We start from the raw sequence: 55,177 nt of genomic DNA on the forward strand, positions 1-55,177 counted from the left end.
CGGTATGCAATCTGCAGGGTGCTGCAGCTGCAGGGCAGAGGGAGAACACATGGCATCGCACGGAAGCGCGCTGTCCGGGGTCCGCGTCATCGACATGACACATGTCCAGTCCGGGCCCAGCGCGACGCAGATGCTCGCCTGGCTCGGCGCGGACGTGGTGAAGGTGGAGGTCCCCGGCCGCGGCGACATCACCCGGAGCCAGCTGCGGGACGTCCCGGACGCCGACAGCCTGTACTTCACGATGCTGAACTGCAACAAGCGCAGCATCACCCTGAACATGAAGTCGGAGCAGGGCAAGGAGCTCTTCCGGCAGCTGGTCTCCGGGGCCGACGTGCTGGTGGAGAACTTCGGGCCCGGTGTGGTCGACCGCTTCGGCTTCAGCTGGCAGACGCTGCAGGAGCTCAACCCGCGGCTGGTGTACGCGTCCATCAAGGGCTTCGGCCCGGGGAAGTACGCCCACTTCAAGGCGTACGAGGTGATCGCCCAGGCGATGGGCGGCTCGATGGCCACCACCGGCTTCGAGGAGGGCCCGCCGACCGCGACCGGCGCCCAGATCGGCGACTCCGGTACCGGCGTCCACCTGGTGGCCGGCATCCTCGCCGCGCTCTACCAGCGGGGCTCCACCGGACGCGGGCAGCGGGTCGAAGTGGCCATGCAGGAGGCGGTGCTGAACCTCTGCCGGGTCAAGCTCCGCGACCAGCAGCGGCTCGCCCACGGCCCCCTCGGCGAGTACCCGAACGCCCACTTCGGCGACGAGGTGCCGCGCTCCGGCAACGCCTCCGGCGGCGGCCAGCCCGGCTGGGCGGTGCGCTGCGCCCCCGGTGGCCCCAACGACTACATCTACGTGATCGTCCAGCCGCCCGGCTGGGCCCCGCTGGCCCGCCTGATCGGCCGTCCGGAGCTGGTCGAGGACCCGGCCTGGTCCACGCCGGAGGCGCGGCTGCCCAAGCTGGACAAGATGTTCGCGATGGTCGAGGAGTGGACCGAGCACCACTCCAAGCGCGAGGTGATGGAGGCGCTCAACGCCCACGACATCCCCTGCGGCCCGATCATGTCCACCCGCGAGCTGATCGAGGACGAGACCCTCGCCGAACTCGGGGCCGTGGTCGAGGTCGACCACCCCGAACGCGGGAGCTTCAAGACGGTGGCCAGCCCGCTGCGGCTGTCCGACACCGCCGTCCCGGTCCAACGGCCGCCGCTCCTCGGCGAGCACAACGACGAGGTCTACGCCGAACTCGGCTACAGCGAGGAGCAGTTGGCCGAGCTGCGAGCGGCCGGAGCCATCTGACCGCCGCCTCCGCGGCATCCCTCCACACACACGTCCCGCCGCCCCCGGTCGCCGGCCGAGCCGCCGCTGCCGGGGGCGGCCGTTCCCGAAGGGCCGCTGATGTCGCAGCGCATCGATTCCGACCGTTCCCCCGCCTCCCCCCGTCCACCCGCCTCTCTCTCCGCGCCCGTCGCCGCACCCGTCGCCCCACCGGTCGCCGCACCCCTCGCCGCACCCGCAGCTCCGGACGGCCGCGGCTCCGACCGCTCGTTCCGGTCCGCGCTCGCCCGGGTGCTGGACACCGTGGTCGCGCCCTGCGCCGAGCGCGCCGCCAGGCACGACGCCTTCCCGCGGTCCTCGGTGGACGCGCTGGGCCGGGCGGGGCTGCTCGGCCTCACCGCCTCGGCCGAACTCGGCGGCGGGGGACAGGGGGTGGCGGAGGCCGCCGAGGTGGTCGCCGAGGTGGCCCGCGCCTGCCCGGCGACCGCCGCGGTGCTCCGCTCCCACTACGCGGCTGCCGCCGTCATCGAGGCACACGGCACCCGCTGGCTGCGCGGTGAGCTGGCGGCCGGGCGGCACCTCTCCACCCTCGCCCTCTCCGACCAGACCGACGGCGCCGAGCCGGCGCCCACCGCCACCCGGTACGGCAACGTGGTGGCGCTGCGGGGCTGCAAGCGGCCGGTGGTCGCGGCCGGCGAGGCCGACAGCTACGTCTGGTCCTCGCGGGCGCTGGACGGGGCCGAGGGGCTGACGCTGTGGCTGGTGCCGGCCTTCGCCCCGGGCCTCTTCGTCCCCTTCCGCCCGGACGGCGACGCCCCGCGCGGCAGCGCCACCTCCACCGTCCGCGCCGACCCGGCCCGCATCCCGGCCGCCGCCCAACTCGGAGGCAACGGCCTGGCGCTGGAGACCGTCCTGGACACGGTCACGCCCTGGCTCGCCGCCCACGAAGCGGCGGCGGAGGCGGCGGCGGAGGCCGAGGCGGCGGCGGTGCCCTCCCGAGCCTGAACCGACCGAACCGGTCTCGAACCCGTGCCCGGCCTCCGCACCCGCGGGGGCCGGGCCGGTTACGCTTCCGGTGACGGTTCGTCAACGGGAGGACGCATGCCGCAGGTCGTCGATTTCGTGAACGTGTCCACCGCCGGCCTGGAGTCCTCGCCGGTGGCGGACGCCCTCGCCGGGCTGCGGGCCAACGAGGCGCGGTACTACAAGAACAAGTACGACCACGTCTTCACGGTCAGCCCGGCCGGCGAGGAACCGGAGACCCTCGCCTGGGTGAACCGGATCCTGGCGGAGGAGCGCGACATCGCCATCGCCTCCCGCCCCCTCGAAGTGACCTCCTTCGAGGTCGAGGGCATCCGGATGGCCTACGTCTTCTACGAGTCCGGACTCTCGGTCAACGTCATGTACAGCATCGAGGACGGGGGGAAGCGCGCGGTCGGGTTCAAGCTCTCGGAGGGGATGGAGGTCCCCGAGGAGCTGGCCGCGCGCTTCAAGTTCGCCCGTCAGAAGTCGAAGCTGGCCGGGGTGATCCGGGGCTCTTACTTCGTGGTCAAGGGCGAGTACTGAGGTCCCGCCCGCGGGTCACGGCGGTCAGAGCGCCTTCAGCTCCTCGGTGATCTCGGCGACCGAGGACTTGGCGTCGCCGAAGAGCATGGCGGTCTTGGGGTGGTAGTAGAGCTCGTTGTCGACACCGGCGAAGCCCGGGCTCATCGAGCGCTTGAGGACGATGACCGAGTCCGCGTGGTCGACGTCGAGGATCGGCATGCCGAAGATCGGCGAGCTCGGGTCGGACCGGGCCGCCGGGTTGGTGACGTCGTTGGCGCCGATCACCAGGGCCACCTGGGTCCGGCTGAACTCCTCGTTGATCTCGTCCATCTCCTTGAGCTGCTCGTAGGGCACGTCCGCCTCCGCGAGCAGCACGTTCATATGACCGGGCATCCGGCCGGCCACCGGGTGGATGGCGTGCTTGACCTCCACCCCGCGGCTCTCCAGCAGCTTGGACATCTCCCGCACCGCGTGCTGCGCCTGGGCGACGGCCATCCCGTAGCCGGGGACGACGACCACCTGCCCGGCGTACGCCATCTGCACCGCCGCGTCCGCCGCGCTGGTCCGCCGGACCGTCTGATCGGGTCCGGGGCCGCCGGGGCGGCCGGCCACGGTCGCCCCGCCGCCGCCGAACCCGCCGGCCACGATCGCCGGGATGCACCGGTTCATGGCCTTGGCCATCAGGTTGGTGAGGATCGAGCCGGAGGCGCCGACGATCATTCCGGCCACGATCAGCGCCGTGTTGTCCAGCGCCAGGCCGGTCGCCGCCGCCGACAGCCCGGTGAAGGCGTTGAGGAGGGAGATGACGACCGGCATGTCCGCCCCGCCGATCGGCAGCACCACCAGCACCCCCAGCACGGCGGCCACCACCAGCACCCCGACGACCAGCGCCTCGTGCCGCTGCCCGGCGCCGATCAGCGCCGCCGCGGCCACCGCCAGCGCCAGCAGCACGAGGTTCAGTGGCTGCTGCCCCCGGCCGAGGCTGAGCGGCCGCCCCGGCAGCAGCTCGTGGAGCTTGCCGAAGGCCACCAGCGAGCCCCAGAACGACACCGATCCGACGATCGCGGCGAAGAGCGAGGCGACCGCCACATAGCCGGCCACCGAGGCGTAGCCGCCGGTGTCCCGGAACTCCACCCAGGAGACCAGTGCCACCGAGCCGCCGCCGACCCCGTTGAAGAGCGCCACCATCTGCGGCATGGCGGTCATCCTGACCCGCCGCGCGGCCGGTACGCCCACCACCGCGCCGAGGGCGACGCCGAGGAGGATCAGCCACCAGTTCCCCATCCCAGGGGTGAGGAGGGTGGCGGCGATCGCGAGGACCATCCCTGCCGCCGCCACCCAGTTGCCGCGAACCGCCGTACGCGGGCCGGTCAGCCCGGTGAGTCCATGGATGAAGAGGGCGAAGGCGAGAATGTAGAGGACCGCCGTCAGATCACCCACGGCTTCCACCGCCGTCCCCGCTTCGCTCCCCGTTCCGCTCGGCCGCCGGGCGCTGCTTGAACATCCCGAGCATCCGGTCGGTGACCAGGAAGCCGCCGACCACGTTGATGGTGCCGAAGGCGATCGCCACCACCAGCAGCAGCTTGTCCAGGACGCCGTGGGCGTCGAGGCCGAGCAGCACCACCCCGGCCAGCAGCACGATCCCGTGGATCGCGTTGGTGCCCGACATCAGCGGGGTGTGGAGGGTGTTGGGCACCTTGGAGATCACCGCGAAGCCGACGAAGCCGGCCAGCACCGCGATCGCCAGATCAGGGAGGAACATCAGGCCTCCGAAGCATGGTCGGGAATGGGGTCCTGGGCGGGGGAGCCGGCCACGTCCCGGGTGACGCAGGCGCCGGCCAGGACGGCGTCCGAGAAGTCGGGGGCCGCCTTCCCGTCCACCAGGATCAGGTCGAGCAGCGCCCGCACGTTGCGGGCGTAGAGCTCGCTGGCGTGCTCGGGCAGCGAGGCGGGGAGGTTGAGCGGAGCGGCGACGGTCACGTCGTGCCGCCGGACCGTCTCGCCGGGGACGCTCGACTCGCAGTTGCCGCCGGCCTCCCCGGCCAGGTCGACCACCACACCGCCGGCCCGCATCCGGCGTACCGCCTCCTCGGTGACCAGCCGGGGCGCAGGCCGGCCGGGCACCAGGGCGGTGGTGATCACCACGTCGAAGTCGGCGATCGCATCGGTCAGCCGGCGCTGCTGCTCCTCCTGCTCCTCTGCGGTGAGGGCCCGGGCGTAGCCGCCCTCGCCGCTCGCCCGCACCCCGAGGTCCAGCCACCTCGCGCCCAGCGACCGCACCTGCTCGGCGACCTCGGGCCGGACGTCGAAGCCCGTGGTGCGCGCCCCCAGGCGCTTGGCGGTGGCCAGCGCCTGCAATCCGGCCACACCGACGCCGAGCACCAGCACGGTGGCCGGCTTCACCGTCCCGGCGGCCGTGGTGAGCATCGGGAAGAACCGGGTGGACTCCGAGGCCGCGACCAGCACCGCCCGGTAGCCGGCCACATTGGCCTGCGAGGAGAGGGCGTCCATGGCCTGCGCCCGGGAGATCCGCGGTACCGCCTCCATGGCGAAGCCGGTCACGCCGAGCTCGGCCAGCCGGGCCGCGACCCCGGGCTCGGTGCGCGGGGCGAGGAAGCCGATCAGGGTGCCGCCGGGGGCGAGCCGGTCCATCTCCTCCGCGCTGGGCGGGTTGACCTTGACGAGGACGTCGGCCGGCCACGGGTCGCCGAGCACCGCGCCGGCCTCCCGGTAGCGCTCGTCCGGGATCAGCGCCGCCGCCCCGGCGCCGGGCTCGATCACCACCTCAAGGCCGTCGGCGGTGAGCCGCTGGACGACGGCGGGGACCAGGGCGACCCGGCGCTCGCCGGCGACGGACTCCCGGGGGACCCCGATCGACGTCCGGTCGCCTGGCGTCCGGTCGCCTGGCGTCCGGCCGATCGACGGCTGGCCGTCCGACGCCTGGCCGTTCGACGGCCGGTCGCCCGGCGTCCGGCCGGGCGCGGCGGGGTCGACGGGCTCGCTCATGCCACCGCCTTGCGGACCAGCAGTGCCGCCTCACTGGGCGTCCGGCCCACCGTCACCCCGGCCGCCTCCAGCGCGGCCCGCTTGGCCTCCGCGGTGCCCGAGGAGCCGGAGACGATCGCCCCGGCGTGGCCCATGGTGCGGCCCTCGGGAGCGGTGAAACCGGCGACGTAGCCGATCACCGGCTTGTCGACGTGCTCCCGGATGTAGGCGGCGGCCCGCTCCTCGGCGTCCCCGCCGATCTCCCCGATCATCACGATCAGGTCGGTCTCGGGGTCCTCCTGGAAGGCGGCCAGCGCGTCGATGTGGGTGGTGCCGACGACCGGGTCGCCGCCGATGCCCACACAGGTCGAGAAGCCGATGTCGCGCAGCTCGTACATCAACTGGTAGGTCAGCGTGCCGGACTTGGACACCAGGCCGATCCGGCCCGGGCCGGTGATGTCGGCCGGGATGATGCCGGCGTTGGACCTGCCGGGGCTGATCACGCCGGGGCAGTTGGGGCCGATGATGCGGGTCGCCGGCCGGCCGTCCCCGCCCCGCGTGGCCTGCGCGTGCGCCCAGAACGCGGCGGTGTCGTGCACCGGAACGCCCTCGGTGATCACCACGCACATCCCGATCCGCGCGTCCACCGCCTCGATCACCGCGTCCCTGGTGGCGGCGGCGGGGACCAGTACCACGCTCACGTCCGCCCCGGTGGCCGCCACCGCCTCCGCCACACTGCCGAAGACCGGCAGTGCCCGGCCCTCGATCCGCACGCTCCGCCCGGCCTTGCGCGGGTTCACCCCGCCGACCACGGTGGTACCGGAGCGCAGCATCTTCGCCGTGTGCCTCATTCCCTCGGCGCCGGTCATGCCCTGGACCAGCACCCGGCTGCCCTCGTCGAGGAAGATCGCCATCGTCGTCACCCTCCCGCGGCCGCGAGCTCGCCGGCCCGCTCCGCCGCGCTGTCCATGGTCTCCAGCTGCTGCACACCGGGCAGGCCCGCCTCGGTGAGGATCCGCCGCCCCAGCTCGGCGTTGTTGCCGTCCAGGCGGACCACCACCGGGCGGTCCACCGGTTCGCCGCGCTCCGCGAGCAGCGCGTACGCCCTGACGATCCCCTCGGCCACCGCGTCGCAGGCGGTGATCCCGCCGAAGACGTTGACCAGGACGCTGCGGACGGCCGGGTCGGCGAGGACCACCTCCAGGCCGTCGGCCATCACCTCGGCGGAGGCGCCGCCGCCGATGTCCAGGAAGTCCGCGGGGGCGGCCCCGCCGTGCCGCTCGCCGGCCTGGGCGACCACGTCCAGGGTGGACATCACCAGGCCGGCCCCGTTGCCGATGATCCCCACGCCCGCGCCGCCACTGTCCAGGCGGACGTAGTTGAGGCCCTTGGCGCGGGCTCTGGCCTCCAGCGGATCGCCGCCTCCAGCGGCGGCGGCACCGGCGGCCGAGCCGTCGGCGGCACCGGCGGCGAAGCGCGAGCGCCCGGGGTGCCTGAACTCCGCGTTGTCGTCCAGGGTGACCTTGCCGTCCAGCGCGAGTATCCGCCCGTCGCCGTCCCGGACCAGCGGGTTGACCTCCACCAGCAGCGCGTCCTCGGCGGCGGCCACTTGCCACAGTGCGCGGAAGACCTCCGCCACGGCCTCCGCCGACCCGGCGGGGAAGCCGGCCTGCCGGACGATCTCCCGGGCGGTCGGGCCGTCGATCCCGCGGGCCGGGTCGATCGGCACCCTGGCCAGTGCCTCCGGGCGCTCGGCGGCGATCTGCTCGATCTCCATCCCGCCCTGCGCCGAGGCGAGGGCGAGGAAGCCGCGAGTGGCGCGGTCCAGCAGTACGGCGGCGTAGTACTCGTCGGCGATCTCACTGGCGGGGGTGACCAGGACACTGTGGACGGTGTGGCCCTTGATGTCCATGCCGAGGATGTCCGCGGCGGCGGCCTCCGCAGCCTCGGGGCCGGCGGCGTGCCGTACACCGCCGGCCTTGCCCCGGCCGCCGGTCTTGACCTGGGCCTTGACCATGACCGCCGATCCGAGGCGGTCGGCGGCGGCCCGCGCCTGCGCGGGGTCGGTGGCCAGCTCGCCCGGGGGGACTGGCACTCCGTGTGCGGCGAAGAGGTCTCTTGCCTGGTGCTCGTACAAGTCCATACGGGGACGTCCGTCCTTGGAGGTGGATTCTGCGGCGAGGGTACCGAGAATACGGGCGACCGAATACTGTATGCAATACCAATCCCCATCCCTCGGCGGACGGAGAAGCCATGCGGATCGCAGTCGTCGGCGCCGGAGCGATCGGTGCCTATGTCGGAGCCGCCCTCGACCGCGGCGGCGCCGACGTGCACCTGGTGGCCCGGGGCGAGCACCTGCGCGCCATGCAGCGGAACGGTGTGCGGGTGCTCAGCCCCCGCGGGGACTTCACGGCCCACCCCCACGCCACCGACGACCCGGCCGAGATCGGCCCGGTCGACTATGTGTTCCTCGGCCTGAAGGCCCACAGCTACCCCTCCAGCGGTTCGCTGATCGCCCCACTGCTCGGTGCGGAGACGGCGGTGGTGGCCGGGCAGAACGGCATCCCGTGGTGGTACTTCCACGAGCTCAGCGGTCCCTACCGGGGGCGGCGGATCGAGGCCGTCGACCCCGGCGGGGCCACCAGCCGGGTGCTGCCCCCGGAGCGGGCCATCGGCTGTGTGGTCTACCCCGCGACGGTGATCGAGGAGCCGGGGGTGATCCGGCATCTGGAGGGCACCCGGTTCTCCATCGGCGAGCCGGCCGGCGGTGTCTCCGCGCGCTGTGCCGCGCTGAGCGCCGCCATGGTCGCCGGCGGCCTCAAGTGCCCGGTGGAGGAGCAGCTGCGGGACGACATCTGGATCAAGCTGATGGGCAATGTCGCCCTCAATCCGCTCAGTGCCCTCACCGGCGCGACCATGGCGGAGATCTGCGGCCATCCGCACACCCGCCGACTGGTGGCCACGATGATGGCCGAGACGCTGGAGATCGCCGCCAGTGTGGGCAGCACTCCGGACATCTCCATCGAGAAGCGGCTGGCCGGTGCCGAGCGGGTGGGCCACCACAAGACCTCGATGCTTCAGGATCTGGAGGCGGGCAAGCGGCTGGAGCTGGACGCACTGGTGACCGCGGTGGTGGAGATCGCCGACATGACCGGGGTGGCGGCGCCGGTGCTGCGCGCCCTCCACGCGGCCACCGACCTGCTGGCGCAGCGGAGCCAGAGCCCCGCCCTGGCGTAGCCGGCGGCGGTGCGGCGGGGGCCCGGCGGGGCTGCGGTCGGGAAGCGCAAGGGCGCGGTCGGGTGCGCCGCGGGCGGGCGGCGTAAAGGTCGGTACAAGGGTCGGTTCAAGGGGTGGACACCGGCCGGGGCCAGGCGTAGAAGCTTGTACTCATACTGTATGCAGTCTTCAGGATTCTGATTGCTGCGGTATGCCGTAAATGCCGCGACCCACCCAAGAGCCGCAGTATGCGCCCGATCCGCGCTAGGGAAAGGCGAGTACATTGACGGACGGCCTCACCACCCGAGTCACGGGGGCCCGCTCCGGAGCCGGGAGTTCCGAGCTCACAGGCCTGCACAACCGCCGGCTGCAGGCGGTCATCGCGCTGATCGTGATGCTCATGATCAGCCCCTACGAGTACACGTTCACCGTCTTCGAGAAGCCCATCGCCAAGGCATGGCACGCCGCCCTGCCGCAGGTGGCCCTGACGTTCACCATCTATGTGGTGGTCGCCGGGCTGTTCATGATCCCCAGCGGCCGCTGGTCCGACCGCTGGCAGCCGCGCTGGTTCACCACCGCCGCCGGGGTGGTGACCGGCGCCGGCTGGCTGCTCAGCGCCCAGGCGAACAGCACCTGGGAGCTGTGGCTGGCCTACGGCTTCGGGGCGCTCGGTCCCGGCTACATCTACGCCAACTGCGTCAACAACGCGCTGAAGTGGTTCCCCGAGGCGCGCAAGCGCGGATTCACCGTCGGCTTCATCGACATGGGCTTCGGGGCCGGCTCCGCGCTGTTCATCCCCTTCCTCGCGGCGATGGTGGACCACGGCGAGAACGGCTTCCGGCAGGCCTTCACCGTCATGGGGATCGCCATGCTGGTGGTCATCGTGATCGCCGCCCAGTTCCTCCGCTATCCGCCCAAGGGCTGGCTGCCGGCGGGCTACGACCCGGCGCAGGACAGCCTCGGCCGCACCCGCTCCGACAACCGGGACTACACCCCCGGCCAGATGCTCCGCACCTGGCAGTGCTACGTCTCCTGGGGCGGCCTCACGCTGATCACCGGCGCCGGCCTGATGGTCACCGCCCACATCGCCGAGATGTCCACCACCACCGCCGGTCTCGGCGCGGCGGTGGGCGTCGCCGCGGCCACCTACAGCCGCATCCCCAACGGGGTGATGCGCTGGCTGGGCGGCGCCTTCTCCGACCGGATCGGCCGCGAGCTGTCCATGTTCCTGTGCTTCACCCTGATGGGGCTGATGCTGCTGGCGATGACGGCCACCCACAACGGGCCGCTCTTCGTCGTCGAGACGCTGGTCTCGATGGGCTGCTGGGGACCGCTGTTCTCGCTCTACCCGGCACTGGTCGGGGACTACTGGGGGCGGGCCAACTCCGGTGTCAACTACGGCATCGTGTACACCGGCAAGGCGGCGGGCGGGGTCTACGCCGGGTATCTGGCCGCCTTCCTCTTCGGGGTCAGCGGCTCCTGGAACCTGGACTTCTACATCGCGGCGGGCTCCGCCGTCCTGGCGGGCCTGAGCGCGCTGGTGCTGCGCAGGCCGGGCGCCCGCACCGGCTGACGGAACGTCAGCTCCTCGGTCCTCAACCCGCGGATCGCACCACCCACCGCACGCCGAGGCGCCGGGCCCCGCCCCCGAGAACCGGGGGACGGGGCCCGGCGTCGCCGTTGGCCGGCGCCTGGCGGTCAGGTCAGCAGCCGGGCGGCCGCCAGCGCCAGCGGGTCCAGACCGTGCCCGCCGCCGGCACCACCGGCACCGTCGGCGAGCAGGCCGCGCAGGCGGGCCCGCATGGACGGGTCCCAGAACCGGCGGATGTGGTCCGCGACCGCCTCGGCGGCCCGCTCCCCGGCCGCCCGCCCGAAGTGCGCGGCGATCCCGTTGGCCATCCGCACCTCGGGGAGGACGGCGGTGTGCTGCTGCTCTCCGGCCATCTCAGTTCACCGCCTCGACGCTGGCCGCCGCCGGCCGCCGGACGCCGTCCGCGGGAAGCGGCGCGGCCGGCCCGACCTGAACGGCCGTCACCTTGTACTCCGGGCAGTTGGTCGCCCAGTCGGAGTTCTCCGTGGTCACCACGTTCGCCCCGCTGACCGGGTGATGGAAGGTGGTGTACACCACCCCGGCCGGCATCCGGTCGGAGATCCGGGCGTGGAGTTCGGTCCGCCCGACCCGGCTGCTGACGGCCACCAGGTCGCCGTCCCGGATCCCCCGGTCCTCGGCGTCGTGCGGATGGATCTCCAGCACGTCCTCGGCATGCCAGGCGATGTTCCCGGTACGGCGGGTCTGCGCACCCACGTTGTACTGGCTGAGGATCCGCCCGGTGGTGAGGATCAGCGGGAAGCGGCGGGTGCTGCGCTCCTCGGTCGGCACGAACGGGGTCGGCATGAACCGGCCCTTGCCCCGGACGAACTCCTCCACGTGCATCACCGGGGTGCCGGCCGGCGCGGCCTCGTTGCACGGCCACTGTACGCTGCCCAGCTTGTCCAGGAGGTCGAAGGAGACCCCGGCGAAGGTCGGGGTGGTGGCGGCGATCTCGTCCAGGATCTGCCCGGGGTGGTCGTAGGACATCGGGTAGCCCATGGCGGTGGCCAGTTCGCAGACGATCTCCCACTCGTGCTTCCCGGCCTTCGGCGGCATCACCGCGCGCACCCGGTTGACCCGGCGCTCGGCGTTGGTGAAGGTGCCGTCCTTCTCCAGGAAGGAGGCCCCGGGCAGGAAGACGTGGGCGAACCTCGCCGTCTCGTTGAGGAACAGGTCCTGGACCACGACCAGCTCCATCGCCTCCAGCGCCGCGGTGACGTGCTGGAGGTTGGGGTCGGACTGGGCGATGTCCTCGCCCTGCACGAACAGCCCGCGGAAGCCGCCGCCGATCGCCGCGTCGAACATGTTGGGGATCCGCAGGCCCGGCTCGGCGAGCAGGGTCTCGCCCCACAGCTCCTCGAAGATCCCGCGCACGGCGTCGTCCGAGACATGCCGGTAGCCGGGCAGCTCGTGGGGGAAGGAGCCCATGTCGCAGGAGCCCTGGACGTTGTTCTGCCCGCGCATCGGGTTCACCCCGACGCCGTCCCGGCCGATGTTGCCGGTGGCCATGGCCAGGTTGGCCATCCCCATCACCATGGTCGAGCCCTGGCTGTGCTCGGTGACGCCGAGGCCGTAGTAGATGGCGCCGTTGCGGGCGGTGGCGTAGAGGCGGGCGGCGGCCCGCAGCTCCTCGGCCGGCACTCCGGTGATCGGCTCGACCGCCTCCGGGCTGTTCTCCGGGCGGGCGACGAACTCCGCCCACTCCTCGTAGCCCTCGCAGCGCGCGGCCGTGAACTCCCGGTCCACCAGGCCCTCGGTGACGGCCACGTACGCCATCGCGTTGACCACCGCCACATTGGTGCCGGGGCGGAGCTGGAGGTGGTGCTCGGCCTCGATGTGCGGGCTGCGGACCAGGTCGATCCTGCGCGGGTCGACGACGATCAGCTTGGCGCCCTCGCGCAGCCGCCGCTTCATCCGGGAGGCGAAGACTGGGTGGCCGTCGGTCGGGTTGGCCCCGATGACCACGATCACGTCGGCCTCGGCCACACTGCGGAAGTCCTGGGTGCCGGCCGACTCGCCGAAGGTCTGCTTCAGCCCGTAGCCGGTGGGGGAGTGGCAGACCCGGGCGCAGGTGTCCACGTTGTTGTTGCGGAAGGCCGCCCGGACCATCTTCTGGACGACGAAGACCTCCTCGTTGGTGCAGCGCGAGGAGGAGATGGCGCCGATCGAGCCGGTGCCGTGGCGCTGCTGGATCTCGCGGAGGCGGCGGGCGGTGTAGCCGATCGCCTCCTCCCACTCCACCTCGCGCCAGGGGTCGCTGGTGCTCTCCCGCAGCATCGGCCTGAGCCTGCGGTCGCGGTGGGTGGCGTAGCCGAAGGCGAACCGGCCCTTGACGCAGCTGTGGCCCTCGTTGGCGCCGCCGTCCTTGTAGGGGACCATCCGCACCAGCTCGTCGCCGCGCAGCTCGGCCTTGAAGGAGCAGCCGACACCGCAGTAGGCGCAGGTGGTGACGACGGAGCGGGTGGGCATCCCGAGGTCCACCACCGAGCGCTCCTGGAGGGTGGAGGTCGGGCAGGCCTGGACGCAGGCGCCGCAGGAGACGCACTCGGAGTCCAGGAAGGACTCGCCGGCGCCGGGGGAGACCTTGGACTCGAAGCCGCGGCCCTCGATGGTGAGGGCGAAGGTGCCCTGGATCTCGTCGCAGGCCCGGACGCAGCGCGAGCAGGCGATGCACTTCGCCGGGTCGAAGTCGAAGTACGGGTTGCTGGTGTCGGGCTGGGCGTCCAGGTGGTTGGCGCCGGGGTCCTCGGGGGTGCCGTAGCGGACCTCGCGGAGGCCCACCACCCCGGCCATGTCCTGGAGTTCGCAGTCCCCGTTGGCGGGGCAGGTCAGGCAGTCCAGGGGGTGGTCGGAGATGTACAGCTCCATGGTGTTGCGGCGGAGCCGGGCGAGCCGGGGCGACTGGGTGCTGATCCGCATCCCGGACTCGACCGGGGTGGTGCAGGAGGCGGGGGTGCCGCGCCTGCCGTCGATCTCCACCAGGCAGAGCCGGCAGGAGCCGAAGGCCTCCATGCTGTCGGTGGCGCAGAGCTTGGGGATCTGTACCCCGGCCTCGGCGGCGGCGCGGAGCACCGAGGTGCCCTCGGGGACGCGTACCGGCAGGCCGTCCACCGAGACGTCGACGGTGGCCGGTCCCGGACGCTCCGGGGTGCCGAAGTCGGGTTCCTTGAGCAGGGTCATGCCGTGTCCTCCGCTGTGCTGTGCGGGCGGTCCGCCTCGGCTGGGGCGCCAGTGGGGGCCTCGCGGGAGAGGAAGTCGTCGGGGAAGTGGGTGAGGGCGCTGCGCACCGGCATCGGCGTCAGGCCGCCCATGGCGCAGAGGGAGCCCTCGGTCATCAGCTCGCAGAGGTCCTCGAGGAGTGCGAGGTCGGCCTCCTGGTGGTCCTTCATGATCCGGTCTATGACCTCCACCCCGCGCACCGAGCCGATCCGGCAGGGGGTGCACTTGCCGCAGGACTCCTCGGCGCAGAACTCCATGGCGAACCGGGCCTGCGCGGCCATGTCCACGGTGTCGTCGAAGACCACCACACCGCCGTGCCCGACCATCGCGCCGGCCTCGGCGAACGCCTCGTAGTCCATCGGCAGGCCGAACCGGGAGACCGGCAGGTACGCCCCCAGCGGGCCGCCGACCTGCACCGCGCGTACCGGGCGTCCACTGCGGGTGCCGCCGCCGTACTCCTCCACCAGGTCGCCGAGGGTGACGCCGAAGGCGGTCTCCACGATGCCGCCGCGGGCGACGTTGCCGGCCAGCTGGAAGACCTGGGTGCCGCGCGAGCGCCCGACCCCCAGTGCCGCGTACGCCTCGGCGCCCTCGGCGAGGACGGTCGGCACGGCGGCCAGTGTGAGGACGTTGTTGATCACGGTCGGGCGGCCGAAGAGGCCGTGCAGTGCCGGGATCGGCGGTTTGGCGCGGACCTGCCCGCGCCTTCCCTCCAGGCTGTCCAGCATGGAGGTCTCCTCGCCGCAGATGTACGCCCCGCCGCCGACCCGGACCTCCAGGTCGAAGCGGAGCGGCGAGCCGAGGACGCCCTCGCCCAACCAGCCCTGGGCGTAGGCGATGTCGACGGCGGCCCGCATGGTGGCGACGGCGTCCGGGTACTCCGAGCGGATGTAGACGAACCCCTCGCGGGCGCCCACCGCGTGGGCGGCGATCAGCATCCCCTCGATGAGGAGGAAGGGGTCGCCCTCCATCAGCATCCGGTCGGCGAAGGTCCCGCTGTCGCCCTCGTCCGCGTTGCAGCAGACGAACTTGACGCCGTCCAGGGCGGATTCGCAGTCCGAGCCGGTGTCCAGCACGGTCTTCCACTTGACGCCGGCCGGGAAGCCGGCGCCGCCCCGCCCGCGCAGCCCGGACGCGGTGACCCGGTCGACGACCTCCGTCGGGCAGAGGGCGAGGGCCGCGCGGAGGCCGTCCATCCCGCCGTGGGCGAGGTAGTCCTCGGGGGAGAGCGGGTCGGTGACGCCGACCCGGGCGAAGGTGACCCGGTGCTGCCGGGCCAGCCAGGGGAGTTCGCCGACCGGGCCGAGCCGCAGCGGGTGCTCGCCGCCGTCCAGCAGGCCCGCGTCCAGCAGTGCCGGGACGTCCTCCGGGGCCACCGGCCCGTAGCCGATCCGGCCCTCCGCGGTGGCGACCTCGACCAGTGGCTCCAGCCAGAGGGCGCCGTGTGAGCCGTTGCGGACCAGCCGGATGGCGCGGCCCGCGGCCGCGGCACCCGTGCGCAGTGCCTCGGCGACCTCGTCCGCGCCGACGGACCGGGCCGCCGAATCGCGCGGGACGTAGACGGTGACCGCTTCCTGACGACCCGTCATGAGTTCACCGCCGTCCGGAGGACGGTGCGCAGCCCGGCGGGCGCCATCCGGCCGCGTACCGCGCCGTCGATCTGGACGGACGGGCCCAGGGCGCAGTTGCCCAGGCAGAAGACCTGGTCCACGGTGAGCGCTCCGTCCGCGGAGGTCTGGCCCGGCTCCAGGCCGGTCTCGGCGCCGGCGCAGCGCACCAGCTCCTCGGCGCCGACGGCCTGGCAGGCCTCGGCCCGGCAGATCCGCACCACGGTGCGGCCGGCGGGCTCCCGGCGGAAGTCCCGGTAGAAGGTGACGACACCGTGGACGTCGGCCCGGGAGAGGTTCAACTCCTCGGCTATCACCGGGATCGCGGACGGCGGTACGCAGCCCAGGGCGTTCAGGACGTCGTGCAGGATCGGGAGCAGTGCCCCGCGCCGGTTCCGATGGCGGGCCGTGATCTCCCGGATCTGGCTGGTCTGTCTGGCGCTTGCTTCATCGCTCGTTCGACTGGCGGGCATCCGGTGCCTCCTGACGTAGAAGTCGCCGCACCACCCGACCACGCTACCGGATGCAGCCATACTGTATACAGAGTCCAGTATGTGCTTTTCTGCTTCGATCTCGGCGGCCCCGCTGAGCCGGCCTCGCTCAGCCGGCTCCGCTCAGGCGGTCCTGCCCTCCGCCTCCTGCGAGGCCTCCGCGTAGGCGTGCCGAGTGGTCTCGGCGTGCCGGCGCATGAGCTCGCCGGCGCGCTGCGCCTTGTGCGCGGCCACCGCGCGGATGATCGCCGCGTGCTCGTCCCAGGCCTTGCGGCCCCGGCCCTGCGCGATCGGGGCGTAGTACCAGCGCATCCGCCGGTCCACCATGGAGATGTGCTCGGTGAGCACCTGGTTTCCGGCGATCTCCACCAGCCGGCGGTGGAGGTTGGCGTTCGCCTCGACCAGCGCCTCGGTGTTGTCCGCCTGCTCCAGCGCGGCCTCGCCGATCCGCTGCAGCTCCCAGAGGTCCTCGATCTCCTCCGGGGTGGCGCGCTCGGCGGCGAGGGTGGCCGACTCGGCCTCCAGCATGGCGCGGACCGCCATCAGCTGGTCGGCCTCCTCCTCGGTGGGGACGTGGACGAAGGCGCCCTGGGCCGGGCGGAGGTCCACCCAGCCCTCGGTGTGCAGCCGCTGCAGGGCCTCCCGTACGGGCTGCCGGCTCACGCCCAGCTCGCCGGCCAACTCGATCTCCACCAGGTGCTCCCCGGGCTGGAGTTCGCGGGTGATGATCATGTCCGCGATGGCGTTGTAGACCGCCTGGCGCAGCGGTACCGGCCGGGCGACGGCGCGCGTGCTGCTCTTCGCGCGGCGGGCGGGGGTGGGTGAGGCGCTGGCTGCTTCGGTCATGGCCTACTCCGTAAGTCCAGGGGAACTGTTTTGAGCATACAGTCGACGAAGTGCCGTCTTCGGCTGTTCGCCGTCCCCGCTCCCGGAAAGCCCGTCCGACATCTTGCTGAACTCGATCTACGAATCGGAGAATACTGGATACAATGTTCAGCGTGACGCCGTCGCCCGGGGGCACCGGGCCGGGCCAAGGGGAGCCGCCCATGTTGTTCCGTCAGCTCGAGTACTTCGTGGCGGTGGCCAGGGAGCGGCACTTCGCTCGGGCCGCGGAGGCCTGCTTCGTCTCCCAGCCCGCCCTCTCCACGGCCATCGCCAAGCTGGAGCGCGAGCTCAACGTCATGCTGATCAACCGGGGCCACAACTTCGAGGGACTCACCCCGGAGGGCGAGCGGCTGGTCGTCTGGGCCAAGCGAATCCTCGCCGAGCACGACACCTTCAAGACCGAGGTGGCGGCGATGCGGTCGGGGATCACCGGCACCCTGCGGCTGGGCACCGAACCCACCGTCTCGACGGTCACCGGGCTCCCGGTGGCCGCCTTCTGCGCCACCCACCCGCTGGCCAGGGTCAAGGTCTGCGCGGGGCTGTCCGCCGCCGAACTCCGCCGCCGGCTCCGGGACTTCGAACTGGACGCGGCCATCGCCCACTTCGCCCCGGACGAGCGGGAGGGGCTGGAGGTGATGCCGCTCTACCGGGAGCGGTACGTCCTCATCGTCTCCGGCGAGCAGCTGGTCCCCGGCGGCGACCCGATCGGCTGGGCCGAGGCCGCGCAGCTGCCGCTCGCCCTCCTCACCCCGGACCTGAAGTTCCGCCAGCTCATCGACGCGGCCTTCGCCCGCACCGGCCTGGCCCCGACCCCGCAGGTCGAGGCCGACTCGCTGGCCACCCTCTACGCCCTGGTGGCCACCGGCTCCTGGGTCGGGGTGGTCCCGCAGACGTGGCTGCGCACCATGCCGATGACCGCCGGGATGCGGGCCCTTCCCCTGGTCGACCCGGAGGCGGGGGCGGGGCTGGGTTCGGGTGCGGGTTCGGGTGCGGCACCGGGCCTGGAGCCGGAGCCGGCCGGTCGGGAGGAGATCTCGCTGGCGATCAACGCCGGCCGGCCGGGCTCCGTCCTCGCCCGCGCCTTCCTCCGGGCGGCGGTCGGGCTGGCCCTGGACGAGCGGCTGGGCGCGCAGGGCCGCGACCTCGCGCGGGCGCGGCAGGCGGCGTGAGAACTCCGCGGGAGCGGCCGGACTCCGCTCAGGGCCCGCTTGATAAACGGCGTCTATCGGCCGGTTCGCAGCAGATCTTGGACGGCTCCGGGCCCGGCGCGGAGAGTGGGGAGCACCGAGCACAGGACACCGAGCACCGGGCACGGAACACCGAACAGCAGTAGTCGCACAGGCAGCAGCACAGAGGCAGCACCCAGGAAGGGGCCTGACCATGACCGCCGTATCGAAGCCGGCCGGGGAACCGGAGGGCACGGCCGAGCAGGCCGCGCTGACCGACGGGATCCATCTGGTCGTCGACGCGCTCAAGATCAACGAGGTCGAGAACGTCTACGGCGTCGTCGGCATCCCGATCACCGACCTGGCGCGGGTCGCCCAGGCCTCCGGCATCCGGTACATCGGCTTCCGCCACGAGAGCGACGCCGGCCACGCGGCGGCCGCGGCGGGCTTCCTCACCAAGAAGCCGGGCATCTGCCTGACGGTCTCCGCGCCCGGCTTCCTCAACGGCCTGGTGGCGCTGGCCAACGCCACCACCAACTGCTTCCCGATGGTGCAGATATCGGGCTCCAGCGAGCGCCACCTGGTCGACCTCCAGCGCGGCGACTACGAGGAGCTGGACCAGCTGGCCGCCGCCAAGCCCTTCGTGAAGGCCGCCTACCGGGTGCACCGCGCCGAGGACATCGGCCGCGGCATCGCCCGCGCCATCCGCACCGCCGCCTCCGGCCGGCCCGGCGGCGTCTACCTGGACATCCCGGCCGCGGTACTCGGCGAGGTGATCGACGCGGAGAAGGGCGCGGCCTCGCTGTGGAAGGTCGTCGACCCGGCCCCCGCCCAGCTGCCCTCGCACGAGGCGGTGGACCGCGCGATCGACCTGCTGGCGAGCGCCGAGCGGCCGCTGATCGTCCTCGGCAAGGGCGCCGCGTACGCCCAGGCCGACTCCCAGGTACGGGAATTCGTGGAGAGCACCGGCATCCCGTACCTCCCGATGTCGATGGCCAAGGGCCTGCTGCCGGACGACCACCCGCAGTCCGCGGCCACCGCGCGCTCGCTGGCGCTGAAGCGGGCCGACGTGGTCCTGCTGGTCGGCGCGCGGCTCAACTGGCTGCTGGGGCACGGCGAGGCGCCGCAGTGGAACCCGGACGCCAAGTTCATCCAGGTGGACATCGCGGCCAACGAGATGGACAGCAACCAGCCGATCGCGGCGCCGCTCGTCGGCGACGTCGGCTCGGTGCTGGAGGCGCTGGCCGAGCGGACCAAGCCCGGGCAGATCTCGGTCTCCGCGGAGTGGAAGGACGAACTCGCCGACCGCACCCGGAAGAACGTCGACCGGATGGCCGGCAAGCTGGCCGCCGCCCGCGAGGCCGCGCCCATGCAGTTCCTCGGCGCCCTGCAGGCCGTCCGGGACGTCCTGGCCGAGCACCCGAACGTCAAACTGGTCAACGAGGGGGCCAACGCGCTGGACAAGGCGCGCAGCACGATCGGCATGCAGCGGCCGCGGCACCGCCTGGACGTCGGCACCTGGGGCGTGATGGGCATCGGCATGGGCTACGCCATCGCCGCCGCCGTGGAGACCGGCGACCCGGTGGTCGCGGTCGAGGGCGACAGCGCCTTCGGCTTCAGCGGGATGGAGATCGAGACGGTCTGCCGCTACCGCCTGCCGATCGTCACCCTGGTCCTCAACAACAGCGGCGTCTACCGCGGCGACGAGGCCTCCACCACCGACGACCCGGCGCCGACCGCCCTCGGCGCCCGGCACGAGCGGATGATCGAGGCCTTCGGCGGCAAGGGCTACCGGGCCACCACCCCCGACGAGGTGGCCACCGCCCTGCGGGAGGCACTGGCCGCCGGCGAGCCGGCTCTGATCGACTGCGTCATCGACCCGGCCGACGGCACCGAGAGCGGCAACATCGCCCACCTCAACCCGAAGGGGATCAGCGCCAAGCAGTGAGGGCGCGGCGGTTGGCTGTATCGGCCCGCAGCGCCGGGCGAACCAGAGGCGGGGGCACTGGCACTGCGCGACGACCCCCCCATCCGTCGTGGTGCCGCGCCCGTCGGCGGTCGGAGAGATCGGCCGCCGACGGGCGCGGAGGCGCGCAGCGGGCCGCTCGCGGGGGAGACGGGGGACGCGGAGACGGGGAGATTGGGAGACGGGGAGGTCGGGGGAGTGGCCCGGCCTCAGGCCCGGTCGCCGGTGGCGAGCCACCGGGCCCAGCCGCTGGAGAGGACGATCCCGGCCAGCCGGCGGTAGCCGCCGGAGGCGGGGTGGGCGCCGTCGCCGGCCAGGGCCTCCGTGCGCCAGGCGGGGTCCTCGGCGAGGGCGTCGGTGGTGGGGACGAAGGGGAGTCCGCGCTTCTCGCAGAGCGCGGCCATCCGCTCGGCGAGCGCCCGGGTGCGCAGCAGATGCGGCTCGCCCGCGTCGATCACCGGCGGCGGGCCGACCACCAGCGCGGCGGCCCGCAGCCGCGCGGCCTCCTCCAGGACGGCGTCGAGGTTCTCCAGCGTGCGGTCGGCCTCGACGCGGAGCCGGCCCTCCTCCTCGACCATGTCGTTGCTGCCGAACGAGACCACCAGCCGGTTGTCCGCGCCCGGCACCAGGCGCGGCGCCAACTCCCGCCCGAGCCGGCGCCGGACGTCCTCGGAGGTGTTGCGGCGGATCCCGAGGTTGAACCCTGTCGGAGCGGGCTCCGGCCCCCCGGCGGTGGACTGGAGCACCCGGCCGACCCAGCCGCGGTACTCGGGGTCGCCGACACCCTGGACGAAGGAGTCGCCGACGAAGCTGATGCGGATGTCCCTGTTCACCCGGCTCAGCCTACGGGGCGGCCGGGCGCCGCTCAGGCCCCTCCGGCGGCCTCGCGCTCCCGCTCCCGCTCCAGATAGGTCTCCCGGCAGCCCGTGGCGCAGAAGCCGACGGTGCCGTCCTCGCGCTCCAGGGTGATGGCGCCGGGGCCGAGGCGGACCCGCATGCCGCAGACCGGGTCGATGACCACGCCCTCCGGAAGCGCCTCGTCGGGGGTGCTCTCGGCGGAAGCGCTCTCGGCGGAAGTCCTCTCGGTGGAGGCGCGGTAGTCCTCCGTCATGTAGGCGACCACGCCGGTCGCGGTGGTCGGCTTGCCGTTCAGGCCGATGCTGCCGTCCGCCACACCCAGCACGTTGATCCACACGTCCCCGCCCGGCCGGACGAACCCGTGCTTCCGGTCGTACGCCCGCAGCGCCTTCCGCACCACGGCGACCGACTGCCGGGACATCTCCTCCCGCCAGGCCTCCGGCACGGTCATGGTGACCAGGAACGGCGGGGGCGCGTCCGGCGCCACCGGGCCGTCACCGGTGTGCCAGCCGCGCGCCTCGTGGAAGAGCACATGGGTCATCCGCCGGGCCCGGCCCATCGTCTCGGCCGGCGCCTCGCCGGCCGCGGTCATCAGGCCGGTGGTGATCAGGCCGGCGATCTCGGCCTGCTCGGCCTCCGCCAGCGCCCCTGCCGGGTGGCTGATCTCGATCAGTATCATCGCACGCTCACATTCATTGACGTACGGTTGTACGTGAATAGTAGATCGAGCCGAGGGAGAGTCAAGGGGTGGGACGCCGACCGCGGTTCAGCCGCGCCGAGGTGGAGGACGCGGCCCTGGCGGTGCTGGACGACCACGGCCAGCCGGGGCTGACCCTGCGGGCGGTCGCGGCCCGGCTGGGCACCGGGCCGATGACCCTCTACACCTACGTGGACGACCGCGCCGGGCTGGAGGGCTGCGCGGTGGACGCGGTGCTGCGGGCGGTCCGCCTGCCGTCCGCGCCGGACCCGGAGGAGGACTGGCGGGCGGAGGCCCTCCGGATCGCCGAGGGGGTGTGGCGGGCGGTACGCGAGCACCCCCAGGCGGTCCCGCTGATCCTCGCCCGGCGGAGCCGGTCCGCCGCCTTCCTGGACATCGCGGAGGCGCTGCTCGCGGCGCTCTCCCGGGGTGGCCTGACCGGCCGGCGGCTCCTCACCGCCTTCCGCGCGGTCAGCACCATGGCCACCGCCTTCGCCCAGACCGAGCTCGCCGGACCGCTCAGCACCCCGGAGGGCGGCGGACCGGGGGCCGCCGAGTCCACCATCGCCCGCTTCCGCGCACTGCCGGGCGACCGCTACCCGCGACTGGTCGAGATCGCCGGCGCGGCTCGCGACAGCACGCCCGAGGCGGAGTTCCGTGCCGGGATGCGCGCGCTGCTCGACGGGCTGGCGCGCTGAGCGGCCGCGGCCGTCCGCGAACCCGTCCTCGGCGGGCGAGTTGAGGGGCTCACCGATTCGGAGCAACCCCGGCGGCCCGGGGAATCCCCGCCCGGCGGCGGGCGTTGCCGAGTTCCGACACCGAGCAGGGGAGCATGTGATGGGCAGTCAGGACGCCGAGCGGGACGCCGCGTTGCGCAAGCTGATCGGATCGCGCCGACTGGGCGCGCTGGTCACGCTGAAGCGGGACGGCCGCCCGCAGATCTCCAACATCAACTACGCCTACTTCCCGGACGAGGACACGGTCCGGATCTCCGTCACCGATTCCCGCGCCAAGGTCCGCAACGCGCGGCGGGACCCGCGGGTCTCGCTGCACGTGATGAGCGAGGACGGCTGGCAGTGGGCGGTCGCCGAGGGCGACGCCGAGCTCTCCGCCGTCGCCGCGGAGCCGGACGACGCCGCGGTGGAGGAGCTGATCACCCTCTACCGCGCGGTCCAGGGCGAGCACCCCGACTGGGCGGACTACCGCGCCGCCATGGTCCGCGACCAGCGGCTGGTGCTCCGGCTCCGGATCAAGCGGGTGTACGGGCAGGTCGGCCAGGGCTGAGCCGCCCGGTAGGGTGTCTCCCGCCAGCGACGGAACGAGCCCCGGGGTACAGCGCGATGACGGAACGCAAGGTGGCGGTGGTCACCGGAGCCAGCAGCGGGATCGGCGCCGCCTCCGCCCGGCGGCTCGCCGCCGACGGCTACCGGGTGGTGCTCACCGCCCGGCGGGCGGCCAGGCTGGAGGCCCTCGCCAAGGAGCTCAACGCGGCGGACGGCCTCACCGGCGCCGACGCCCACCTGGCGTACCCGCTGGACGTCACCGACCGGGCCGCCGTGCGCGCCTTCGCGGACTCCCTGGGCCGGGTGGACGTGCTGGTCAACGACGCCGGCGGGGCCTTCGGCGCGGAGTACGTGGAGGAGGCCGACCCGGCCGACTGGGAGCGGATGTTCCAGGTCAACGTGCTCGGCGTACTCCAGGTCACGCAGTCGCTGCTGCCCGCGCTGCGGGCCTCCGGCGCCGGCACCGTGGTGATCGTCTCCTCCACCGCCGCGCAGGTGGCGTACGAGGGCGGCGGCGGGTACGCGGCGGCCAAGCACGGCGTCCACGCCCTGGCCGGAAGCCTCCGCCTGGAGCTGTGCGGGGAGCCGATCCGGGTGATCGAGATCGCGCCGGGAATGGTGCAGACCGACGAGTTCGCCCTCACCCGCTACCGCGGCGACGCCGACAAGGCGGCGGCCGTCTACGCCGGCGTCGAGCGGCCGCTCACCGCGGACGACGTGGCCGACACCGTCTCCTGGGCGGTCACCCGGCCCCCGCACGTCAACGTGGACCTGCTGGTCGTCCGCCCGGTCGCCCAGGCCGCACAGCACAAGGTCGCCCGCAGGCCCGCGGACGGAACCGAGGCGCACTGAGTTCCGCGGCGTGATGTCGCGCCCCCGGTGCAGCGCCGGAGGCGCGAGTAGGGGGCGCGGGAAACCGTACGGCCAGCCATCCGCTCTGCGGCACTCGGCTGCGAAATTCGGGTGGCAACCCGAGTGCCGTCGCCGGGTGCGGCGCCGTTTCGCACGGGGCGCGCAGTTCCCCGCGCCCCTGGTTCGCGCCTGCGGCGCTGCCTCCGGGGCGGCGGCATCGCGGCGCGAAGCCCAGTAGACCCTGGCGGGTGCCGGCTCCGGAGCGCTACACTCGGCGGCGATGATCACTCAATCTCTCGCTGGATTGGGGGCACCGGTCGCACAAGGCGAGTGCTGATGGGCACTCAGAACGCCGACCCGACCGGGGACGCCCGACTTCTCTGCTGGCGGCGCGTGCGCGAGTTCGCCGTACCGCCCTCCATGATCGAGACCGCAACCGCCCATCGCCTGCGCGGCGACTGGGCGGGCGCCTGCGCCGCCGCACGGGTGGACGCCGATCTCGACCTGCGCCGGATCGCCCGCACCCACGGCCGCGGCCTCGCCGCGCGGATCCGCGCCGACCTCCGCCGGCTCGCCCCCGAACTGCTGCGCTGGCACCTTCCGAGGACCCTCCCGGACGGACTGCTCCGGCCCGGCCTGACGGTGGCGCTGGCCCGCTACGGCGGAGACCCGGCCGCCGCCGGCCGCCTCCACCTCGTCGCCCGTACGCCCCCGGCCTGGGCGGCCGGCGGGCAGCGGATCAGCCTCGCGCTGTGGGAGGGGGGAGGGGGCCGGCATCCCGACCGCCGGTTCCGGCTCGACCTGCACCGCCACCTCTGGGATGCGGACCGAGCCGGCGAGCTGCGCCTGCGCAGCGGTGCGGACCGGACGTCTGCCGGGGGCGCCGAGGCCGCCGAGCTCGCCGAGGCCGCCGGGCTGGCCGAGTGGGAGTTCGCGCGGTGCGCGGTGGAACGCTGGTCGGAGGAGGCGCGGATCCTCCTGCGTGCCGAGGGGGGCCTCCCCGGGCCGGTCGCGGTCCGCCTCGGACGAGGTCGCCGACTGCTGCTGACCCCGGACGGGGGCCGCACCGAGGAGGACGGCCGGAACGGGCCGCCTCCGCCCCTGCTCCCCGACGCCGCGACCTGGGGGCTGCCCGATCTGGCGCTGCTGCGGGCCGGGTTGATCGAGCCCGACCGGCTGCATCCGCTGGTCGCCGAGGCGTTGGCGCCGCAGGCGCAGGCGCAGGCCCGGCGGGGGCCGCAGACCCGCCGACCGGGCGCGACCGGCCCCGGCCGGGATCCGCTGCTGGTCGACTGCCGGGGTGTCGAGCACCGCGTCGCCCTGGTCGGCGGCCGGCTCACCGCCCTCGACCACGGTCCTGAGGAGATCCGCCGAGAGGAACTGCTCGCCGCGCTGTCCGGCCGGCCGCTGCCCTGCCTGGACTTCATCGACCGAGCGCACCGTGCACCGGAGGAACTGGCCGACATCCGCGAGCGACTGCGGCACGGCGACACCTCAGGCGCCCTGGCGGTCGTCGAGGCCCTGCTGGGCGCGGACGCACTGCTCCGGGACGGCCCCCTGCGGGACGCGCTGGAGGAAGCAGTGCGGGGGCGGATCGCCCACGGGCTCTTCCGCGCCGGCCTCGCCTGTTCGGGCCCGCCACCCGGGCGCCGATACTGACCCCCCGTCACCGACCCCCCATGAGACCGATGCCGCATATGAATGGAGTCACCATCACCGCAAGCGCAACCGCCCCCACCGCCTCCCGCCCCCGCCCCCGGGTCGACGTGGCCGAAGCCCTCCTCGCGCTCCTCGGCGACACCCGCACCGAACCGCGCCCCGACACCCAGTTGGAGGCGCTCACCCTCGCCGTCGCCGCCGACCTCCCGGTGCTCCTCTGGGGAGAGCCGGGGATCGGCAAGACCGCGGCGATCACCCAGCTCGCCGAGGCCCTGGAGATGCCGCTGACCACCGTCATCGCCAGCGTCCACGAGCCCTCCGACTTCGCCGGACTGCCGGTGGTCGGCGCCGATCCGACGACCGAGGGCGTCCCGATGGCCCCACCCGACTGGGCGGTCCGACTGGTGCGGGACGGGCGCGGGCTGCTCTTCCTCGACGAGCTGTCCACGGCCCCGCCGGCCGTGCAGGCCGCCCTGCTCCGGCTGGTGCTGGAGCGCAGGGTCGGCTCGCTCCGGCTCCCGCCCGGGGTGCGGATCGTGGCCGCCGCCAACCCCAGGGCCTCGGCGGCCGACGGCTGGGAGCTGAGCCCGCCGCTGGCCAACCGCTTCGTCCACCTCCCCTGGGCGCACGACCACGAGGTGGTGGTCCGCGGCCTCGGCGGTGTCTGGCCGCGGGCCGACCTGCCCGCGCTGGACCCGGACCGGCTGCCCGCCGCGGTCCCCTTCGCCCGCCGCGCGGTCTGCGGACTGCTCGCGGCCCGGCCCGCTCTCGTCCACCGGCTGCCGAGCCGGGAGACCCAGCAGGGCGGGGCCTGGCCCTCGCCCCGCAGCTGGGAGATGACGCTCCGTCTGATCGCCTTCGCCGAGGCCGCCGGCACCTCCCGGGAGGTGCTGTCGCTGCTGGTCAGGGGGGCGGTCGGGGACGGCCCCGGCCTGGAACTGCTGGCCTCGATCGACCGGATGGACCTCCCCGATCCGGAGGCGCTGCTCGCCGACCCGCTGTCCGCCGAGCTTCCCGAGCGCGGCGACCTCCGGCAGGCCGTACTGGACGGGGTGGTCGCGGCGGTCCGCGCCCGTCCGGAGCGGGCACGCTGGGACGCCGCCTGGCGGGTGCTGGTGCGCGCGGTGGAGACCGGCGCGCCGGACCTGGTGGTGGTCCCGGCCACCACCCTGGCCTCGCTGCGCCGCGAGGACTGGCAGGTTCCCGCGGCCATCGAGCGCCTGACCGGAGTCGTCTCCCTCTCCCACCGCGCCGACCGGGCGGGCCCTTCGGGCCGTGCGGACCGCGCGGCAAGAAAGGCGGGCCGATGACCCCTGCCGCCTCCTGCTCCTACGACGAGGAGAAGCTCTTCGCCGCCCGCCTGTACGCCGCCCGCGCGCGCCCGTACCTGGCCACGGCTCTCTTCGCGCTGCACACCGTCGGGTCCCGGCTGGTCCCGACGATGGCCGTGGACCGCCACTGGCGCTGCTACGTCTCGCCCGCTTTCGTCGACCGCACCCCCCTCGAAGAGCTGGCCGCGGTCTGGGTGCACGAGGTCTCCCACCTCCTCCGCGACCACCACGGCCGCAGCGACCGCTACGCCCGCGAACACGGGCTGACCGGTCCGGGCGAGCGGCTGCGGATGAACATCGCCGCCGACTGCGAGATCAACGACGACGCCTACGGCGAGGGCCTGCCCACTCCCGAGGGCGCCGTCCGACCGGCCCATCTGCGTTTGGCGGAAGGCCAGTTGATGGAGGACTACCTCCGCTGCTTCCGCCTCGGACCGTACACCCAGCACCTGGCCTGGCTGGACTGCGGCAGCGGTGCCGACGGCCGGGAGCGCGGCTGGGAGCTCGGCCCGGACGGCGCGCACGGCCTGACCGACCAGGAGCGGGACGCCGTCCGCTTCCGGGTGGCCCAGGGCATCACCGGCAGCCCGGGCAGCGTGCCCGCCGGCTGGCGGCGCTGGGCCGAGGAGGCCTTCCAGTCGGCGCAGCCCTGGCGGCAGTTGCTCGGCTCGGCGCTCCGCTCGGCGATCAGCTCCGCCGGCGCCGGCGACGACTACTCGTACGGGCGCCCCTCCCGCCGCTCTTCCGGGATCCCGGGCGGGGTCCTGCTGCCCAGCCTGCGCCGCAGGCCGCCGCGGGTCTCCGTGGTGATCGACACCTCGGGCTCGGTCAGCGACGCCGAACTCGGCGCCGCCCTGCGTGAGGTGGCGGCGATCGCCCGGGCCGTCGGCGGCCGCCGCGACCTGGTCGGCGTGGTGCCCTGCGACGCCGCCGCCGACACCGTGCACCGCCTCTGCGGCGCCGAGAACGTCCCGCTGATCGGCGGTGGCGGTACGGACCTCCGCGCGGGCTTCTCCCGCGCGCTCCGCACCCGCCCCGACGTCCTGGTCGCCCTCACCGACGGCCAGACCCCCTGGCCGGACGCACGCCCCCCGTGCCGTACCGTCATCGGCCTCTTCCCACGGGCCCCGGCCTCCCGCGGCCGTATCGAGGACCACCCGGACTACTGCCCCGACCCCCCGCCCGCCTGGGCGCGCGTCGTCACCATCGCGACCGGCCGCGGCTGAACCCGGAGGCCGCGGCCGCCCCCCAGGGCCCCGGCCTCGGCGCCGGCCGGGTGGACGTGCTGGTCAACGACGCCGGCGGGGCCTTCGGCGCGGAGTCGTGGTCGCGTCCGCGGTCGCGGTCACAGCATCGTGAACGGGTCCCGGGGCTCGGTGGCCAGTGCCCGGAGCACTGCCGCCGCGCGGCGGGCGCGGGCGCGCAGGCGGCGGGCGGCCGGTGGCGCGGTGGTCTGCGACCCCGGCCGCTTTCGTTGCTGCGGGCGGGGGGCGGTGCGGGTGAAAGCGCTCATGACGTGCTCCCGTTCAGGTCCTGGTCCCCGTCGGGGACGGTGGAGAGGCCGGCGAGCGCCGAGCCGACCGCGGCGCGCAGTGCCCCCGCGTCGGCCCCCGCCCGAGACCGCAGGTTGATGCCGTAGGCCAGCAGTGCGAGCTGGTCCGCGGCCCCGGAGACGTCGACTCCGGGCCGCAGTGCACCGGTCCGCCCGGCGTCGCCGAGCGCCGCGGCCAGCGCGGCGTGGAGTCGGCGGTGATGCTCGTCGAGGATCTCGCGGATCTCGGGCGGGGCGTCCGCTGCGGCCGCGTGGGCGTTGGAGACCATGCAGCCCCAGCGCGCGTACGGACCACTGCACCGGGCGTCGATCAGTCCGTCGAAGAAGGCCGCGATCGCTCGCAGCCCGCGTCCGTCGCCGGCCAGCCGGTCGAACGCGGGCTGCGAGCGCTGCTCCACATAGCGGCGCAGCGCGGCGCGGTAGAGGTCCTGCTTGCCGCCGAAGGTGGAGTACAGGCTGGACCGGTTGAGCCCGGTGGCGCCGACGATGTCCTGGACACCGGTCGACGGCTCCCCCTGGCGCCAGACCAGGTCGACGACCGCGTCCAGCACGCGGTCCGGATCGAAGTGCTTGATATCCGGCATGCCTCACCCCGAAGAACTTGGAACGATCGTTTCAAGATAGCTCCAAGTCCGGTCCCGGGCAAGGCCACGCCCAGCTCAGGCGGCTCGCCGTCGCACCAGCAGGACCGCGGCGGCGAGCAGCAGGAGTGAGAGGAGGACCAGACCGCCGCCCTCGATGAGCTGGAAGTCCCAGAAGCGGCTGCCCGGCTGGTAGCTGACGCTGTGGTGGTAGCCCTCGCGGGCCAGGTAGGCGGTCGTGTCGAACTTGTGGCCCCGCTGGGCGGCCTGGTACTGCAGCTCCGCGATGCGGGCCCGGCCGACCGCTCGGCCGGCGGCGTCCGTCCAGCTCTGGCTGAGTGCCCAGGCGCCGCTCGGGGCATCGGCGTCGGTGACGTGGAGCGGGGGCATCAGGTGTGCCCGGAACCACGCCGTGGTGGCGATGGTCAGGCCGGTCCAGATCGCGAGGGTCACCCCGATCGCCGGTACCACCCGGCGCAGTACCGCCCCGGCGCAGATGCCGAGCGCCAGCGCGAAGAGCGCGCGGGCGACGAAGACCACGCCGTAGATCTCGTAGACCGCGCTGCCGCTCAGCCGGCCGTCGAGGGGGACCAGGGGCGCGAACCACCAGATCACGGTCAGGGTGAAGCCGAGGGCGGTGAGCACGGTGAAGACGGAGAGCAGGGAGATCTTCGTGACCAGCCACCGGGTGCGGCCGGCGCCCTGGGTGAAGGCGAAACGGTAGGTGCCCGACTCGAACTCGCGGGCCAGCAGCGGGGCGCCGAGGAAGATCCCGAAGAGCACGGGCAGTCCGATGGAGCCGGCGATCAGCTGGGTGATGCGGCTGCGGTCATGGGCGAAGAGGCTCATCGCGGTGGGGCAGCCCCGGCTGAGGTGAGCGAGCGGCAGGCAGGCGGCCATGCCGAAGTTGCGGAAGTCGGCGTGTTCGGAGAGCCCGTAGAGGAGGAGCGCCAGCGCCCCGGCGGCGAAGACGCCGAACAGCCCGAGGACGGCCGTGCGGTGCTGGCGCCAGGTGACCCAGGCGAGCCGGAGGAGCGGGGGCGGGGCGGCCGGCGCCGGGCCGGGGCGGCGGCGCCGGCCGGGCCCGCGGCGGCGGTGATCGAGGCGCTCATGCGGACACGCTCCTTCCGGAGGCGGACGGTTCGGCTGCCCCCGGGAGGGCGGAGGCGGCGGGCTGCCGCAGGTAGGAGAGGATCAGCTCCTCCAGTCCGACCGGATGCGCCTGCCAGCCGGGCGGCGGCCAGGCCGGCAGCTCGCCGGCCGACAGCCCGGCCGGTCCCGCGACCGGTCCTGCGGCAAGTCCCGCGGCCGGCCCCGCACCCAGTCCCGCGGCCGCGTCGTCCGTACGCACCAGCAGATGGGCCTGCGAGCCCGCCCGGCGCTCGCGGACCACCGTCAGCACGGAGCCGACGCCGTCGGCGAGTTCGGCCGGTCCGCTGTACACGGCATGGGTGGCCAGGAGCACCTCGACGTCGTCGGCGATCTGCACCCGGCCGCCGTTGAGGACGACCAGGTGGTCGCAGACCCGCTCCAACTCGGAGACCACGTGCGAGGAGTACAGCACGGTGATCCCGTCCTCGGCGACCGCCGCCATCAGTGCCGCGGTGAACTCGTGCCGGGCCAGCGGGTCCAGGCTGGACAGCGGCTCGTCCAGGATCAGCAGCCGCGGCCGCTTGGCCAGTGCCAGGGTGAGCGCGATCTGGGCGCGCTGGCCACCGCTGAGCCGTCCCACCTTCCGGCTCAGCGGGAGGTCCAGCTCGGCGACGCGGGCCCGGGCGCGTGCCGCGTCGAAGCCGGAGTTGAGGTTGCGGGCGAGGTGGATGGTGTCGGCGACGGACAGGTTCGGGTAGAGCGCCGCGTCCTGCGGCACGAAGCCGACGGCGGCGAGCGCCTCGGGGCCGCCGGCGGCGAGTCCGCCCTGGACGGTGATCCTCCCGGTGGTCGCGGTGACCAGTCCCACGGCCAGGTGCAGCAGGGTGGTCTTGCCCGCGCCGTTCGGGCCGACCAGTGCGATCACCTTGCCCTCGGGCAGTGCGAGGGTGCAGTCGCGCAACGCCCAGGTGGAGCGGTAGCGCTTGCCCAGCGCCTCGGTCTCCAGGGCGAGTCCGGGTATGTCGATCATCTCGTCGCTACCCCCGTTCTTCCGGTCCGAAAGGAATGCAGTGTGCTGGTGAAGAGGGCGACCATGCCGTCCGGGTCCAGCCCGGCCTCCTCGGCCGAGCGCATCCAGCCGAGGAGGTCCTCGCGCAGGGCGCCCTGGTCGCCGGAGGGCAGTTCGCCGAGGGTGGCCCGGACGAAGGTGCCCTGGCCGGGCCGGCCGACGGCCAGCCCCTTCACCTCCAGGTCGCGGTAGGCCTTCAGTACGGTGTTGGGGTTGATGGCCAGCTCGGCCACCACGTCCTTCACCTTGGGGAGGCGGTCGCCGACGGCGAGGTAGCCGAGTCGCAGGGCGTGCTCGACCTGCTGGACGAGCTGGAGGTAGGTCGGCACACCGGAGGAGGGATCGAGCCGGAACTCGATCGGCGACCCCCGCCCGCCGCTTTCTGCTTTATCTACTCTCATAGATAAAGCATGAGATGACGCCCCGTCACTTGTCCAGGGGTTCGCGCGAAATGGCCGCAGGAGAAATTCGCTGGCGCGGGGGAGCGGTGCCGGGCACGATGATCGGCATGTTCCGGTACGCCATCGCAGAGTCCCCCGCAGCCGCGGGCGCGATGGCCGCTGCCCCGGCAGCCGCAGCACTGGCAGCCGCAGCACTGGCAGCCGCAGCGCTGGCGTTCGCAGCCCTCGACGGCGCGCGAAGCTGACCTTCTCCGGGAAGTCCCGGGACCTCGGACGGGGAAGGTCGGCCCGTCGCTGAGGTCCCGTCAGGCACGTCCCACGACTACCGGAGAGCATCCCGCCATGGCCAAGCAGGCCTTTCTGCGGACCAAGCCGCATCTGAACATCGGCACCATGGGTCACGTCGACCACGGCAAGACCACCCTCACCGCCGCCATCACCAAGGTCCTCGCCGAGCGCGCGGCCGCGGCCGGCGAGGGCGCCGCCGCCCGCTACGTCCCCTTCGAGCGCATCGACCGCGCCCCGGAGGAGGCCGCCCGCGGCATCACCATCAACATCGCCCACGTCGAGTACGAGACCGCCGCCCGCCACTACGCCCACGTGGACATGCCCGGCCACGCGGACTTCGTGAAGAACATGATCACCGGCGCCGCGCAGCTGGACGGCGCGATCCTGGTGGTCTCCGCGCAGGACGGCGTCATGCCGCAGACCGCCGAGCACGTCCTGCTGGCGCGGCAGGTCGGTGTGGAGCACGTGGTGGTGGCCCTCAACAAGGCCGACGGCGCCGACCCCGAGCTGCTCGAACTGGTCGAGCTCGAGGTCCGCGAGCTGCTCTCGGCGCACGGCTACGACGGGGCCGGCCTGCCGGTCCTCCCGGTCTCCGGCCTGCGGGCGCTGGAGGGCGACCCGAGGTGGACGGCGGCACTGCTCCGCCTGCTGGACGAGGTGGACGCGTATCTGCCCACCCCGGTGCGCTACACCGACGCCCCGTTCCTCCTCCCGGTGGAGAACGTCCTCACCGTCACCGGCCGCGGCACGGTCGTCACTGGTGCGGTCGAGCGCGGCCGGATCGCGCTCGGCGAGAGGGTCCAAGTACTGGGCTACGACGCCGGGTTGGAGACGGTGGTGACCGGCGTGGAGACCTTCGGCCGGACCATGGAGAGCGCCGAGGCTGGCGACAACGTGGCGCTGCTGCTGCGCGGTGTGCAGCGCGGGCAGGTGCGGCGCGGAATGGTCGTCGCCGCGGTCGGCAGTGTCTCGGTGCACACCCGCTGCACCGCGCGGCTGCACCTGCTGTCGGCCGCCGAGGGCGGCCGGCGGACGCCGGTCACCACCGGCTACCGGCCGCAGTTCTACCTGCGGACGGGGGACGTGGTCGGCGACATCACCCTCGGCGGGGGGCTTGCCCGGCTCCTGCCCGGGGAGACCGCCGAGGTCTCGGTGGTGCTGGGCCGGCCGGTCCCGCTGGAGCCGGGACTGGGCTTCGCCGTCCGCGAGGGCGGCCGCACGGTGGCGGCGGGCACCGTCCTGGAGGTCAGGGGGTAGCGCCCACGCGTCAGCGCGCGGGAGCGCACCCGCCAGTTCACGGGGAGCGCACCCGCCAGTTCGCGGGGAGCGCACCCGCCGGCGCAGGCCCCTGTCGGGCGCCCTCTGCTCAGCCCCGCGGGCGGAGGGCGTCCACCAGCAGGTCGAGCAGCCGCGCGGTCTGCCCGGGGTCGTCGGTGGCGGCGGAGGTGGAGAGGACGACGCCGAGCAGCATGGAGGTGACGTCCTCGGGCGGAACGTCCGAGCGGAGCGTTCCGGTGGCCGCGCCCGCGGTCAGGAAGCCGGCGAGCGCGGCGGTGACCCGCTCGCGGGTGGCGGGGGTGGCGATCCGGCCGGAGGCCCAGCCGGCCCGCAGGGTGGCCATCATCCCGCGCTTGGTGGCGACGAACCGCGCATAGCGGTCCAGCCAGGCGCGCAGCGCGGCCTCCGGCTGCTGGGGCCGGTCGGCCAGCAGGGCCGGGGCGCTCGCCGTGACCTCGTCGAGCTCGGCCGCGTAGACGGCCTCCACCAGGGCCTCCCGGCTGGGGAAGTGGCGGTAGAGGGTGCCGATGCCGACCCCGGCCTCGCGGGCCACGGTCTCCAGTGGGACGGCGTCGCCCGAGCTGGTGAAGACCGCGCGGGCGGCCTCGACCAGCTTGTCGCGGTTGCGCCGCGCGTCGGCACGCCCGGGGCGCCCAGGGCGCGGGGCGATGGGCGGGTTCGGCGCGGAATCGGGCGGAGTCAAAGCGGAGGTTCCTCCGTTTCTGCTATCGTCGACTAGGCGGAGGTTCCTCCGCTTCGCCCATGGTCTCACGAGAGGGTGCTTCGATGACATCCGCTGCACACCCAACCCCCGCCCCGGCGGCACCGGCCGGCTCGCCGGCCGCACCGTCTCCCGGATCGGCTACGGCGCCCTCCAGCTCCGGCGCTTCAACGAGGACCGCGCCTCGGCCGTCGCACTGATCCGGCGGGTGGTCGAGCTCGGTGTCGACCACATCGACACCGCCGAGTTCTACGACTGCGCCAACGAGGTGCTGCGCGAGGCGCTGCGGCCCGAGGACGGCGTCCTGGTCGTCAGCAAGGTCGGCGCCGACCCGGACCCCGGCGGCGACTTCCCCATCCGCCCGGCCCAGCGCCCGGAGCAGCTCCGGGCCAGTGTGGAGGACAACCTCAAGAGCCTCGGGGTCGAGCAGGTCCCGGTGGTCAACCTGCGCCGGATGGACACCGGTCCGGGCCTGCGCGCCGAGGGCGACCAGATCGTCGACCTGGACGACCAGCTCGCCGAGATGACCGCACTGCGCGACGAGGGCAAGATCGGCGCGATCGGTCTGGGCAGTGTGGACATCGAGGGCCTCCGCCGGGCGCTCCCGGCCGGGATCGTCTGCGTGCAGAACTCCTACAGCCTGGTGTCCCGGGAGAACGAGGACATGCTGGAGCTCTGCCGCGCCGAGGGCATCGCCTGGGTGCCGTTCTTCCCCCTCGGTGGGACCTTCCCCGACCACCCCAAGGTGGCCGAGCAGCCCGCGGTGCGCGCCGCCGCCGAGCGCCTCGGCGCCACCCCGCAGCAGGTCGGCCTCGCCTGGATCCTCCACCGCGCCCCGAACACCCTCCTCATCCCCGGCACCGCCGACCCCGCTCACCTGGAGGCGAACGTCGCGGCCGGCTCGCTGACCCTGGACGCGGAGGCGCTGGCCGCCCTCGGCTGATCCGGTCGGCCGATGCCGTCGGCCCATGGAAATGGGGGCTTTCGTCCCGGGTTGCGAGGTTTCGGTACGGCCAAGAGAGTGAGCAGAGACCGCTGACCGATGGAGAGAGAGCAAGAGGAGTCACGATGACCACCACCACCGCCACCTCCGGCAAGCGCCGCACCGAGGCCGACGCCTCGGTGGGCTTCACGGCGAGCCGGCATCTGGCCGAGGCGCTGCAGCAGGTCCTGGTGGACCTGGTGGAGCTGCATCTGCAGGGCAAGCAGGCGCACTGGAACGTCATCGGCCACAACTTCCGCGATCTCCACCTCCAACTGGACGAGGTGGTCGACGAGGCCCGCGGGCAGAGCGACACCATCGCCGAGCGGATGCGGGCCCTGGGCGCCGTCCCGGACGCCCGTACCGACGTGGTGGCGGCGACCACCACGCTGCCGGCCTTCCCGGAGGGCGAGCTGGACGTGCCGAAGGTGGTCGACCTGACCGCCACCCGGCTGCACGCCGCGGCCGACACCTGCCGCAAGGTGCACGACGGGGTCGACTCCGAGGACCCGACCACCGCCGACCAGCTCCACCAGATCATCGAGAACCTGGAGAAGCTCGCCTGGATGGTCCGCGCGGAGAACCGCAGCACGGCCTGACGAAGACGGCGGAACCGCACCACCGGCGCCCGGGACGGACACACCACCGTCCCGGGCGCCGCGCGCGTCCGGCCGCGCGGCGGGGCCCCGCCCCGGCTCAGATCACGAAGGACTCCAGCGTCTCCGGAGCGAACAGCTCCTCCGGCCGGTACTCCCGCGCCGAGAGGCCCTGCTCGTGGTGGTAGCGGAGGAAGGCGGAGAGCGTGCGGCGGTTGGCCTCGTCGAGGCCGTAGGACCAGAAGTCCCCGCCCAGCAGCTCGCGCGCCTCCTCCAGCTGGGGGATCAGCCAGGGCAGCATGAAGCGGAGCGCCGAGGTGTCGTAGAGGGCGTCGCGAGCCGCGTCCTTGGCCGCGGTGAACGCCTTGTACAGGGATTGCGCGACCCACGGGTGGCGCTCGTAGACGTCCCGGCGGACGACGGCGACATGCATGATCGGAAAGATCCCGGTCCGCGACCAGTAGTCCTGCTCCGCCGCGACCACGTCCGGGAAGAGCCGGCGGACCCGCGGGTCGCCGGCCGCGAACGGGGAGGGGACGCGCGGGGTGCAGAGGGCGTCGATCCCGCCCTCGGCCAGCAGTTCGGAGAGCGTACGGCCCTCGGGGGCGCGGGTGAGCCGGATCGACTCCGGCAGATCGATCCCGGCCTTCTCCGGGCGGCCGGTGGCCTCCTGCCCGCCCGTCACATGCTCGACCGAGTCGACCGGCACGCCGTACTCGTCGGCCAGCACCCCGCGCATCCAGACGCAGGCGGTGAGCTGGTACTCGGGCGTGCCGACCCGTTTTCCGCGCAGGTCGGCGGGGGAGTCGACGCCTGCGTCCCGGTGGACGTAGAGCGAGCTGTGCCGGAACATCCGGGAGGGGAAGACCGGCAGGGCCACGAAGGGCGAGGGGTCCTGACGGAGCGACAGCACATAGGAGGAGAGGGAGAGTTCGGCGACCTCGAACTCCTGGTGCCGCATCATCCGGAAGAAGGTCTCCTCCACCGGCAGCCGCAGGCAGGTGAGGTCGATGCCGTCCGGGCGGACGGCGCCCTCGGCGAGGGCCCGGGTGCGGTCGTAGTCGCCGCAGGCGAGGGTGAGTCGGAGCCGGGACATGGGGGAGCGGTCACCGTCCTTCCGCGGTCAGCCGGGCGTGGAGGCGCGGGTACACCCGGCGGGCGTTCGCCTCGAATATCGACTCCCGTTCCCCGGCGCTCAGTTCCAGCCGGTCCAGGTACCGCTTGGTGTCGTCCCAGGCGATTCCGGTGGCCGGATCGGCGCCGCGGACCGCGCCCAGCATCTCGGAGGCGAAGAGGATGTTCTCCGCCGGGACGACCTTCCGCAGCAGTTCGATACCGGGTTGGTGGTAGACGCAGGTGTCGAAGTACACGTTGCGCAGCAGCTCGGCCGGGTCCGGCCGGCCGAGCCGCATGGCCAGCCCCCGGTAGCGCCCCCAGTGGTACGGCACGGCGCCGCCGCCGTGCGGGATCACCAGGCGGAGGCCGGGGAAGCGTTGGAACAGGTCGTCCTCCACCAGCTGCATGAAGACCGAGGTGTCGGCGTTGAGGTAGTGGGCGCCGAGGGTGTGGGCGTTCGGGTTGCAGGAGCCGGAGACGTGCACCATGGCCGGGACGTCCAGCTCCTCCAGGGCCTCGTAGAGCGGGTACCAGTACGGGTCGGTGAGCGGGAGGGTCTGCCAGTTCCCGCCGGAGGGGTCGGGGTTGAGGTTGGCCCCGACGAAGCCCAACTCCTCGACGCAGCGACGGAGTTCGGCCACCACCGGGGCGAGGTCGCCACCCGGCGTCTGGGGCAGCTGGGCGGCCGAGGCGAAGTGGGCGGGGAAGAGCCGCTCCACCCGGTGCACCAGGTCGTTGCTCGCCCGCGCCCAGGCGGTGGCGGTGGCCTGGTCGGTGAGGTGGTGGCCCATCGAGGAGGCGCGCGGGGAGAAGACCATCAGGTCGCCGCCGCGCTCGCGGAGCAGCTTCAGCTGGTGGCGCTCGACGCTCTCGCGGATCTCCTCGTCGCTGACGGCGGCGGGGGAGGGGACCGGTCGCGAAGGGTCGTCCAGGCGGGCCAACTGGGCGTCCCGATAGGCCTGGTGGGCGGCCGGGGCGGTGGTGAAATGGCCGTGGACGTCGATGATCATCGAGGGTCCTCCGCGGGTTTCGCCGTCTCCGGATGGTCGACGTAGACGAGTCCCTTGCGGGCCAGCCGCTCGCGCATTCCGTTGACGTCCAGGCCCAGTTCGCCTGCGGCGTACCTGCGGCGCAGGGCGGCCTCCTTCTCCTCGCGGGCCCGGGAGGCGGCCAGCACCTCGGCGGCCCGCAGGCGCGGAACCACCACCACGCCGTCGTCGTCGGCGAGCAGTACGTCGCCGGCCTCGACCCGCTGGCCGGCGCAGACCAGCGGCAGGTTGACGTCGCCCAGCGTCTCCTTGACCGTGCCCAGCGCGGAGACGTGCCGGGCCCACACGGGGAAGCCCATCCGCCGGAGGTCGGCGACGTCCCGGCAGCCGCCGTCGATCACCAGGCCGCGCACCCCGTGGGCGCGGGCCGAGGTGGCCAGCAGGTCGCCGAAGTAGCCGCCGGTGGACGGCGAGGTGGGCGCGACGACCAGGATGTCGCCCTCCCGGCACTGCTCGACCGCCACATGCACCATCCAGTTGTCGGCCGGCGCCACGCTGACCGTGACGGCGGTGCCGGCGATCCTGGCGCCGGGCCAGACCGGGCGCAGCGCGGGATCCAGCAGGCCGGTGCGGCCCTGGGCCTCGTGGACGGTCGCGACGCCGAACTCGGAGAGGGCGTCCACCACTGCGGGCTCGGGGCGCGGGGGGTTGCGGATCACGGTGCTCATGCGGCCTCCGCCTCCCGGGGGGCGCCCCAGGGCAGCAGCGAGACATGGATGACGTCGCCCAGCTCCTCGGCGAGTTCGCCGCCCACGGCCCGGATCGCCCGGTCGGCGCCGCCGAGGTCGAAGGTGTGGGTGCCGAGGCGCTCCAACGGGTAGCGCCGCGAGGCGAGTTGGTCCAGGGCCAGTTCGCATGAGCGGTAGCTGTGGCCGCGCGCGCTGCGCAGGCTGATCGACTTCTCGGTGAGCTTCTTCAGCGGGAAGTCCGGGAAGGCGGCCAGCTCGCCCTGGACCACCATGGTGCCCTCGCGGCGCTTGAGGGCGTCGATGCCCAGCAGGACGGGGGCGGTCCCCGCGCCTGAGGTGCAGTCCAGCACCACGTCGACACCTCGACCGCCGGTGATCTCGCGGATCCGCTCCAGCGGGTCGTCGGTCAGCACGTCGATGGTGTCGGTGGCGCCCAACTCCTCGGCCAGCGCCAGGCGGGCGGCGTCCCGGGTGGTGCCGGTGACGATGATCCGGGCGGCGCCGGCCTGGTGGCAGGCCACCACCTGGGACAGCCCCTGCTGGCCGGGGCCCTGGATCAGGACGGTGGAGGCATAGCCGACCCCGCCGGTGACCAGCGCCCACTCGATGCCGTTGGAGAGCGGGGTGACCAGGCCGGCCAGCTCGGCGGTGACGTTGCCCGGGACCCGGTGGGTGACCGCGTTCCAGGGCAGGTAGAGGTACTGGGAGAAGCCGCCCCACAGGTGGTACGGGTGCTCCGCCGAGGTGTAGCCGTAGCGGCGGGCGTCGGGGTTGGTGCGCCAGTCGGTGAGCTCGCAGTGGCGGTACTCGCCGGCGTGGCACCAGTCGCAGCGGAAGCAGCCCACATAGTGCTCGACGAAGACCCGGTCGCCCTCGACCAGGCCCTTGCGCGCGGTGAACTCCCGGCCGGCGCGGGCGATCACGCCGACGTTCTCATGCCCCATGATCACCGGGTCCTCGAACGGAGGCTTCCGGTACATCTTCACGTCGGTGCCGCAGATCCCCGCGACCTCGACCTTCAACAGGGCCCCGTCCGGGGGCACTTCGGGCATCGCGAACTCACGCAGCTCGGTGGTACGCGGGGCGGTGCGCACCGCCGCAAGAACGGTCTCGGCCAACGGACTTCTCCTCGGTCTCCTCAGCGGGCGGTCGGGCTCTCGGCTCACCGTAGCCTATGGACTAATGGCCTGACCATGCTACCTTTCGAGCATGGCTGACACCGATCGGGAACTGCTGCTGCGGACGGTCACCCGCACGCAGGGCGCCAACGCGGCGCTCAAGGACGGGGGCGTGGAGCCGAAGGGCTTCCGCTTCGACTTCGAGGAGGTGCCGGTGCTGGTACAGGGCTTCCGGCGGATGGTCCGCGGACTCGAGTTCGACGTCAGCGAGATGGCGCTGACCACGTATCTGGTCGCCAAGGCGCACGGAGTGCGGTTCACCGCGCTGCCGGTCTTCCTGGTCCGCGGCTTCCACCACGGCGCGATCCGCTACGACCCGAGGTCGAGCGAGGTGCGCGGACCGGCGGACCTGGCCGGCCGGCGGGTCGGGGTCAACCGCGGCTACACGGTCACCACCGGGGTGTGGGCGCGGTCGGTGCTCGCCGAGGAGCACGGCGTCGACCTGGACGGGATCACCTGGGTCTGCTCCGGGGACGAGCACGTCGAGGCCTACCGGCCGCCGGCCAACGTGGTCTCCGAGCCCGGTGCCGACCTGGTCGAGCGGGTCCTCTCCGGGGAGCTCGCGGCGGTGGTCGGCGCCGGCGCCGACGACCCGAGGCTGGCCCCCCTCATCCCGGACCCGGAGGAGGCCGGGCTCGCGGCCCTCCGCTCCCGAGGCCACTACCCGATCAACCACCTGGTGGTGGTGCGGGACGAACTCCTCGAACGGGAGCCCTGGCTGGCCCCGGAGATCTTCGACACCTTCGCCCGCGCCAAGCGGTGCTACGTCGAGCGGCTGCGTGCCGGAGCGATCGAGTCCCCCTCCCGGAGCGACCGCCTGCTGCGGCGGGTGATGGAGGCCACCGGCGGCCGCGACCCCCTCCCGTACGGGGTCGAGCTGAACCGGGCGGTCCTCGCGGAGCTCCAGCGGCATGCCGTGGCCCAGCACATCCTGGACCGGCCGCTCCCGCTGACGGAGCTGTTCGCCGCCGGCACCCTCGACCTGTCCGCCTGATGCGGATCGCGATCGCCGCCGACCACAACGGCTGGGCGCTCCGGGACCGCCTGGCCGAGCGGCTCCGTGCGGACGGCCACACCGTCCACGACCTGGGCGGGCGACCCGACCCGGACGGCGGGCGGGTGGTCGACTATCCGCCGCTGTGCGCCGCGGTCTGCGCGGAGGTGACCGCCGGCCGCGCGGACCGCGGCATCGTCCTCGGCGGCAGCGGCCTCGGCGAGACCATCGCCTGCAACAAGGTGCGCGGCATCCGGGCCGGCCTCTGCCACGACGAGTGGAGCGCGCGGATCTCCCGCGCCAACAACGACTCCAACGTGCTGGTGCTGGCCGCGAAGCGGCTGCCGCAGGAGACCGCCGAGTCCCTCACGGCGACCTGGCTGACCACCGCCTTCAAGGGCGGCGTCCACGCCCGCCGCCTCGCGCAGATCGCCGAACTGGAGCGCTGACCGCAGCCGGCGGCGGAGGAGCGGGCGCGCCCCCACCGTCGCCGGTACGGCTGGACGGCGGCCCAGCGCCCGCCGCCGCGTCAGGCGCCCGGGATGCCGGCCAGGAAGGCCAGCACGCGGGCCGGGGCGGTCGACGCCGTCCGGGCGGCGGGAGGGAGCGCCCAGGTCTCCGCGTGGGGCAGGCACTCCTGGAGGTACGCGGCCGCCGACGGGGCGTGGGAGGTGTCCTGGCCCGGGACGATCAGGGTGGGGACGTCCAGCGTCAGCAGGTCCTCCGGTTCGACGCCCGGGACGGTGTCGCGGTCGAAGAGGAGGCGGGCGCTGGCGGAGGCCAGGGTGGAGTAGCGCTCGGGCGGCGTGGCGGCGTAGTGCTCGGCGAAGTCGGGGTGGCGGCGGAGTGGCGCCGCCCAGGGGCCCACCCGGGGGTCGGCGCTGAAGCCGGCGTCCGTGCGGAGGGCCAACTCCCTTACCCCGGCCGGCCCGTGCTCCTCCGCGTAGGCCAGGTGGGCGCGGAAGCGGGCGTGCTGCTTCATACGGTAGAGAGGGCCGCCGGCGGGGGAGTAGAGGACCAGGCCGAGCACCCGGGAGGGCTGCTCCACGGCCAGCGCGGCGGCGGTCGAGCAGCCGACGCAGCCGCCCATCAGGAAGGCCCGCTCGATGCCGAGGGCGTCCAGGAGCCCGGCCGCCTGGCGGGCGTAGCCGGCCCAGGAGAGGCGCTCCAGGCGGGCGCCGGACTCACCCGACTCGCGGCGGTCGAAGGTGATGCAGGTGTAGTGCTCGGCGAGCCGGTCCAGCAGGGCGAGTTCGCGGTACGAGGCGATCGTCCGCCAGTTCTCCAGGGCGGCGTCGAAGCCGCCGGGCGAGAACATCAGCAGCGGCGGACCCGAGCCCTCCACCCGGTAGCGGGTGGGGATCCCGTCGGCGAGGGTCGTCGGCATCAGCGGATCCCGCCCGCGATCTGGCGGGCCGCGCGGACGTCCTCGGCGTAGGCGGCGATCGCGTCGTGGGCGATCCGGGCGACGTTGGCGTAGGTGTCCGGCGGGGTGTCGAGCCCGGAGGCGGCATAGCCGACGGCGGCGTTGGCCATCCGCATCCGGCCGTCCAGCCAGGGGCCGCCGCCGAAGCCGCCGAGGACCGGGACGGAGACCGCCTCGGCCACCGCCTTCCCCACCACAGGACCGGAGTTGGTGAAGTTGAGCAGCGCGGCCCCGGCCTCCTCCAGCAGCCTGGCCTCGGCGACCAGGGCCTCGGTCATCTCCTCCGGCACCCTGTCGTCCGGGGAGGGCACGGCCCGGTAGGCGACGCCGTACCGCAGGGCGGTCTGCGGGGTGATCCCGAACTGGGCGAAGACCGGGATGCCGGCCCGGACCACCGCCCGTACCGCCTCCGGGTAGTCGGCCGCGCCGTCCAGCTTGACCAGGTCGACCCCGGCCTCCTTGACGAAGCGGACGGCCGCCCGGACCGCGCTGTCCGCCCCCTCCTGCAGCGGGCCGAACGGGAAGTCCACGCTGACCAGCGCGCGCCGCACCCCGCTGCGCACCGCCCGGGCCACGGTGACCATCTGATCCATCGTCACCTCGAAGGGGTTGGCGTGGCCCCAGAGGTTGACGCCGACGGTGTCGCCGACCGAGACCAGGTCCACCCCGGCGCGGTCGACGATCCTGGCCATCTGGTGGTCCCAGGCGACCACGCCGACGATCTTGCGGCCCTCGGCCTTCATGCCTTGCAGGGCGGGGAGGGTGATCCTGTCCTCCGGCATCGGGGTTCTCCTCTGGTCGCTGGTCGGTCTCAGGCCCGCAGCGCGGTCAGCAGCTCGACCACGTCGCGGGCGTCGGCGGTGTGCAGCAGTACCCGGGCGTACGGGCGGAGGGCGAAGACGGCGTCGTCGGCGACCGGGCCGTCGCCGACCACCACGGCCGCCGTGGTGGTGCCGGCCCGGAGGCAGCGCTCGCCGATCGCGGCGGCGCGCTCCCGCCCGCTGTCCTCGGTGGCCACCACCACGCAGAGGTCCGCGTCCTCGAGCACGGCGGTGAGGGCGGCGGGTTCGCCGCCGAGGCCGCACAGGCCGGTGTCGTCGGCGCGTTCCGGGCGGCCCGCTGCCTCGCAGGTGTAGAAGCGGGCGCGGGCCCAGTCCAGCGCGGCCGCCCGGCGGACCAGTACGGCGGCGCCGCCGTCCAGGGCGACCACCCGGGGCGCGCGGGCGGGGGCGATGGGGACGTCGATGCGGTAACGCTCCTCGCCGGGCGCGGTGGCCCGGGCGCAGGCGCTGAGCTGGGGCCGGGAGGTCGGCGTGGGCGTCTGCGCAGGCGCAGGCGCAGGCGTGGGCGTAGGCGCAGGCGTCGGGGTGGGCGTGGGCTCCACGGGCTCAGACCGTCGTCTGCGGGGTGCCGGGCACCACCCGCACCGCGTCCCGGCAGGAGTCCAGGAAGGACTCCGCGACCGGGAGGACGATCGCGGCCGAGCGCACCCGGTGGTGCTCGGGGTCGACGCCCGGCGGGGTCGTGCCGTGGTCCCGCAGCGCCTCGGCGGCCCGCCGGAGCTTCTGCCGGGCCTTGATGATCCCGCTGTCCGCGGGGACCAGGCGCTCCTTGGTGCGGTCGACGATCGGGCCCATGCTCTCCTGGAGGGAGGCGTCCTGCATCGCGATCCCGGCCACTCCGGAGTAGGTCTCGCCGCGCTTCTGCGCCGCCCGGTCGATCAGGTAGTCGTTGTCCATGTTGGCGGCCGGCCGGTAGGTGCCGGGGATGTTCCTGCTGTGGACCCCGTGCCCGTCGATCATCGCCTGCCGCTCGGCCGCGGTGAGCGCCCGCACCGGGTGGTAGTCGAAGGAGTACGTCCAGCAGTTCTCGTCGTCGATCGGCACCCAGAAGTGGCCGTGCACCGGATGGTCGCCGCGCGGCGGCACCATCGTGAAGGCGGGCATCACATACGGGGTGATCCGCCAGTAGTAGCTGCCCTCCTCGGCGTTCCGGCGGGCGCCGACGAAGAGCCCGCCGTCGCTCTCCGCCACCTCGAAGAAGGGCTTGGTGTCCCTCATGTTGTACTCGTTGCCCTTGGCGCCCTTGAACAGCGGGTCGCTCCTCAGGCCGCCGCTGTGGAGGAAGGTGACATGGCTGGAGTCGATACCGCCCTCGAAGGCCTGCAGCCAGTTGCACTGCTGCCAGCGCTTGGAGGTGTAGGTCTGCTCCGCGGGCACGGTGGCGAACTCGAACTCGGGCAGCGGCGGCCGCTTCGCCGGGTCGCCCATGTGGGTCCACAGCACGTCGCCGATCCGCACCAGCGGGTACGCGGTGAGCTTCACGTTGGCGCAGAAGCTGGGGTTGTCGGCCTCCGAGGGGACCTCCACCGCCTGCCCGGTGACGTCGTACTTCCAGCCGTGGTACGGGCAGCGCAGCCCGGAGCCCTCGTTCCGGCCGAACCAGAGGGAGGCCCCGCGGTGGGCGCAGAACTCGTCGACCAGGCCGAGGCGGCCGGCGCTGTCCCGGAAGGCGACCATCCGTTCGGAGAGGAGCTTGACCCGCACCGGCGGGCAGTCGTCCTCCGGCAGTTCCTCGGCGAGCAGTGCCGGTATCCAGTACTGCCGGAAGAGCTCGCCCATCGGCGTGCCGGGACCGGTCTGGGTGAGCAGCTCGTTGATGTCCTGCCTCAACATGGGGCGGTTCCCCTTCTTCTGGTGGACGCGTGAACGGGGTTGCGGAGGCGGGCCTCTGACGCCGGATCAGGCCTGGTCCGCCGGGACCTCGACGGAGAGGCCGTCGAGCTCCTCGGTGATCCGGATCTGGCAGGCCAGCCGGCTGGTGCCGCGCCGCTCGGCGACGGCCATGTCGAGGAGGTCCTCCTCCATGTCGCCCGGCGGCCCGACGCGCTCGGCGAACTCCTCGCCGACCCAGACGTGGCAGGTGGCGCAGGAGCAGTTGCCGCCGCACTCGCCGATGATCCCGGGCACTCCGCTGCGTACGGCGACGGCCATCACGGTGTCTCCCACCTCGGCGTCGACGGAGTACTCGGTACCGGCGCTGTTGAAGATGACCTTGGACAAGGTGCGTCCTCTCGACGTCCGTTGGTATGTCCATTAGACCAGAGCGATCGAGCGCTGGACAAGCGCCCGATTCGTTGACACCTCCAAAATATTGGCCTTAGGGTCCTACCAATAGATCGTGACAGAAGGGGCCGCCCGCATGCCGAAGGACGCCATCGTCAACGAGACCCTGGCCGCGAAGTTCGCCACCGAGAAGGACTCCCCGTACACCCGCTGGGTCGCGGACGAGGGTCTGGAGATCATCGCCGCCCACTACGTCCCGGACCTCCGCACGGTCGAACTCAGGCCGTGGGAGCGGCGCGGCGGCCGCGGGGTCTTCATCAACCACGAGGCCTCCCGGACCTCCAACGACTGCTACGTCTGCGAGATCCCGGCCGGCGGGAAGCTCGCCCCGCAGCGGCAGCTGTTCGAGGAGATGATCCTGGTCCTGGACGGCCACGGATCCACCCGGGTGTGGAACGACGCGGGCCGCGAGGTCACCTTCGAGTGGGGCCCCGGCGCGCTCTTCGCCATCCCGCTCAACGCCCACCACCAGCACTTCAACGGCTCCGGCAGCGGGCCGGCCCGGTTCGTCGCCTCGACCAACATGCCGCCCGCGCTCAACCTCTACGACGACCCGGAGTTCATCTTCGGCACCGCCCGCGACTTCCCGGGCCGCTTCGACGGCGAGCCGGACTACTTCTCGCCCAAGGGCGAGCAGAAGGGCCTGCTGCTGGACACCAACTTCGTCGCGGACGCCGCCGCGCTGCCGCTGATCGAGGCCAAGGAGCGCGGGGCCGGCGGCGGCCACATCCGCTTCGCGATGGCCAGGGGCTCGATGAACAGCCACATCTCGCAGTTCCCGATCGCCACCTACAAGAAGGGCCACCGGCACGGCCCGGGCGCGCACGTCATCATCCTCTCCGGGCACGGCTACAGCCTGATGTGGCCGGAGGGCGAGGAGCCGCGCCGCTACGAATGGGGCCCCGGCACCCTGATCGTGCCCCCCAACATGTGGTTCCACCAGCACTTCAACACCGGTACGGAGCCGGCGCGGTACCTCGCCTTCAAGCACGAGACGGTGTCCGTGCGCAACGCCCAGGGGGTGCCCAAGGCCTGGATCAGCCGGCGGATCGGCGGCGACCAGATCGACTACGCCGACGAGGCCCCGGTGGTCCGCCGGCTGTTCAGCGAGGCGCTGGCGAAGCACGGGCTCAAGCCGGAGATGGCCGAGGCCTACGCGAACGAGCTGGCCACCCTGCCCCCGCAGCCCGGCGAGGCCGGCGCCCCGGCCTCCGCCTGATGCCGGAGACACCGCCGGTCTGGGCCCCGCACTGGTCGCCTGGCGACCACGACCACCACCACGACCACGACGAGGACGAACTCCCGCTGACCGGCAACCCGCTCTGGCAGCAGGACAACGTGCTGCTGCGCAGCGTCGGCATGGACATCGGCTCCTCCGGCACCCAGGTGCTCTTCTCCGAGCTCCATCTCCGCCGCATCAGCGAGGACCTGACCAGCCGTTACATCGTGGTCCGGCGGGAGACCCGGTACCTCTCCCCGGTCGCCCTCACCCCGTACGCGGACGCCGAGCTGATCGACGCCGGGGCGCTCGGCGGGATCATCGACCGGGCCTACGCCGCCGCCGGAGCGGTCCCGGAGGAGATCGACACCGGGGTGGTGATCCTCACCGGCGAGGCGCTGCGCCGCCGCAACGCCGAGGCGATCGCCGGGATCCTGGCCGAGCGGGGCGGGGAGCTGGTCACCGCGGCCGCGGGCCACCATATGGAGGCGATGCTCGCCGCCTACGGCTCGGGCGCCGCGCAGCGCTCGTACCGGAGCGGCGGCCGGATCCTCACCGTGGACATCGGCGGCGGCACCACCAAGCTCGCCCTGGTCGAGGGGGGCCGGGTGCGGCACACCGCCGCCGTGCGGATCGGCGGCCGGGCGCAGGTGGTGGACGCCGCGGACCGGATCGTCCGGCTCGACCCGGACGGCCGCCGGCACGCCCTGGCCGCGGGCTACGACTGGCGGTTGGCGGACACCGCGCCCGCCGAGGCGCGCGCCGAGGTGGCGGAGGGGATGGCCTGCGCCCTCCTCTCCGTGCTGGCCGGGGCGCCGGAAGCCGGTCTCTACCTCACCGAGCCGCTTCCCAGGGAGGCCCTGACCGGCCTGGACGGAGTGCTCTTCTCCGGCGGGGTCGCGGAGTACGTCTACCACCGCGAGCGGCGGGAGTTCGGGGACCTCGGCCCGCTGCTCGGCCGGGCGCTGCGGCGCCGGGCCGAGGCGGGGGAGCTGCCGGCCCCGCTGCTGCCGGCGGGGGAGTGCATCCGGGCCACCGCGCTGGGGGCCTCCGAGTACAGCGTCCAGCTGAGCGGGAACACCGGGGACCTGGCGGCGGCCGAGCGGCTGCTGCCGAGGCGGAACCTCCAGGTCGCCCGGGTGCACTGCGCCCTCGGCGAGGCCCCGATCGAGGCCGGCCGGGTCGCCGCGTCGGTACGGGAGGCGCTGCGCTCGCTCGACCTGCTGGAGGCCGGGCCGGCCACGGGAGACGTGGCGCTCGCTCTGGAGTGGAGCGGCCCGCCGAGCTACGAACGGGTCAGCGCCTTCGCGCGCGGTGTGCGGGACGGCGCGGCGGCCCGACTGGCCGGCGGGCGGCCGCTCTACCTGGTGCTGGACGGCGATCTGGCGATGACCCTCGGGCGGCTGCTCCGTGAGGAGCTGGGCGTCGGCGGCGACCTGCTGGTGATCGACGGGATCGCGCTGCGCGAGTTCGACTGGATCGACATCGGGCGGGTCCGCTTCCCGTCCAACACCGTGCCGGTGACCATCAAGTCGCTGGTCTTCGGGGAGGGCGCGGACTGAGCTCACCGGCCGGCGGCCGAGCCCGGCCGGCCGCTGGTGGTCCGCACCGACCTGGCCCCGTACGGGCGCCGTCCCGCTGGACGGCGCCCGTACGGGGCTTGTCGCGCCGGCTGGAGTCGGTGCTCCAGGCGCACGGCGGGCACCGCTACGACCCGGACGGCGACCGGGCGCCGGGAAGCGCGCCGGAGGGCTCACCGGCACCTCCGGCGCGCGGGCCTCGCCGCGCCGTATCGCGGGCTCTCCTCCAACGACCCGTACGCGTCCGCGGCGCGGTCAAGCCGCCGTCGCCTCCTTCGGGGGGGAGGGGAGAAGGGTCTTCAAGGGGACCGATACGTCGGCCGCCGCCCGCGGCGGGAACGTCGCGCCCTGGTCCAGCGCCCGTCGCGCGGCCATGTAGTCGGCGGGAGAGTTGACGCACTCGGCGCACAGGAGGCGCTCGGCGCGGTAGTAGAGGACGGAGAAGCGCTCGGTGGCCGGATCCCCGCGGAGGACCGTACGGTCGTGGCCGGTCGGCAGGCCGGCGATCTGCAGTTTCAGGTCGCCCTGGAAGGACCAGAACCAGGGGGTCGGGAGCGAGGCGGCCCCGGCGCCCGGCCGAGCAGCGCGGCGGCCGCCGCCTGCGCCTGGGCGACCGCGTTCTGCACGGACTCCAGGCGTATCCCGGCGCCCTCGCCCCCCGCCGCCCGCCGTACCGTGCAGTCGCCGGCCGCGACCACCCCGGGATTGCTGGTGCGGGAGGACTCGTCGACGAGGATGCCGCCCCGGCACTCGAGGCCGAGGCGTTCGGCGAGCTCGGTGCGCGGGAGCGCGCCGGCGCCGATCAGCACCAGGTCGGCGGGGACGGCGGTCCCGTCGGCGAGCCGTACGCCGGTCACCCGGCCGTCCCCGCCCTCGCCCTCGGTGAACCCCGCCACCGGCGCGGACAGCCGGACCTCCGTCCCGCGTCGCCGGTGCGCCGCCAGGAAGAACGCCGAGAGCCGGGGGCCCACCGCCCGGCCCAGCAACCGGTCGGCCGCCTCCAGGACGACGGCCTCGCAGCCCGCGGCGCGCGCGATCGCCGCCGCCTCCAGCCCGATGAACCCGCCGCCCACCACCGCGATCCGCCGCGCCCCGGACAGCCGTGAGCGCAGCTCGGCCGCCTCGTCCTGGCCGCGCAGATAGCAGACGCCGTCGAGTCCGGCGCCCGGCAGCCGGTCGAGCCGGCGTGCGGCGGCCCCGGTGGCGAGCGCCAGCCGACGGAAGCGGACGGTGCCGCCGCCGGCCAGCCGCGCGCTCCCCGCGCCCGAGCGGCCGGGTTCGTCCAGGGCGAGGTCCTCCACCGCGGCCCCGGTGACCAGGGTGATGTCCTGGTCCCGGTAGAACTCCGGGCCGCGCAGCGCCAGCGCCGCCCGGTCCACCCGGCCGGCCAGGAACTCCTTGGAGAGCGGCGGCCGCTGGTACGGCGGATGCGGCTCGTCCCCGACCAGCACGATCGGCTCGGTGTCGCCGAACTGCCGTAGTGAGACCGCGAGTTGGAGCCCCGCCTGGCCCGCGCCGACGATCAGGGTGCCCGCACTGAGTTGTTCCCTCTCCGGCACTGCACTCTCCCTTGATTTTGGTTAGTCCATTGAACCATGATGGGGCCTGCCGCGGAAGGCGGATCCGTTGACGCTCCTAGGGTCCGTTGATATAAACGGTTAGGCCAATGAAGGGTGACGTGGTCCACGCCACCGGCCGCAGGCCAGCACCGCCGCGCCGCGCGCATTCCACCCGTACGAACCGGAGCCGGACGGCCCCGGACCAAGGGGAACTTCATGAGCGACAAGAAGCAGGGGCGGGTCTTCCTCCGGGGCATCACCTCCGAGAGCTACGGCCTCAACGAGTTCCGCCGGCGGCAGCTCGCCGCGGAGCGGGTGCGGGACGACTCGGTGGTGGTGGACGACGCCAAGGTCGGCCACTCCGGGGACTCCGCGCAGTCGCGCACCTGGTGGCGGATCGGGCCGGGCGACGACCCGTTCCTCACCCAGAGCCTCCAGGTGCACTTCGTCGAACTGCCGCCGCAGAGCTCCAACCACGGCCACGGCCACCAGAACGAGGCCGCCTTCTACATCCTGGAGGGCCGCGGCTACGAGATCCACGACGACCAGAGGTACGAGTGGGAGCAGGACGACCTGGTCATCGTCCACACCGACTCGGTGCACCGACACTTCAACCCCTATGACAGCACCGCCCGCTGCCTGATCTTCAAGGCCAAGTCGCTGTGGATGTACCTCGGCCTGGTCCAGCAGGGCCGCAGTGGGCCGATCGAGGACGCGGACCGCTACGGCCCGCGCCAGGACTGGTCGCAGCTGTGGACCCCGGACGTGGAGAAGAAGCGCAAGGTGGTGAAGTCCGCCGACACCCCGTGGGAGCTCACCCCGCTGGGCAGGGTCCGCACCATGTCCCGCCCCGGCGACGACGTCCGGACGTTCAGTGTGGACACCTACGTGCTCGACATCCCGGCGGGCAGCCGCTCCGGCCGGCGCTGGCACATGGCCGACGAGGTGCTCTATGTGAAGTCCGGCTCCGGCTACAGCCTCCACTGGCAGGTGGAGGCGGAGATCGCGGAGAAGTACCACGCCCGCGTCGCACTGGAGCCCACCCGGCACGAGTTCAAGGCCGGCGACACCGTCTATGTCCCGCACAACACCGTGGCCCAGCACTTCTCCGCGGACGGCGAACCGGTCAGCCTGATCTCAGGTCAGAACCGGATCTTCAAGCAGCTCGGCTACGACCGTACGGTCTACCTGGAGAACGCCCCCGAGTACGACGAGGCCAACGGCTGACCCGACCCGCACGAGAAGCACGAGGAGAGCCCGCCCATGCCGGAACAGAGCCGTTCCGCCGCCGCCGTCTGGTCCGAGCCCGGGTTCGCCGCGGCCTGGGCGGGCGCCGATCCCGCCGGCGAGCACGATCTGCTGGCGCTGCCGCGCCGGATCGCCGCCCGGCTGATCGCCGCCGAACTCCCCGCCCCGCGGGTGGTGGTGGACATCGCCGCCGGCCCGGGCGGCTTCCTGGAAGTGCTGCTGGACGCCTTTCCGGGGGCGCGCGGGATCTGGCTGGACGCCTCGGCGCCGATGCGGGAGCTGGCCGGGGAGCGGCTCGCCCGCTTCGGCGACCGGGTCGACTTCCGGCTCGGCGACATGGTCGATCCGGCCGCCGCCGGCCTCGCCGAGGGCGGCGCCGACGTGGTGCTCAGCTCCCGCGCCAGCCACCACCTCTCCGGCGGGGAGCTGCGCGCCTTCTACCGCGGGGCGGCCGCGCTGCTCGCCCCCGGCGGCTGGTTCGCCAACCTCGACCACATCGGCCCGGTCGACGCCTGGGACCGCCGGTACCGGGCGGTGCGGCGGGCGATGGCCCCGGCCAACCGTCAGGCCGCGCCGCCGCACCACCACGACTATCCGCTGGCCGGCGCCGCCGAGCACCTGGACGCCCTGCGCTCGGCCGGCGTCCTGGACGCCGACATCGCCTGGAAGGCCTTCTTCACCTGCCTCTTCATCGGCCGCGCGGCCCCGGCGCAGCCCGCCGCCGATCCCACCCGCCCCCACCCCTAGCCGAGGACCCGCATGACCGACACCTCTCCGAGACCCGCCCGCCAGTCCACGGCTCTCGCCGGCCGCCTGGGGCCGCTGCGCGGCCGGCGGGCGCAGCGCTGGCTGCACGTCAGCCTGCCGCTGCTGATCGCCTTCTCGGTGGCCCAGCTCAGCAAGTCGTCGATCGGGGTCATCGTCACCGACCCCGGCTTCAGCCACCGCTTCGGGCTCGACGTCCATCCCGGCTCGGTCGGCTGGCTGACCAGCCTCTTCCTCTACGCCTACGGACTCGCCCTGCTGGGCTGGGGGTTCGTCCTCAAGCGGCTCGGGCCGCGCACCTCGATGCTGATCGGCACCGCGCTGTGGGTGGTGGCCCTGGCCATCCCGCCGTTCGTGAACTCGCTCGGCGAGCTCTATGCCAGCCGTGTCCTGCTGGCCGTCGGCGAGGCCTGCTTCTACCCCGTCGCCCACACCCTGACCGCCCGCTGGTTCCCGATGCACGAGCGGGCCCGGGCGAACGCCTCCTGGCTCTCCGGCATCTTCGTCGGCTCGGCGCTGGGCAGCTCGCTCACCGCTGCGATGATCTCCGGGGCCGGCTGGCGGGTCACCTTCTTCGTCCAGGCACTGGTCGCGGCGCTGTTCGCGTTCGGCGTGGTGCTGGCGCTGCTCCAGAACCGGCCGGACGAGGTGAAGGGGGTCAGCGAGGAGGAGCGGCGGCACATCGAGGCCGGGCGCTTCGAGTCGACGACCGTGATCCCCAAGCGCGGCCCCGACTCGCCGTTCCGCAACTACCGCTACTGGCTGACCATGCTGATGTACGTGGGCACCAACGGGCCTTTCTACGGGCTGGTGACGTGGGTGCCGTTGTATCTGCGCAGCGAGCGGCACGTCCAGCTGGGCGACATCGGCCTGGTGCTGACGGTGGCCAACGTGCTGTCCATCGCGGTGATGCTGGTGGTCGGGCGGCTCTCGGACCGGAAGGTGCGGCGGGCCGGCTGGGCCGCGGTGGGCTTCGCGATCGAGGGCGTCGGCATTCTGGGGACGGCGCTGTTCGGCAACGCGACCGTGGACAGCGTCTTCATCTTCCTCGGGCTGGCCGGCAACGCCTGGTGCGTGGTGACCAACTGGTCGCTGCTGCACAGCCTGATGCCGACGCGGCAGGCGGAGAGCTCCAGCAGCCTCTTCTCCTCGCTGACCAACCTGGTGGGCGCGGTGCTGCCGGCGCTGATGGGCACGCTGCTGACCGCCACCGGCGGGTACACCGCGGGCTTCGTCCTGATGTTCGTCTTCGTGCTGATCTCCCTGGGCTGCTGCCTGGTGCTGCGGCCGCAGGGGTACTGAGCGATCGTCGGGTGCGGGCGGGTGGGTGGCTGGCCGCGCAGTTCCCCGCGCCCCCGAATCGCAGGCCCTTCGGGCCGCAATTCCGGGGCGCCCCGGGAGTTGCGCAGCAACTCAAGGGGCGCGGGGAACTGCGCGGCCAGCCACCCACCCGCCCGCACCCGACGTCGGCTCAGGACTTGCGCTTGCGGCCGCCCCGCGCCGGAGCGGGATGCAGGCGCCGCTCCGTGCGGGACAGGTGGTCGCTCATGATCTGCGACGCCGTCTCCGCGTCCCCCTCGCGCAGCGCCGCGAGGATCTTCCGGTGCTCGGACAGCCCCCGCCGCCCCATCTCCGGCGCGGTCGCCTGCGCGGTCTCCAGGGACATCAGCAGCGGTCCGTGGAAGGAGCGGACCAGCAGCTCGAACGCGGAGTTGTGGGTGGCGGCGGCCAGCCGGGTGTGGAACTCGACCGACAGCTCGACGTCGTAGTGGCCGGCCTTGAGCGCGGCCTCCTGCTCCTCGCAGATCCGCTCCAGATCGGCGAAGTCCTCCTCCTCGGCCGCCTCGGCGAGCACCGGCATGATGCCGACCTCCAGCACCCTGCGGACCTGCGTCACCTCGCTCGGCGAGACCGAGGAGAGGGTGAGGAGGTCGATGATGCTGGCGCCGACCCGCTCGCTGCTCGGCTGGGTGACGAAGGCGCCGCCGTGCGCCCCCACCCTGATCTCCACCAGGCCGCTGGCCTCCAGCACCCGCAAGGCCTCGCGCACGGTGACCCGGCTCACGCCGAACCGCTCGCACATCTCCCGCTCCGGCGGCAGGCGGTCGCCCGGAGTGAGCTGCCCGGAGTGGATGAGGGAGCGCACCTGGTCCACGATCAGCGCCGAGATGCGCCGGTCGTTCACCGCTGTGAGCAGGCTGCTCGAACGATCGTCCGGCGCCTTGTCGGTCGTCGCTCGACGCGGCATGCGAGGGTCCTCTCTGTCCTGACTGACGGCTGTCCCCAGCCTATCCGATGTGGTCATACCAATAGGCCCGCTGCCCCGCCGCCAATCAGCCGCCGGCCCGGAGAAAGTGCCTCCGCAGCCATTGCAATGGTCATACCGTCAGTCCAGAATGACGTTGATCCTGAGAGGGGCACCCATGCACATCGCACGGAAACTCCGCAGATCCCCCCGCCGCGCGGCCGGCGCACTGGCCGGGGTGCTGCTGCTGGCGGGGCTCAGCGCCTGCGCCGGCGCGGCCTCCGCCACCGGGGTGGACGCCCGCCCGCAGCCCGCGCGCTCGCCGGCCCAACTCCTGCCGGAGGCGCGGAAGGAGGGCTCCGTCGTCTGGTACACCACCTTCGCCGACGACGACGTCAACCACATGATCGCGGCCTTCCAGAAGACCTATCCGGGAATCCGGGTGAAGGCGCTGCGGCTCAGCGCCGACCAGCTGCCCACCCGGCTGGTCACCGAGCAGCGCGGCGGAAAGTACACCGCCGACGTGATCTCGGCCGACTGCGAGCCCGTCTACCAGCTGATCAAGGTCGGCACCCTCGCGCCCTACGCCGCTCCGCAGCAGATGGCACTGCCGCCCCAGCTGCGCGATCTACCGGACGGTTACCGCAATGTCGTCTACGTCCTCACCAGCACCATCGCCTACAACCCGGAAGCGGTCAGGAAGGCGGGGCTGCAACCGCCGACGTCCCTCCAGGACCTGACGAAGCCCCAGTGGCGCGGCCGGTTCTCCATCGACCCGAGCGCGATCAACTGGTACGAGAGCCTGATCTCCTCGATGGGCCACGCGGCGGCACTGCATCTGGTGGAGGAGCTCGGGAACAACGATCCGCAGCTGGTGGAGAGCCACACCCAGTCGCTCACCCAGGTGCAGAGCGGCGAGCCGGCCGCCTCGGTGAACGCCTACGGATACAAGGCGTCGGCGCTGTCGAAGAAGACGCCCACCCGGATGGCCTTCAGCAACACCGACCCACTGCCCTCCGCCGCGGCCCTGGCGGAGCTGGCGAACAGGGCACCGCACCAGGCGGCCGCGGAGCTCTTCCTGGACTGGATCATGTCGCCCGCCGGGCAGCGGATCGTCGTCCAGGTCACCAACCACACCGTACTGGGCGAGACCGCGGCCGACGACAAGAGCGTCTGGAACCCGGCGAAGTGGAAGCCGGCCTGGTCCCTCCCGGTCATCACCGCCGACACTTACAACCGGTACCTGACGGAGTATCAGAAGGCGCTTCACGACGGGTGACCCGCCCTCGGGCCCGGCCGGCGCCGACCGCCCCCGCCTGGCCGCCACCTCCGGATCGTCCCCTCAGGACGCCCGCCACTCCCATCCCCGCCGATCCCGGCCGCTCCGCCGATCCCGCCGCTCCGCCGATCCCGCCGATCCCGCCGATCCCGCCGATCCCGCCAAGGACGGACCCCGATGAGCCTGACCACCAGATCCCGCTCGGCCCCGCCGCCCCCGCCGCCCGTGCCGGAAGCCGCCGCGCCGCGCGTCCCGCACCGCCGATGGGAGGCACTGCTGGGCTGGTTCCGCGACCCCCGGCACCTCCTGCTGACCGCCGTGGCGATCGTCGTCGCCTATCTGGCGGTGGTGCCCGCGGCCACCATGGCCGTCGCCAGCCTGCAGTCCTCCTTCCTCTCCGTGGGCCCGGTGCAGTGGACCTTCCGCCACTACGCGGAGACCCTGGGCGACGGCGACTTCTGGGCGATGGCCGGCAACTCCTTCGTCTACGCCGTCTCGGTCTCCGTCATCTGCACGGTCGTCGGCTT

At 73.4% G+C, this 55,177-nt stretch carries 55 protein-coding genes (1 of these 55 running past the window's edge); 25 read left to right on the forward strand and 30 right to left on the reverse strand.

The window, feature by feature from the left end; all coding sequences use genetic code 11:
• The first annotated feature begins 49 nt into the window (after positions 1-49).
• The 3 genes from frc to BS73_RS32370 all read left to right on the forward strand — a co-directional run bounded on the left by frc (position 50) and on the right by BS73_RS32370 (position 2,833).
• Complete coding sequence (frc, locus tag BS73_RS32360) at positions 50-1,288, forward strand: formyl-CoA transferase (RefSeq protein WP_037577925.1); 1,239 nt, start codon at positions 50-52, stop codon at positions 1,286-1,288.
• Between the two features lie 99 nt (positions 1,289-1,387).
• Entirely contained in the window at positions 1,388-2,272 is an 885-nt protein-coding gene (locus tag BS73_RS32365; protein WP_063837111.1) for an acyl-CoA dehydrogenase family protein, read from the forward strand.
• 96 nt (positions 2,273-2,368) lie between these two features.
• Positions 2,369-2,833, forward strand: coding sequence for a hypothetical protein (locus BS73_RS32370; protein WP_037577926.1), 465 nt, complete (start codon positions 2,369-2,371; stop codon positions 2,831-2,833).
• Positions 2,834-2,857: 24 nt separating this feature from the next.
• Here the strand turns inward: BS73_RS32370 and BS73_RS32375 are convergent, their stop codons facing one another.
• Genes BS73_RS32375 through sucC form a run of 5 tightly spaced genes read right to left on the reverse strand, consistent with a single transcriptional unit; the run spans position 2,858 to position 7,940 of the window.
• The gene (locus BS73_RS32375; protein WP_037577927.1) at positions 2,858-4,252 is read right to left on the reverse strand and encodes an NAD(P)(+) transhydrogenase (Re/Si-specific) subunit beta; all 1,395 of its coding nucleotides are present in this window, start codon (positions 4,250-4,252) and stop codon (positions 2,858-2,860) included.
• Complete coding sequence (locus BS73_RS32380) at positions 4,245-4,574, reverse strand: NAD(P) transhydrogenase subunit alpha (RefSeq protein ID WP_037577928.1); 330 nt, start codon at positions 4,572-4,574, stop codon at positions 4,245-4,247. Before BS73_RS32380 ends, BS73_RS32375 begins: the two co-directional genes overlap by 8 nt.
• On the reverse strand, positions 4,574-5,818 hold the full coding sequence (locus BS73_RS32385; protein WP_084704523.1) for a Re/Si-specific NAD(P)(+) transhydrogenase subunit alpha: 1,245 nt from the start codon (positions 5,816-5,818) through the stop codon (positions 4,574-4,576). Before BS73_RS32385 ends, BS73_RS32380 begins: the two co-directional genes overlap by 1 nt.
• The gene (gene sucD, locus BS73_RS32390) at positions 5,815-6,711 is read right to left on the reverse strand and encodes a succinate--CoA ligase subunit alpha (RefSeq protein ID WP_037577930.1); all 897 of its coding nucleotides are present in this window, start codon (positions 6,709-6,711) and stop codon (positions 5,815-5,817) included. The genes BS73_RS32385 and sucD overlap by 4 nt, the downstream gene beginning before the upstream one ends.
• A gap of 5 nt (positions 6,712-6,716) precedes the next feature.
• Entirely contained in the window at positions 6,717-7,940 is a 1,224-nt protein-coding gene (gene sucC / locus BS73_RS32395) for an ADP-forming succinate--CoA ligase subunit beta (RefSeq protein ID WP_037577931.1), read from the reverse strand.
• A gap of 110 nt (positions 7,941-8,050) precedes the next feature.
• Here sucC and BS73_RS32400 point away from each other — a divergent pair, with 110 nt between their 5' ends.
• Together BS73_RS32400 and BS73_RS32405 are read left to right on the forward strand one after the other, a co-directional pair.
• Complete coding sequence (locus tag BS73_RS32400) at positions 8,051-9,034, forward strand: 2-dehydropantoate 2-reductase (protein ID WP_037577933.1); 984 nt, start codon at positions 8,051-8,053, stop codon at positions 9,032-9,034.
• Positions 9,035-9,296: 262 nt separating this feature from the next.
• Complete coding sequence (locus tag BS73_RS32405; protein ID WP_037577934.1) at positions 9,297-10,586, forward strand: OFA family MFS transporter; 1,290 nt, start codon at positions 9,297-9,299, stop codon at positions 10,584-10,586.
• Positions 10,587-10,711: 125 nt separating this feature from the next.
• Here BS73_RS32405 and BS73_RS32410 read toward each other — a convergent pair whose 3' ends face one another.
• The 5 genes from BS73_RS32410 to BS73_RS32430 form a co-directional block, all read right to left on the reverse strand.
• Positions 10,712-10,957, reverse strand: a complete 246-nt coding sequence (locus tag BS73_RS32410) for a formate dehydrogenase subunit delta (RefSeq protein WP_063837112.1) — start codon at positions 10,955-10,957, stop codon at positions 10,712-10,714.
• 1 nt (position 10,958) lies between these two features.
• A complete protein-coding gene (fdhF, locus tag BS73_RS32415) occupies positions 10,959-13,784 on the reverse strand; it encodes a formate dehydrogenase subunit alpha (RefSeq protein WP_051941245.1) in 2,826 nt (941 codons plus the stop codon).
• The gene (locus BS73_RS32420; RefSeq protein ID WP_084704524.1) at positions 13,781-15,412 is read right to left on the reverse strand and encodes a formate dehydrogenase beta subunit; all 1,632 of its coding nucleotides are present in this window, start codon (positions 15,410-15,412) and stop codon (positions 13,781-13,783) included. Before BS73_RS32420 ends, fdhF begins: the two co-directional genes overlap by 4 nt.
• Complete coding sequence (locus BS73_RS32425; protein WP_037577935.1) at positions 15,409-15,903, reverse strand: NADH-quinone oxidoreductase subunit NuoE family protein; 495 nt, start codon at positions 15,901-15,903, stop codon at positions 15,409-15,411. The genes BS73_RS32420 and BS73_RS32425 overlap by 4 nt, the downstream gene beginning before the upstream one ends.
• A gap of 141 nt (positions 15,904-16,044) precedes the next feature.
• Positions 16,045-16,767 carry a GntR family transcriptional regulator gene (locus BS73_RS32430; protein ID WP_037577936.1) on the reverse strand — a complete coding sequence of 241 codons (723 nt, stop codon included), beginning with the start codon at positions 16,765-16,767 and terminating at the stop codon, positions 16,045-16,047.
• A gap of 200 nt (positions 16,768-16,967) precedes the next feature.
• Between BS73_RS32430 and BS73_RS32435 the strand changes: the two genes are divergently transcribed.
• Both BS73_RS32435 and oxc read left to right on the forward strand, forming a co-directional pair.
• On the forward strand, positions 16,968-17,975 hold the full coding sequence (locus BS73_RS32435) for a LysR family transcriptional regulator (RefSeq protein ID WP_051941246.1): 1,008 nt from the start codon (positions 16,968-16,970) through the stop codon (positions 17,973-17,975).
• Positions 17,976-18,186: 211 nt separating this feature from the next.
• Positions 18,187-19,920 (forward strand): oxalyl-CoA decarboxylase, encoded by a 1,734-nt coding sequence (oxc, locus tag BS73_RS32440; RefSeq protein WP_051941247.1) that lies wholly within the window; start codon positions 18,187-18,189, stop codon positions 19,918-19,920.
• Positions 19,921-20,147: 227 nt separating this feature from the next.
• Here oxc and BS73_RS32445 read toward each other — a convergent pair whose 3' ends face one another.
• Together BS73_RS32445 and BS73_RS32450 are read right to left on the reverse strand one after the other, a co-directional pair.
• Positions 20,148-20,771: a GDSL-type esterase/lipase family protein gene (locus BS73_RS32445; protein WP_037577937.1), complete on the reverse strand. Its 624-nt coding sequence runs from the start codon at positions 20,769-20,771 to the stop codon at positions 20,148-20,150.
• A gap of 32 nt (positions 20,772-20,803) precedes the next feature.
• Positions 20,804-21,475, reverse strand: coding sequence for a hypothetical protein (locus BS73_RS32450; RefSeq protein WP_037577939.1), 672 nt, complete (start codon positions 21,473-21,475; stop codon positions 20,804-20,806).
• A 68-nt stretch (positions 21,476-21,543) separates the two neighbouring features.
• On the opposite strand from BS73_RS32450, the gene BS73_RS32455 reads away from it, so the two are divergent.
• The 6 genes from BS73_RS32455 to BS73_RS32480 all read left to right on the forward strand — a co-directional run bounded on the left by BS73_RS32455 (position 21,544) and on the right by BS73_RS32480 (position 27,844).
• The gene (locus BS73_RS32455; RefSeq protein WP_037577941.1) at positions 21,544-22,191 is read left to right on the forward strand and encodes a TetR/AcrR family transcriptional regulator; all 648 of its coding nucleotides are present in this window, start codon (positions 21,544-21,546) and stop codon (positions 22,189-22,191) included.
• 139 nt (positions 22,192-22,330) lie between these two features.
• Entirely contained in the window at positions 22,331-22,777 is a 447-nt protein-coding gene (locus BS73_RS32460) for a PPOX class F420-dependent oxidoreductase (protein WP_037577942.1), read from the forward strand.
• 56 nt (positions 22,778-22,833) lie between these two features.
• Entirely contained in the window at positions 22,834-23,628 is a 795-nt protein-coding gene (locus BS73_RS32465; protein ID WP_037577943.1) for an SDR family NAD(P)-dependent oxidoreductase, read from the forward strand.
• Positions 23,629-23,964: 336 nt separating this feature from the next.
• Positions 23,965-25,287: a hypothetical protein gene (locus BS73_RS32470; RefSeq protein WP_051941633.1), complete on the forward strand. Its 1,323-nt coding sequence runs from the start codon at positions 23,965-23,967 to the stop codon at positions 25,285-25,287.
• A gap of 38 nt (positions 25,288-25,325) precedes the next feature.
• Positions 25,326-26,597 (forward strand): AAA family ATPase, encoded by a 1,272-nt coding sequence (locus BS73_RS32475; RefSeq protein WP_037577945.1) that lies wholly within the window; start codon positions 25,326-25,328, stop codon positions 26,595-26,597.
• The gene (locus BS73_RS32480) at positions 26,594-27,844 is read left to right on the forward strand and encodes a vWA domain-containing protein (RefSeq protein WP_037577948.1); all 1,251 of its coding nucleotides are present in this window, start codon (positions 26,594-26,596) and stop codon (positions 27,842-27,844) included. Before BS73_RS32475 ends, BS73_RS32480 begins: the two co-directional genes overlap by 4 nt.
• 119 nt (positions 27,845-27,963) lie before the next feature.
• Here BS73_RS32480 and BS73_RS38515 read toward each other — a convergent pair whose 3' ends face one another.
• The 5 genes from BS73_RS38515 to BS73_RS32500 form a co-directional block, all read right to left on the reverse strand.
• A complete protein-coding gene (locus BS73_RS38515; RefSeq protein WP_161789727.1) occupies positions 27,964-28,131 on the reverse strand; it encodes a hypothetical protein in 168 nt (55 codons plus the stop codon).
• Positions 28,128-28,754, reverse strand: coding sequence for a TetR/AcrR family transcriptional regulator (locus BS73_RS32485; protein ID WP_037577949.1), 627 nt, complete (start codon positions 28,752-28,754; stop codon positions 28,128-28,130). The genes BS73_RS38515 and BS73_RS32485 overlap by 4 nt, the downstream gene beginning before the upstream one ends.
• A gap of 75 nt (positions 28,755-28,829) precedes the next feature.
• A complete protein-coding gene (locus tag BS73_RS32490; protein ID WP_161789728.1) occupies positions 28,830-29,600 on the reverse strand; it encodes an ABC transporter permease in 771 nt (256 codons plus the stop codon).
• Between the two features lie 259 nt (positions 29,601-29,859).
• A complete protein-coding gene (locus BS73_RS32495; RefSeq protein ID WP_037577951.1) occupies positions 29,860-30,873 on the reverse strand; it encodes an ABC transporter ATP-binding protein in 1,014 nt (337 codons plus the stop codon).
• On the reverse strand, positions 30,870-31,313 hold the full coding sequence (locus BS73_RS32500) for a GntR family transcriptional regulator (protein WP_051941248.1): 444 nt from the start codon (positions 31,311-31,313) through the stop codon (positions 30,870-30,872). The genes BS73_RS32495 and BS73_RS32500 overlap by 4 nt, the downstream gene beginning before the upstream one ends.
• Positions 31,314-31,655: 342 nt before the next feature.
• Here BS73_RS32500 and tuf point away from each other — a divergent pair, with 342 nt between their 5' ends.
• A complete protein-coding gene (tuf, locus tag BS73_RS32510; protein ID WP_037577953.1) occupies positions 31,656-32,858 on the forward strand; it encodes an elongation factor Tu in 1,203 nt (400 codons plus the stop codon).
• Positions 32,859-32,967: 109 nt separating this feature from the next.
• On the opposite strand, the gene BS73_RS32515 is transcribed toward tuf, so the two are convergent.
• Positions 32,968-33,582 carry a TetR/AcrR family transcriptional regulator gene (locus BS73_RS32515; RefSeq protein ID WP_037582233.1) on the reverse strand — a complete coding sequence of 205 codons (615 nt, stop codon included), beginning with the start codon at positions 33,580-33,582 and terminating at the stop codon, positions 32,968-32,970.
• 88 nt (positions 33,583-33,670) lie between these two features.
• Here BS73_RS32515 and BS73_RS32520 point away from each other — a divergent pair, with 88 nt between their 5' ends.
• Together BS73_RS32520 and BS73_RS32525 are read left to right on the forward strand one after the other, a co-directional pair.
• The gene (locus tag BS73_RS32520) at positions 33,671-34,543 is read left to right on the forward strand and encodes an aldo/keto reductase (protein WP_037582235.1); all 873 of its coding nucleotides are present in this window, start codon (positions 33,671-33,673) and stop codon (positions 34,541-34,543) included.
• A gap of 125 nt (positions 34,544-34,668) precedes the next feature.
• A complete protein-coding gene (locus BS73_RS32525) occupies positions 34,669-35,181 on the forward strand; it encodes a Dps family protein (protein ID WP_037577954.1) in 513 nt (170 codons plus the stop codon).
• 97 nt (positions 35,182-35,278) lie between these two features.
• Here the strand turns inward: BS73_RS32525 and BS73_RS32530 are convergent, their stop codons facing one another.
• From BS73_RS32530 to BS73_RS32545, 4 genes are read right to left on the reverse strand one after another with little or no spacing between them, the layout of a single operon-like run.
• Positions 35,279-36,274: a type 2 periplasmic-binding domain-containing protein gene (locus BS73_RS32530; RefSeq protein WP_037577955.1), complete on the reverse strand. Its 996-nt coding sequence runs from the start codon at positions 36,272-36,274 to the stop codon at positions 35,279-35,281.
• A gap of 10 nt (positions 36,275-36,284) precedes the next feature.
• Positions 36,285-37,304, reverse strand: coding sequence for an amidohydrolase family protein (locus BS73_RS32535; RefSeq protein ID WP_037577956.1), 1,020 nt, complete (start codon positions 37,302-37,304; stop codon positions 36,285-36,287).
• The gene (locus BS73_RS32540; protein ID WP_037577959.1) at positions 37,301-38,011 is read right to left on the reverse strand and encodes a 4-carboxy-4-hydroxy-2-oxoadipate aldolase/oxaloacetate decarboxylase; all 711 of its coding nucleotides are present in this window, start codon (positions 38,009-38,011) and stop codon (positions 37,301-37,303) included. The genes BS73_RS32535 and BS73_RS32540 overlap by 4 nt, the downstream gene beginning before the upstream one ends.
• The gene (locus BS73_RS32545) at positions 38,008-39,150 is read right to left on the reverse strand and encodes a zinc-dependent alcohol dehydrogenase (RefSeq protein WP_037577961.1); all 1,143 of its coding nucleotides are present in this window, start codon (positions 39,148-39,150) and stop codon (positions 38,008-38,010) included. The genes BS73_RS32540 and BS73_RS32545 overlap by 4 nt, the downstream gene beginning before the upstream one ends.
• 91 nt (positions 39,151-39,241) lie before the next feature.
• Here BS73_RS32545 and BS73_RS32550 point away from each other — a divergent pair, with 91 nt between their 5' ends.
• Both BS73_RS32550 and BS73_RS32555 read left to right on the forward strand, forming a co-directional pair.
• Positions 39,242-40,204: a type 2 periplasmic-binding domain-containing protein gene (locus BS73_RS32550; protein WP_037577963.1), complete on the forward strand. Its 963-nt coding sequence runs from the start codon at positions 39,242-39,244 to the stop codon at positions 40,202-40,204.
• Positions 40,204-40,653: an RpiB/LacA/LacB family sugar-phosphate isomerase gene (locus tag BS73_RS32555; RefSeq protein WP_200886748.1), complete on the forward strand. Its 450-nt coding sequence runs from the start codon at positions 40,204-40,206 to the stop codon at positions 40,651-40,653. The genes BS73_RS32550 and BS73_RS32555 overlap by 1 nt, the downstream gene beginning before the upstream one ends.
• Before the next feature lie 80 nt (positions 40,654-40,733).
• On the opposite strand, the gene BS73_RS32560 is transcribed toward BS73_RS32555, so the two are convergent.
• From BS73_RS32560 to BS73_RS32580, 5 genes are all read right to left on the reverse strand, one after another.
• Positions 40,734-41,591, reverse strand: coding sequence for an alpha/beta fold hydrolase (locus tag BS73_RS32560; RefSeq protein WP_037577965.1), 858 nt, complete (start codon positions 41,589-41,591; stop codon positions 40,734-40,736).
• Entirely contained in the window at positions 41,591-42,412 is an 822-nt protein-coding gene (locus tag BS73_RS32565) for a 3-methyl-2-oxobutanoate hydroxymethyltransferase (protein WP_037577967.1), read from the reverse strand. Before BS73_RS32565 ends, BS73_RS32560 begins: the two co-directional genes overlap by 1 nt.
• Before the next feature lie 29 nt (positions 42,413-42,441).
• Positions 42,442-43,014, reverse strand: coding sequence for a 3-methyl-2-oxobutanoate hydroxymethyltransferase (locus BS73_RS32570; RefSeq protein ID WP_200886749.1), 573 nt, complete (start codon positions 43,012-43,014; stop codon positions 42,442-42,444).
• 4 nt (positions 43,015-43,018) lie between these two features.
• Positions 43,019-44,305 (reverse strand): aromatic ring-hydroxylating dioxygenase subunit alpha, encoded by a 1,287-nt coding sequence (locus tag BS73_RS32575; protein ID WP_037577971.1) that lies wholly within the window; start codon positions 44,303-44,305, stop codon positions 43,019-43,021.
• A gap of 66 nt (positions 44,306-44,371) precedes the next feature.
• Positions 44,372-44,692 (reverse strand): 2Fe-2S iron-sulfur cluster-binding protein, encoded by a 321-nt coding sequence (locus BS73_RS32580; protein WP_037577973.1) that lies wholly within the window; start codon positions 44,690-44,692, stop codon positions 44,372-44,374.
• 139 nt (positions 44,693-44,831) lie between these two features.
• On the opposite strand from BS73_RS32580, the gene BS73_RS32585 reads away from it, so the two are divergent.
• Together BS73_RS32585 and BS73_RS32590 are read left to right on the forward strand one after the other, a co-directional pair.
• A complete protein-coding gene (locus tag BS73_RS32585; RefSeq protein WP_037577975.1) occupies positions 44,832-45,974 on the forward strand; it encodes a cupin domain-containing protein in 1,143 nt (380 codons plus the stop codon).
• Positions 45,974-47,536: an ethanolamine ammonia-lyase reactivating factor EutA gene (locus tag BS73_RS32590; RefSeq protein ID WP_037577977.1), complete on the forward strand. Its 1,563-nt coding sequence runs from the start codon at positions 45,974-45,976 to the stop codon at positions 47,534-47,536. Before BS73_RS32585 ends, BS73_RS32590 begins: the two co-directional genes overlap by 1 nt.
• A gap of 273 nt (positions 47,537-47,809) precedes the next feature.
• Here the strand turns inward: BS73_RS32590 and BS73_RS40155 are convergent, their stop codons facing one another.
• Positions 47,810-48,073 carry an oxidoreductase C-terminal domain-containing protein gene (locus BS73_RS40155; RefSeq protein WP_235215759.1) on the reverse strand — a complete coding sequence of 88 codons (264 nt, stop codon included), beginning with the start codon at positions 48,071-48,073 and terminating at the stop codon, positions 47,810-47,812.
• The gene (locus BS73_RS32595; RefSeq protein ID WP_235215602.1) at positions 48,070-49,113 is read right to left on the reverse strand and encodes an NAD(P)/FAD-dependent oxidoreductase; all 1,044 of its coding nucleotides are present in this window, start codon (positions 49,111-49,113) and stop codon (positions 48,070-48,072) included. Before BS73_RS32595 ends, BS73_RS40155 begins: the two co-directional genes overlap by 4 nt.
• A gap of 216 nt (positions 49,114-49,329) precedes the next feature.
• Here BS73_RS32595 and BS73_RS32600 point away from each other — a divergent pair, with 216 nt between their 5' ends.
• The 3 genes from BS73_RS32600 to BS73_RS32610 are packed head-to-tail and all read left to right on the forward strand — an operon-like array spanning position 49,330 to position 52,428.
• Entirely contained in the window at positions 49,330-50,340 is a 1,011-nt protein-coding gene (locus tag BS73_RS32600; protein ID WP_037577979.1) for a cupin domain-containing protein, read from the forward strand.
• 36 nt (positions 50,341-50,376) lie between these two features.
• Positions 50,377-51,108 carry a class I SAM-dependent methyltransferase gene (locus BS73_RS35340; protein WP_051941249.1) on the forward strand — a complete coding sequence of 244 codons (732 nt, stop codon included), beginning with the start codon at positions 50,377-50,379 and terminating at the stop codon, positions 51,106-51,108.
• 12 nt (positions 51,109-51,120) lie between these two features.
• A complete protein-coding gene (locus BS73_RS32610) occupies positions 51,121-52,428 on the forward strand; it encodes an MFS transporter (RefSeq protein WP_037577980.1) in 1,308 nt (435 codons plus the stop codon).
• A gap of 169 nt (positions 52,429-52,597) precedes the next feature.
• Here BS73_RS32610 and BS73_RS32615 read toward each other — a convergent pair whose 3' ends face one another.
• Complete coding sequence (locus BS73_RS32615; protein ID WP_063837113.1) at positions 52,598-53,374, reverse strand: FadR/GntR family transcriptional regulator; 777 nt, start codon at positions 53,372-53,374, stop codon at positions 52,598-52,600.
• Between the two features lie 175 nt (positions 53,375-53,549).
• Here BS73_RS32615 and BS73_RS32620 point away from each other — a divergent pair, with 175 nt between their 5' ends.
• Complete coding sequence (locus tag BS73_RS32620; protein WP_037577981.1) at positions 53,550-54,650, forward strand: ABC transporter substrate-binding protein; 1,101 nt, start codon at positions 53,550-53,552, stop codon at positions 54,648-54,650.
• Positions 54,651-54,827: 177 nt separating this feature from the next.
• Positions 54,828-55,177: the beginning of an ABC transporter permease gene (locus tag BS73_RS32625; protein ID WP_037577982.1), read on the forward strand. 1,444 nt of this gene lie beyond the right edge of the window; only the first 350 of its 1,794 coding nucleotides appear in the window; the start codon lies at positions 54,828-54,830; its stop codon lies beyond the right edge, outside the window.

It is taken from the genome of Phaeacidiphilus oryzae TH49 (genome assembly GCF_000744815.1).
GTDB classification, from domain to species: domain Bacteria; phylum Actinomycetota; class Actinomycetes; order Streptomycetales; family Streptomycetaceae; genus Phaeacidiphilus; species Phaeacidiphilus oryzae.

Coding starts and splice junctions, on each gene's coding strand:
- frc (WP_037577925.1), top strand. CDS start 50: ATGGCATCGCACGGAAGCGCGCTGTCCGGGGTCCGCGTCATCGACATG.
- BS73_RS32365 (WP_063837111.1), top strand. CDS start 1,388: ATGTCGCAGCGCATCGATTCCGACCGTTCCCCCGCCTCCCCCCGTCCA.
- BS73_RS32370 (WP_037577926.1), top strand. CDS start 2,369: ATGCCGCAGGTCGTCGATTTCGTGAACGTGTCCACCGCCGGCCTGGAG.
- BS73_RS32380 (WP_037577928.1), bottom strand. CDS start 4,574: ATGTTCCTCCCTGATCTGGCGATCGCGGTGCTGGCCGGCTTCGTCGGC.
- BS73_RS32385 (WP_084704523.1), bottom strand. CDS start 5,818: ATGAGCGAGCCCGTCGACCCCGCCGCGCCCGGCCGGACGCCGGGCGAC.
- sucD (WP_037577930.1), bottom strand. CDS start 6,711: ATGGCGATCTTCCTCGACGAGGGCAGCCGGGTGCTGGTCCAGGGCATG.
- sucC (WP_037577931.1), bottom strand. CDS start 7,940: ATGGACTTGTACGAGCACCAGGCAAGAGACCTCTTCGCCGCACACGGA.
- BS73_RS32400 (WP_037577933.1), top strand. CDS start 8,051: ATGCGGATCGCAGTCGTCGGCGCCGGAGCGATCGGTGCCTATGTCGGA.
- BS73_RS32410 (WP_063837112.1), bottom strand. CDS start 10,957: ATGGCCGGAGAGCAGCAGCACACCGCCGTCCTCCCCGAGGTGCGGATG.
- fdhF (WP_051941245.1), bottom strand. CDS start 13,784: ATGACCCTGCTCAAGGAACCCGACTTCGGCACCCCGGAGCGTCCGGGA.
- BS73_RS32420 (WP_084704524.1), bottom strand. CDS start 15,412: ATGACGGGTCGTCAGGAAGCGGTCACCGTCTACGTCCCGCGCGATTCG.
- BS73_RS32425 (WP_037577935.1), bottom strand. CDS start 15,903: ATGCCCGCCAGTCGAACGAGCGATGAAGCAAGCGCCAGACAGACCAGC.
- BS73_RS32430 (WP_037577936.1), bottom strand. CDS start 16,767: ATGACCGAAGCAGCCAGCGCCTCACCCACCCCCGCCCGCCGCGCGAAG.
- BS73_RS32435 (WP_051941246.1), top strand. CDS start 16,968: ATGTTGTTCCGTCAGCTCGAGTACTTCGTGGCGGTGGCCAGGGAGCGG.
- oxc (WP_051941247.1), top strand. CDS start 18,187: ATGACCGCCGTATCGAAGCCGGCCGGGGAACCGGAGGGCACGGCCGAG.
- BS73_RS32450 (WP_037577939.1), bottom strand. CDS start 21,475: ATGATACTGATCGAGATCAGCCACCCGGCAGGGGCGCTGGCGGAGGCC.
- BS73_RS32460 (WP_037577942.1), top strand. CDS start 22,331: ATGGGCAGTCAGGACGCCGAGCGGGACGCCGCGTTGCGCAAGCTGATC.
- BS73_RS32465 (WP_037577943.1), top strand. CDS start 22,834: ATGACGGAACGCAAGGTGGCGGTGGTCACCGGAGCCAGCAGCGGGATC.
- BS73_RS32470 (WP_051941633.1), top strand. CDS start 23,965: ATGGGCACTCAGAACGCCGACCCGACCGGGGACGCCCGACTTCTCTGC.
- BS73_RS32475 (WP_037577945.1), top strand. CDS start 25,326: ATGAATGGAGTCACCATCACCGCAAGCGCAACCGCCCCCACCGCCTCC.
- BS73_RS32480 (WP_037577948.1), top strand. CDS start 26,594: ATGACCCCTGCCGCCTCCTGCTCCTACGACGAGGAGAAGCTCTTCGCC.
- BS73_RS38515 (WP_161789727.1), bottom strand. CDS start 28,131: ATGAGCGCTTTCACCCGCACCGCCCCCCGCCCGCAGCAACGAAAGCGG.
- BS73_RS32485 (WP_037577949.1), bottom strand. CDS start 28,754: ATGCCGGATATCAAGCACTTCGATCCGGACCGCGTGCTGGACGCGGTC.
- BS73_RS32490 (WP_161789728.1), bottom strand. CDS start 29,600: ATGAGCCTCTTCGCCCATGACCGCAGCCGCATCACCCAGCTGATCGCC.
- BS73_RS32495 (WP_037577951.1), bottom strand. CDS start 30,873: ATGATCGACATACCCGGACTCGCCCTGGAGACCGAGGCGCTGGGCAAG.
- BS73_RS32500 (WP_051941248.1), bottom strand. CDS start 31,313: ATGAGAGTAGATAAAGCAGAAAGCGGCGGGCGGGGGTCGCCGATCGAG.
- tuf (WP_037577953.1), top strand. CDS start 31,656: ATGGCCAAGCAGGCCTTTCTGCGGACCAAGCCGCATCTGAACATCGGC.
- BS73_RS32525 (WP_037577954.1), top strand. CDS start 34,669: ATGACCACCACCACCGCCACCTCCGGCAAGCGCCGCACCGAGGCCGAC.
- BS73_RS32530 (WP_037577955.1), bottom strand. CDS start 36,274: ATGTCCCGGCTCCGACTCACCCTCGCCTGCGGCGACTACGACCGCACC.
- BS73_RS32535 (WP_037577956.1), bottom strand. CDS start 37,304: ATGATCATCGACGTCCACGGCCATTTCACCACCGCCCCGGCCGCCCAC.
- BS73_RS32540 (WP_037577959.1), bottom strand. CDS start 38,011: ATGAGCACCGTGATCCGCAACCCCCCGCGCCCCGAGCCCGCAGTGGTG.
- BS73_RS32550 (WP_037577963.1), top strand. CDS start 39,242: ATGGCTGACACCGATCGGGAACTGCTGCTGCGGACGGTCACCCGCACG.
- BS73_RS32555 (WP_200886748.1), top strand. CDS start 40,204: ATGCGGATCGCGATCGCCGCCGACCACAACGGCTGGGCGCTCCGGGAC.
- BS73_RS32560 (WP_037577965.1), bottom strand. CDS start 41,591: ATGCCGACGACCCTCGCCGACGGGATCCCCACCCGCTACCGGGTGGAG.
- BS73_RS32565 (WP_037577967.1), bottom strand. CDS start 42,412: ATGCCGGAGGACAGGATCACCCTCCCCGCCCTGCAAGGCATGAAGGCC.
- BS73_RS32575 (WP_037577971.1), bottom strand. CDS start 44,305: ATGTTGAGGCAGGACATCAACGAGCTGCTCACCCAGACCGGTCCCGGC.
- BS73_RS32585 (WP_037577975.1), top strand. CDS start 44,832: ATGCCGAAGGACGCCATCGTCAACGAGACCCTGGCCGCGAAGTTCGCC.
- BS73_RS32590 (WP_037577977.1), top strand. CDS start 45,974: ATGCCGGAGACACCGCCGGTCTGGGCCCCGCACTGGTCGCCTGGCGAC.
- BS73_RS32600 (WP_037577979.1), top strand. CDS start 49,330: ATGAGCGACAAGAAGCAGGGGCGGGTCTTCCTCCGGGGCATCACCTCC.
- BS73_RS35340 (WP_051941249.1), top strand. CDS start 50,377: ATGCCGGAACAGAGCCGTTCCGCCGCCGCCGTCTGGTCCGAGCCCGGG.
- BS73_RS32610 (WP_037577980.1), top strand. CDS start 51,121: ATGACCGACACCTCTCCGAGACCCGCCCGCCAGTCCACGGCTCTCGCC.
- BS73_RS32615 (WP_063837113.1), bottom strand. CDS start 53,374: ATGCCGCGTCGAGCGACGACCGACAAGGCGCCGGACGATCGTTCGAGC.
- BS73_RS32620 (WP_037577981.1), top strand. CDS start 53,550: ATGCACATCGCACGGAAACTCCGCAGATCCCCCCGCCGCGCGGCCGGC.